At 67.0% G+C, this 56,236-nt stretch carries 56 protein-coding genes (2 of these 56 running past the window's edge); 18 read left to right on the top strand and 38 right to left on the bottom strand.

What is annotated here, in order from left to right:
* Both KXD98_RS07350 and KXD98_RS07355 read left to right on the top strand, forming a co-directional pair.
* On the top strand, nt 1-70 hold the 3' portion of the coding sequence (locus KXD98_RS07350) for a DUF4345 domain-containing protein (RefSeq protein WP_260765049.1). It extends 290 nt beyond the left edge of the window; only the last 70 of its 360 coding nucleotides appear in the window; its start codon lies off the left edge, out of view; it ends in the stop codon at nt 68-70.
* A gap of 43 nt (nt 71-113) precedes the next feature.
* Nucleotides 114-467 carry a Fe-S protein gene (locus tag KXD98_RS07355; RefSeq protein WP_260762861.1) on the top strand — a complete coding sequence of 118 codons (354 nt, stop codon included), beginning with the start codon at nt 114-116 and terminating at the stop codon, nt 465-467.
* 9 nt (nt 468-476) lie between these two features.
* Here the strand turns inward: KXD98_RS07355 and KXD98_RS07360 are convergent, their stop codons facing one another.
* A complete protein-coding gene (locus KXD98_RS07360) occupies nt 477-1,262 on the bottom strand; it encodes an SDR family NAD(P)-dependent oxidoreductase (protein ID WP_260762863.1) in 786 nt (261 codons plus the stop codon).
* Nucleotides 1,263-1,311: 49 nt separating this feature from the next.
* On the opposite strand from KXD98_RS07360, the gene KXD98_RS07365 reads away from it, so the two are divergent.
* The 3 genes from KXD98_RS07365 to KXD98_RS07375 are packed head-to-tail and all read left to right on the top strand — an operon-like array spanning nt 1,312 to nt 4,992.
* A complete protein-coding gene (locus KXD98_RS07365) occupies nt 1,312-2,190 on the top strand; it encodes an alpha/beta fold hydrolase (protein ID WP_260762864.1) in 879 nt (292 codons plus the stop codon).
* A 34-nt stretch (nt 2,191-2,224) separates the two neighbouring features.
* Nucleotides 2,225-4,213 (top strand): NAD(P)/FAD-dependent oxidoreductase, encoded by a 1,989-nt coding sequence (locus KXD98_RS07370; RefSeq protein ID WP_260762865.1) that lies wholly within the window; start codon nt 2,225-2,227, stop codon nt 4,211-4,213.
* Nucleotides 4,210-4,992: a glucose 1-dehydrogenase gene (locus KXD98_RS07375; protein WP_260762867.1), complete on the top strand. Its 783-nt coding sequence runs from the start codon at nt 4,210-4,212 to the stop codon at nt 4,990-4,992. Before KXD98_RS07370 ends, KXD98_RS07375 begins: the two co-directional genes overlap by 4 nt.
* Here the strand turns inward: KXD98_RS07375 and KXD98_RS07380 are convergent.
* Complete coding sequence (locus tag KXD98_RS07380; RefSeq protein ID WP_260765052.1) at nt 4,989-7,754, bottom strand: LuxR family transcriptional regulator; 2,766 nt, start codon at nt 7,752-7,754, stop codon at nt 4,989-4,991. The two genes, KXD98_RS07375 and KXD98_RS07380, sit on opposite strands and share 4 nt — an antisense overlap.
* Before the next feature lie 46 nt (nt 7,755-7,800).
* Complete coding sequence (locus KXD98_RS07385) at nt 7,801-8,775, bottom strand: NADPH:quinone oxidoreductase family protein (protein ID WP_260762869.1); 975 nt, start codon at nt 8,773-8,775, stop codon at nt 7,801-7,803.
* 114 nt (nt 8,776-8,889) lie between these two features.
* Between KXD98_RS07385 and KXD98_RS07390 the strand changes: the two genes are divergently transcribed.
* Nucleotides 8,890-9,858, top strand: a complete 969-nt coding sequence (locus KXD98_RS07390) for an alpha/beta fold hydrolase (RefSeq protein WP_260762871.1) — start codon at nt 8,890-8,892, stop codon at nt 9,856-9,858.
* Here KXD98_RS07390 and KXD98_RS07395 read toward each other — a convergent pair.
* A complete protein-coding gene (locus tag KXD98_RS07395; RefSeq protein WP_260762874.1) occupies nt 9,834-11,177 on the bottom strand; it encodes a flavin monoamine oxidase family protein in 1,344 nt (447 codons plus the stop codon). The genes KXD98_RS07390 and KXD98_RS07395 overlap by 25 nt on opposite strands.
* A gap of 111 nt (nt 11,178-11,288) precedes the next feature.
* Between KXD98_RS07395 and KXD98_RS07400 the strand changes: the two genes are divergently transcribed.
* Nucleotides 11,289-12,785: an NAD(P)/FAD-dependent oxidoreductase gene (locus KXD98_RS07400; protein ID WP_260762876.1), complete on the top strand. Its 1,497-nt coding sequence runs from the start codon at nt 11,289-11,291 to the stop codon at nt 12,783-12,785.
* Nucleotides 12,786-12,791: 6 nt separating this feature from the next.
* Here the strand turns inward: KXD98_RS07400 and KXD98_RS07405 are convergent, their stop codons facing one another.
* Nucleotides 12,792-13,934, bottom strand: a complete 1,143-nt coding sequence (locus KXD98_RS07405) for a hypothetical protein (protein ID WP_260762878.1) — start codon at nt 13,932-13,934, stop codon at nt 12,792-12,794.
* Nucleotides 13,934-15,070, bottom strand: a complete 1,137-nt coding sequence (locus KXD98_RS07410; protein WP_260762880.1) for a phosphotransferase family protein — start codon at nt 15,068-15,070, stop codon at nt 13,934-13,936. Before KXD98_RS07410 ends, KXD98_RS07405 begins: the two co-directional genes overlap by 1 nt.
* A 48-nt stretch (nt 15,071-15,118) precedes the next feature.
* On the opposite strand from KXD98_RS07410, the gene KXD98_RS07415 reads away from it, so the two are divergent.
* Entirely contained in the window at nt 15,119-15,724 is a 606-nt protein-coding gene (locus KXD98_RS07415; protein WP_260762882.1) for a TetR/AcrR family transcriptional regulator, read from the top strand.
* Between the two features lie 28 nt (nt 15,725-15,752).
* Here the strand turns inward: KXD98_RS07415 and KXD98_RS07420 are convergent, their stop codons facing one another.
* From KXD98_RS07420 to KXD98_RS07500, 17 genes are all read right to left on the bottom strand, one after another.
* The gene (locus tag KXD98_RS07420) at nt 15,753-16,532 is read right to left on the bottom strand and encodes an enoyl-CoA hydratase (protein WP_260762883.1); all 780 of its coding nucleotides are present in this window, start codon (nt 16,530-16,532) and stop codon (nt 15,753-15,755) included.
* A 21-nt stretch (nt 16,533-16,553) separates the two neighbouring features.
* Complete coding sequence (nuoN, locus tag KXD98_RS07425) at nt 16,554-18,128, bottom strand: NADH-quinone oxidoreductase subunit NuoN (RefSeq protein WP_260762885.1); 1,575 nt, start codon at nt 18,126-18,128, stop codon at nt 16,554-16,556.
* Nucleotides 18,125-19,690 (bottom strand): NADH-quinone oxidoreductase subunit M, encoded by a 1,566-nt coding sequence (locus KXD98_RS07430; protein ID WP_260762887.1) that lies wholly within the window; start codon nt 19,688-19,690, stop codon nt 18,125-18,127. Before KXD98_RS07430 ends, nuoN begins: the two co-directional genes overlap by 4 nt.
* Nucleotides 19,687-21,594: an NADH-quinone oxidoreductase subunit L gene (gene nuoL, locus KXD98_RS07435; RefSeq protein ID WP_260762889.1), complete on the bottom strand. Its 1,908-nt coding sequence runs from the start codon at nt 21,592-21,594 to the stop codon at nt 19,687-19,689. Before nuoL ends, KXD98_RS07430 begins: the two co-directional genes overlap by 4 nt.
* A gap of 6 nt (nt 21,595-21,600) precedes the next feature.
* The gene (gene nuoK / locus KXD98_RS07440; protein ID WP_260762890.1) at nt 21,601-21,900 is read right to left on the bottom strand and encodes an NADH-quinone oxidoreductase subunit NuoK; all 300 of its coding nucleotides are present in this window, start codon (nt 21,898-21,900) and stop codon (nt 21,601-21,603) included.
* Complete coding sequence (locus KXD98_RS07445) at nt 21,887-22,606, bottom strand: NADH-quinone oxidoreductase subunit J (RefSeq protein ID WP_260762892.1); 720 nt, start codon at nt 22,604-22,606, stop codon at nt 21,887-21,889. Before KXD98_RS07445 ends, nuoK begins: the two co-directional genes overlap by 14 nt.
* A 21-nt stretch (nt 22,607-22,627) precedes the next feature.
* On the bottom strand, nt 22,628-23,164 hold the full coding sequence (gene nuoI / locus KXD98_RS07450) for an NADH-quinone oxidoreductase subunit NuoI (RefSeq protein WP_396882650.1): 537 nt from the start codon (nt 23,162-23,164) through the stop codon (nt 22,628-22,630).
* Nucleotides 23,157-24,383: an NADH-quinone oxidoreductase subunit NuoH gene (gene nuoH / locus KXD98_RS07455; protein WP_260762895.1), complete on the bottom strand. Its 1,227-nt coding sequence runs from the start codon at nt 24,381-24,383 to the stop codon at nt 23,157-23,159. The genes nuoI and nuoH overlap by 8 nt, the downstream gene beginning before the upstream one ends.
* Nucleotides 24,380-26,710: an NADH-quinone oxidoreductase subunit G gene (locus KXD98_RS07460; protein WP_260765053.1), complete on the bottom strand. Its 2,331-nt coding sequence runs from the start codon at nt 26,708-26,710 to the stop codon at nt 24,380-24,382. The genes nuoH and KXD98_RS07460 overlap by 4 nt, the downstream gene beginning before the upstream one ends.
* Nucleotides 26,711-26,787: 77 nt before the next feature.
* Nucleotides 26,788-28,119: an NADH-quinone oxidoreductase subunit NuoF gene (gene nuoF, locus KXD98_RS07465; RefSeq protein ID WP_260762897.1), complete on the bottom strand. Its 1,332-nt coding sequence runs from the start codon at nt 28,117-28,119 to the stop codon at nt 26,788-26,790.
* Nucleotides 28,116-28,982, bottom strand: coding sequence for an NADH-quinone oxidoreductase subunit NuoE (nuoE, locus tag KXD98_RS07470; protein ID WP_260765055.1), 867 nt, complete (start codon nt 28,980-28,982; stop codon nt 28,116-28,118). The genes nuoF and nuoE overlap by 4 nt, the downstream gene beginning before the upstream one ends.
* Nucleotides 28,982-30,310 (bottom strand): NADH-quinone oxidoreductase subunit D, encoded by a 1,329-nt coding sequence (locus KXD98_RS07475; RefSeq protein ID WP_260762899.1) that lies wholly within the window; start codon nt 30,308-30,310, stop codon nt 28,982-28,984. Before KXD98_RS07475 ends, nuoE begins: the two co-directional genes overlap by 1 nt.
* Nucleotides 30,310-30,999 carry an NADH-quinone oxidoreductase subunit C gene (locus KXD98_RS07480; protein WP_260762901.1) on the bottom strand — a complete coding sequence of 230 codons (690 nt, stop codon included), beginning with the start codon at nt 30,997-30,999 and terminating at the stop codon, nt 30,310-30,312. The genes KXD98_RS07475 and KXD98_RS07480 overlap by 1 nt, the downstream gene beginning before the upstream one ends.
* Nucleotides 30,996-31,550, bottom strand: coding sequence for an NADH-quinone oxidoreductase subunit B family protein (locus tag KXD98_RS07485; RefSeq protein ID WP_260762903.1), 555 nt, complete (start codon nt 31,548-31,550; stop codon nt 30,996-30,998). The genes KXD98_RS07480 and KXD98_RS07485 overlap by 4 nt, the downstream gene beginning before the upstream one ends.
* Nucleotides 31,541-31,915: an NADH-quinone oxidoreductase subunit A gene (locus tag KXD98_RS07490; RefSeq protein WP_260762904.1), complete on the bottom strand. Its 375-nt coding sequence runs from the start codon at nt 31,913-31,915 to the stop codon at nt 31,541-31,543. The genes KXD98_RS07485 and KXD98_RS07490 overlap by 10 nt, the downstream gene beginning before the upstream one ends.
* Before the next feature lie 165 nt (nt 31,916-32,080).
* On the bottom strand, nt 32,081-32,491 hold the full coding sequence (locus KXD98_RS07495) for a hypothetical protein (protein ID WP_396882653.1): 411 nt from the start codon (nt 32,489-32,491) through the stop codon (nt 32,081-32,083).
* A 49-nt stretch (nt 32,492-32,540) separates the two neighbouring features.
* Entirely contained in the window at nt 32,541-32,948 is a 408-nt protein-coding gene (locus KXD98_RS07500) for a nuclear transport factor 2 family protein (RefSeq protein ID WP_260762906.1), read from the bottom strand.
* A 42-nt stretch (nt 32,949-32,990) separates the two neighbouring features.
* Between KXD98_RS07500 and KXD98_RS07505 the strand changes: the two genes are divergently transcribed.
* Nucleotides 32,991-33,620, top strand: coding sequence for a class I SAM-dependent methyltransferase (locus KXD98_RS07505; RefSeq protein ID WP_260762907.1), 630 nt, complete (start codon nt 32,991-32,993; stop codon nt 33,618-33,620).
* An 8-nt stretch (nt 33,621-33,628) separates the two neighbouring features.
* Here KXD98_RS07505 and KXD98_RS07510 read toward each other — a convergent pair whose 3' ends face one another.
* The 11 genes from KXD98_RS07510 to KXD98_RS07560 form a co-directional block, all read right to left on the bottom strand.
* The gene (locus KXD98_RS07510) at nt 33,629-33,961 is read right to left on the bottom strand and encodes a DUF6285 domain-containing protein (RefSeq protein WP_260762909.1); all 333 of its coding nucleotides are present in this window, start codon (nt 33,959-33,961) and stop codon (nt 33,629-33,631) included.
* Complete coding sequence (locus tag KXD98_RS07515) at nt 33,958-34,917, bottom strand: phosphotransferase family protein (RefSeq protein WP_260762911.1); 960 nt, start codon at nt 34,915-34,917, stop codon at nt 33,958-33,960. The genes KXD98_RS07510 and KXD98_RS07515 overlap by 4 nt, the downstream gene beginning before the upstream one ends.
* Nucleotides 34,914-36,152 carry an acyl-CoA dehydrogenase family protein gene (locus tag KXD98_RS07520; RefSeq protein ID WP_260762913.1) on the bottom strand — a complete coding sequence of 413 codons (1,239 nt, stop codon included), beginning with the start codon at nt 36,150-36,152 and terminating at the stop codon, nt 34,914-34,916. Before KXD98_RS07520 ends, KXD98_RS07515 begins: the two co-directional genes overlap by 4 nt.
* A 21-nt stretch (nt 36,153-36,173) precedes the next feature.
* Nucleotides 36,174-36,794, bottom strand: coding sequence for a TetR/AcrR family transcriptional regulator (locus tag KXD98_RS07525; protein ID WP_260762915.1), 621 nt, complete (start codon nt 36,792-36,794; stop codon nt 36,174-36,176).
* 6 nt (nt 36,795-36,800) lie between these two features.
* A complete protein-coding gene (locus tag KXD98_RS07530; RefSeq protein WP_260762918.1) occupies nt 36,801-37,706 on the bottom strand; it encodes a hydroxymethylglutaryl-CoA lyase in 906 nt (301 codons plus the stop codon).
* Complete coding sequence (locus tag KXD98_RS07535) at nt 37,703-38,911, bottom strand: CaiB/BaiF CoA-transferase family protein (RefSeq protein WP_260762919.1); 1,209 nt, start codon at nt 38,909-38,911, stop codon at nt 37,703-37,705. The genes KXD98_RS07530 and KXD98_RS07535 overlap by 4 nt, the downstream gene beginning before the upstream one ends.
* Entirely contained in the window at nt 38,908-40,101 is a 1,194-nt protein-coding gene (locus tag KXD98_RS07540) for an alpha/beta fold hydrolase (protein ID WP_260762921.1), read from the bottom strand. Before KXD98_RS07540 ends, KXD98_RS07535 begins: the two co-directional genes overlap by 4 nt.
* Entirely contained in the window at nt 40,098-41,216 is a 1,119-nt protein-coding gene (locus tag KXD98_RS07545; protein ID WP_260762923.1) for a homogentisate 1,2-dioxygenase, read from the bottom strand. The genes KXD98_RS07540 and KXD98_RS07545 overlap by 4 nt, the downstream gene beginning before the upstream one ends.
* A 202-nt stretch (nt 41,217-41,418) precedes the next feature.
* Complete coding sequence (locus KXD98_RS07550; protein ID WP_260762925.1) at nt 41,419-41,808, bottom strand: nitroreductase family deazaflavin-dependent oxidoreductase; 390 nt, start codon at nt 41,806-41,808, stop codon at nt 41,419-41,421.
* A gap of 14 nt (nt 41,809-41,822) precedes the next feature.
* On the bottom strand, nt 41,823-42,992 hold the full coding sequence (locus tag KXD98_RS07555; protein WP_260762926.1) for an acyl-CoA dehydrogenase family protein: 1,170 nt from the start codon (nt 42,990-42,992) through the stop codon (nt 41,823-41,825).
* A 52-nt stretch (nt 42,993-43,044) separates the two neighbouring features.
* Nucleotides 43,045-43,608, bottom strand: a complete 564-nt coding sequence (locus tag KXD98_RS07560) for a TetR/AcrR family transcriptional regulator (RefSeq protein ID WP_260762928.1) — start codon at nt 43,606-43,608, stop codon at nt 43,045-43,047.
* A gap of 346 nt (nt 43,609-43,954) precedes the next feature.
* Between KXD98_RS07560 and KXD98_RS07565 the strand changes: the two genes are divergently transcribed.
* Both KXD98_RS07565 and KXD98_RS07570 read left to right on the top strand, forming a co-directional pair.
* Complete coding sequence (locus KXD98_RS07565) at nt 43,955-44,932, top strand: esterase family protein (RefSeq protein ID WP_260762930.1); 978 nt, start codon at nt 43,955-43,957, stop codon at nt 44,930-44,932.
* Between the two features lie 94 nt (nt 44,933-45,026).
* Nucleotides 45,027-46,022 (top strand): MDR family oxidoreductase, encoded by a 996-nt coding sequence (locus KXD98_RS07570; RefSeq protein WP_260762932.1) that lies wholly within the window; start codon nt 45,027-45,029, stop codon nt 46,020-46,022.
* A gap of 9 nt (nt 46,023-46,031) precedes the next feature.
* Here KXD98_RS07570 and KXD98_RS07575 read toward each other — a convergent pair whose 3' ends face one another.
* From KXD98_RS07575 to hisN, 3 genes are all read right to left on the bottom strand, one after another.
* Nucleotides 46,032-47,249: an acyl-CoA dehydrogenase family protein gene (locus KXD98_RS07575; RefSeq protein ID WP_260762934.1), complete on the bottom strand. Its 1,218-nt coding sequence runs from the start codon at nt 47,247-47,249 to the stop codon at nt 46,032-46,034.
* A 54-nt stretch (nt 47,250-47,303) separates the two neighbouring features.
* Complete coding sequence (locus KXD98_RS07580; protein ID WP_260762937.1) at nt 47,304-48,677, bottom strand: acyl-CoA dehydrogenase family protein; 1,374 nt, start codon at nt 48,675-48,677, stop codon at nt 47,304-47,306.
* A gap of 132 nt (nt 48,678-48,809) precedes the next feature.
* Nucleotides 48,810-49,610 (bottom strand): histidinol-phosphatase, encoded by an 801-nt coding sequence (gene hisN, locus KXD98_RS07585; protein WP_260762939.1) that lies wholly within the window; start codon nt 49,608-49,610, stop codon nt 48,810-48,812.
* A 23-nt stretch (nt 49,611-49,633) separates the two neighbouring features.
* On the opposite strand from hisN, the gene KXD98_RS07590 reads away from it, so the two are divergent.
* On the top strand, nt 49,634-49,996 hold the full coding sequence (locus KXD98_RS07590) for a hypothetical protein (RefSeq protein ID WP_260762942.1): 363 nt from the start codon (nt 49,634-49,636) through the stop codon (nt 49,994-49,996).
* A gap of 6 nt (nt 49,997-50,002) precedes the next feature.
* Here KXD98_RS07590 and KXD98_RS07595 read toward each other — a convergent pair whose 3' ends face one another.
* Nucleotides 50,003-51,394, bottom strand: a complete 1,392-nt coding sequence (locus KXD98_RS07595; RefSeq protein ID WP_313901273.1) for an FAD-dependent oxidoreductase — start codon at nt 51,392-51,394, stop codon at nt 50,003-50,005.
* A 198-nt stretch (nt 51,395-51,592) separates the two neighbouring features.
* Between KXD98_RS07595 and prfB the strand changes: the two genes are divergently transcribed.
* The 6 genes in view from prfB to smpB are tightly spaced (at most 44 nt apart) and all read left to right on the top strand, a layout consistent with a single transcriptional unit that may run on beyond the window.
* Complete coding sequence (gene prfB / locus KXD98_RS07600) at nt 51,593-52,708, top strand: peptide chain release factor 2 (protein ID WP_260762943.1); 1,116 nt, start codon at nt 51,593-51,595, stop codon at nt 52,706-52,708.
* Complete coding sequence (locus tag KXD98_RS07605) at nt 52,698-53,669, top strand: mechanosensitive ion channel family protein (RefSeq protein WP_260762945.1); 972 nt, start codon at nt 52,698-52,700, stop codon at nt 53,667-53,669. The genes prfB and KXD98_RS07605 overlap by 11 nt, the downstream gene beginning before the upstream one ends.
* Before the next feature lie 3 nt (nt 53,670-53,672).
* Nucleotides 53,673-54,161: a hypothetical protein gene (locus KXD98_RS07610; protein ID WP_260762947.1), complete on the top strand. Its 489-nt coding sequence runs from the start codon at nt 53,673-53,675 to the stop codon at nt 54,159-54,161.
* Between the two features lie 44 nt (nt 54,162-54,205).
* A complete protein-coding gene (ftsE, locus tag KXD98_RS07615; RefSeq protein ID WP_260765058.1) occupies nt 54,206-54,895 on the top strand; it encodes a cell division ATP-binding protein FtsE in 690 nt (229 codons plus the stop codon).
* Complete coding sequence (ftsX, locus tag KXD98_RS07620; RefSeq protein ID WP_260762949.1) at nt 54,896-55,789, top strand: permease-like cell division protein FtsX; 894 nt, start codon at nt 54,896-54,898, stop codon at nt 55,787-55,789.
* A gap of 3 nt (nt 55,790-55,792) precedes the next feature.
* Nucleotides 55,793-56,236: the 5' portion of an SsrA-binding protein SmpB gene (gene smpB, locus KXD98_RS07625; protein WP_260762951.1), read on the top strand. Its footprint extends 54 nt past the window's final position; 444 of the gene's 498 nt are visible here — the first part of the coding sequence; the start codon lies at nt 55,793-55,795; its stop codon lies off the right edge, out of view.

Genomic DNA, 56,236 nt, shown 5'->3' on the forward strand with positions numbered 1-56,236 from the left:
GTTCTACCCCAACTGGTTCTACTTCCTGGTGGAGATCATCGTTGCGGTCGCGCTGTTCTCGGTCGCCTGACGGTGGACTGTGCGCCGTCAACGGCGGGGAGTAGCCTCGCGCCATGGAAATACTACGGTCTGTAGTTGTCTTGCTGCACATCGTCGGCTTCGCGGTGCTGTTCGGTCCGTGGGTCGCCGAGGCGGCAGCGCGGCGGTTCCAGGTCACCCGGGTGATGGATTACGGTCTGCTGCTCTCGCTGGTCACGGGACTGGCGCTGGCGGCGCCGTGGCCGGCCGGGGTAGCGCTGAACTACCCGAAGATCGGCATCAAGCTGGTCATCGTGATCGTCATCGGCGGATTGCTCGGCATGGGCAGTGCCCGGCAAAAGCGCACCGGCGAGGCGGTGCCCCGGCCGATCTTCGTCTCGGTCGGAGCGCTGGCTCTGCTGGCCGCCGCGCTTGCCGTGGTGTGGTGACGCCGGCGCTCACTGCTCGTCGAGGCCCATCAGCGCGGTGACACCGTGGTCGCGCCCCGCGGTGTAGCCACCGTCCACCGCGATCGCCTGCCCGCTGACGAAGCTCGCGTCCGACGAGAGCAGAAACGCTGCCACCGCGGCGACCTCGTCGGGCCGACCGAACCGGCGCAGTTTGTGCTCGCGGCGCAGTTCCTCGCGCACCCCCTCCATCCCGGCAATGCCCATCGTGTCCTCGAACAGCGGCGTCTGGATGAACCCCGGGCAGATCGCATTGACCCGGATACCGCTGGGCCCGTAGTCGATTGCCGCGTTCTTGGTCAGTAGCACCACCCCGCCCTTGGAAGCGTTGTAGGCGCTGCCGCCCGCGGTGCCCTCCAGCCCCTCGATGCTCGACAGCGTCACGATCGAGCCGCGTTCACCGGCGAGCCGGTCCTGGTTCATCATCTGCGTCAGGGCCGCGCGCATCACCACGAACGTCGCCGTCAGGTTCACCTCGAGCACGCGGTTCCACTCGTCGTCGCCGAGCAGGTGCACCGGTCCACCGCCGGCGACGCCCGCGGAATGCACGACACCGTCGAGGCGCCCGGCCCCGTCGAGGACCTCGGCGACCGCGCGCCGAGCCACCTCGTCATCGCACACATCGCCGATGAGGCAACGAAATTCAGGACGATCGGCAGCGGTGCGATCGAGTCCGACGACGTGCGCCCCCTCGGCGACCAGCCGCGTCGCTGTCGCCACTCCGATGCCCGAGGCCGCACCGGTCACCAGCACACCCCTGCCCGCCAGCCCGTTCACCGGCCCAGTATGGCCCGGTCGCCGTGGCCCGGCACCTACGATCGGCAGAATGACATCCGCACCCCACCAGTTCCTCGCCGACGGGCACGGCGGTGTACGCATCGCCGCCGACCGGGTGGGTGACCCCGCCGCCCCGGCTGTGGTCTTCCTGCACGGCGGCGGACAGACCCGCCGCTCGTGGGCCAGGGCGGCGGCCGCGGTGGCCCAGCGCGGCCGCCAGGCCGTCACCGTCGACATGCGTGGCCACGGGGAGTCGGATTGGGCTTCCGACGGCGACTACCGGGTGTCCACGTTCGCCGCCGACATCCGCGAACTGCTGCGCCACCTGCCTCCGCGCCCGGTTCTGGTCGGCGCATCGCTGGGTGGGATCACCTCGATGCTGCTGGCCGGCGAACTCGCCCGCGGGATTGCCGCCGCGGTCGTCCTGGTCGACATTGTGCCCGACATGGACCCGTCCGGAGCCGACCGCATCCACGCGTTCATGGCCGACCGGATGGTGGAGGGCTTCGGGTCCCTCGACGAGGTGGCCGACATGATCGCCGCGTACAACCCGCACCGCCCGCGGCCCGCCGATCTCGATGGCCTGCGAACCAACCTGCGCCGGCGCGGCGATCGCTGGTACTGGCACTGGGATCCCCGATTCATCGATGGAACCGCCGCGCATCCGCCGCTGGAGGTCACCGATGTCGACCGGCTGCACAGCGCGATCGGTGCGATCCTGTCCGATGGAGTGCCGATGCTGCTGGTACGCGGACAGGTCAGCGACCTGGTCAGTCGCGACCGGGCCACCGCATTCCTGGCCCGCTTCCCGCAGGTCGCGTTCGTCGACGTCGAAGGCGCGGGTCACATGGTCGCCGGTGACCGCAACGACCTGTTCGCCGAAGCGGTGCTGGACTTCCTGGCCCGCACCCAGCCGCACATTCCCTGACCATCCAGCCACGTAGCTCTGTATGGTGTGGCCCATGCCACAGGTCGGTGACGCCCGGGCCGACGCGTCCGATATGGCTCGGCTGACCGGCCGGCCGTTCCTCGATGCCGACGACGCGGTCCTTCGCCGGGCGGTGGATCAGGCCAGCGTTCCGGCGCTGCTGATGTCGATGGTCCACATGACCGGAGACCTGGGCCTGCTCGACGACCTGCCCAAACCGGTGATGCTGATCGCGATGGACCTGCAGGGCGCGATGGCCGAGTCGGACAAGGAGGCGGTGCGCCGGCGCGCGTTCGAGGTCGTCCGCGACTATCGAGACCGCGGCTGCCCGCCGCCGTTTCACCCCGACGCCGCGCAGTTGCGCACCATGCTCGACGTGGTCACCGCCGGTGCGGTGACCGACGAGTTCCTCGACTACATTGCCGCTGATCTGAGACTGACCGACACCGATCAACGCGGCCCGCAGTTGTCCTCGACCGCGGCGCAGCGGGCCGACTTTCCCGTCGTGGTCATCGGCTGCGGTGAGTCCGGCCTGCTCGCGGGCATCAAACTGCAGCAGGCCGGCATCCCGTTCCAGATCATCGAGAAACAGTCCGGGGTCGGCGGAACCTGGCTGGCCAACCGCTATCCCGGCTGCCGGGTCGACATCGCCAGCCAGTACTACACGTACTCGTTCGAGCCGACCGATCACTGGGAACACCACTACGCCACCCAGCCCGAGATTCTGCGGTACCTCAACGACGTGTCGGCGCGCTACCGCATCGCCGAGCATGTCCGCTTCGGAACCGAAGTCCTGGCTGCGCGCTGGGACGCCGACGCCGCGACCTGGCGGATCGACATCCGCTCGGCCGACGGCACCGCGCAAACCCTGACCGCGCGCGCTCTGATCTGCGCCGTCGGGCAGTTCAGCAACCCCGTCATCCCGGATATCAACGGCGCCAACACCTTCGCCGGTCCCGCTTTCCACACCGCTGACTGGGACGACACCGTCGACCTGACCGGCAAGCGGGTAGCGGTGATCGGCGCGGGCGCCAGCGGCTTCCAACTCGTCCCGGCGATCGCCGGACAGGCCGCCCACGTCGATGTCTACCAACGCACTCCGCAGTGGATGGCGCCCAACGTGCACTACCACGAGGCCATCGGCGACGGCGCGCGGTGGGCCACCCGTCATCTGCCGTACTACGCGCGCTGGCTGCGGTTCGTGTCGTGGTGGCCGATCGCCGACGCGCTCAACGACCAGATCACCATCGACCCGGACTGGGACAACGGCGGATTGTCGGTCAGCGAAGGCAATCAGATGATTCGCGACGTCTTCGAAGCCTGGATGCGGGCATTCACCCACGACGAGGACCTCCTGGCCAAGGTCACGCCCAGGTACCCGCCGATGGGCAAACGCACCTTGCAGGACGACGGCACCTGGCTGACCACCCTGCAACGCGACGACGTCGACCTGATCACCGACGGCATCGCCGAGATCACCGCGCACGGTGTGACCGATGTCGGCGGCACCCACCGTGCCGCCGATGTGCTGGTGTGGGCCACCGGATTCGACGTCAACCACCAGCTCGGGCCGATCGACATCCGCGGCGTCGACGGTGCGGGCCTCAACGAGGTCTGGGGTGACTCCGCATTCGCCTACCTCGGCGTGACCGTCGCCGGGTTCCCGAACTTCTACTGCATGTTCGGCCCCGGCACCAACGCGGTCAACGGCGCCAGCCTCATCTACAACTCGGAATGCCAGATGCGCTACATCCTGGGGTGCATCGACATGATCTTGACCGCCGGCTCCGACGCGGCGATGCCCAGAGCCGACGTGTGCGCCGACTACCATCGCCGCAGCCAGGACCGGTTGCAGACCATGGTCTACGCACACCCCGCGGTCACCAGCAGTTACTACAAGAACTCCGCCGGCGAGCTGCCCACGCTGTTCGCGTGGCGCATCGTCGACTACTGGAAATGGACCCACCATCCAGACCCCGCCGACTACCAGATGACATCCGCACGTACACAGGAGGTTTCATGACCGATCGGTTGGCCGGCAAGGTGGCTCTGATCAGCGGGGCCGCGCGCGGGATGGGTGCTGCGCACGCCCGGGAGCTGGTCGGCCACGGCGCCCGGGTGGTCTGCGGGGACATCCTCGACACCGCGGGTGAGCAGGTTGCCGCCGAGCTCGGAGACGCGGCCCGCTACCTGCACCTCGACGTCACCCGCCCCGAAGACTGGGAGGCCGCCGTCGCGGTCGCCGTCACCGATTTCGGCGGACTCGACGTGCTGGTCAACAACGCCGGGATCCTGAGCATCGGCACCGTGGAGGACTACGAACTGGCCGAATGGCATCGCACCCTCGACATCAACCTGACCGGGGTGTTCCTCGGCATCCGGGCGGTGACACCGGTGATGAAGGCGGCCGGTCGCGGCTCCATCATCAACATCTCGTCCATCGAGGGCATGGCCGGAACGATCGCGTGTCACGGCTATACCGCCACCAAGTGGGCGGTGCGTGGCCTGACCAAGTCGACCGCACTGGAGCTGGGCCCGTTCGGCATTCGGGTCAACTCGATCCACCCCGGCCTGATCAAGACCCCGATGGCCGACTGGGTGCCCGAGGATATCTTCAACACCGCACTGGGACGCATCGGGACGCCCACCGACGTCAGCAACCTGGTGGTCTACCTGGCCTCCGACGAATCCGGATTTTCCACCGGATCAGAGTTCGTGGTCGATGGGGGTACCCTGGCGCACCTGGCCCACAAGGACTTCGGTTCCGTCGACGTCGACCGACAGCCCGAGTGGGTCAGCTAGCCCTCGCGGACCCGGTCCATTCGCCTGCCCAGTTCAGCGCGTGAGCTGATGCCCAGCTTGCGGTAGACCTTGGTGAGGTGGTGCTCGACGGTCTTGGTGGTGATGAACATCGCCGCGGCGATGTCCTTGTTGGTCGCGCCGGACGCTGCCAGCTCGGCAACTCGCTGTTCGGACTCGGTGAGACCGCCGTTGCCGTCGGACGGCGAGACGACCGTTCGGGACAACTCGGCCTGTGCCCGCTGCGCCCACAGCGGAGTGCCCAGCCGCTCGAAGGTCTCCAGCGCTTCGGTCAATATCGTTGCTGCAGCGCCCTTTCGCCGCAGCCGGCGCTGCAACTGGCCCCACACCAGCGCAGTACGGGCACGTTCGAACGGCATCGGCAAAGACTCGTGCTCGGCCATGGCGAGCCGAGCCACCCGCTCGGCGGCGGTGACGTCACCACCGGCGGCCAGCAGCATCGCCCGGCAGCGTGCGCCGACTGCCTTCATCCACCGGCGGTCGTGCTGCTCGCCGTTGTGTTCCAAAGCGCGGGTGAGGGTCTCGGCATCATCGAGTTGTCCGACGCCGACCATCGCCTCGATCACATCGGGCAGGTGCCAGGACAACATCAACTCGGTGGCGGTCACCTTGGTGGGATCGAGGAACGCCCGGTCCAGCGCGTCGAGCGCGGCGCGGTGGTTGCCCAGCGATTCCTCCAGGAAACACAACGTCATTCCCGGCCAGTCGGCGAGGCTGGACTGCCGGCGTGAGGACGCCTCCAGTACCCACTCGGCGTCGGCGCGGGCCTGCTCGACGTGACCGGCAAATGCCGCGACGGCGGCCCGCACCGTCATCGGGATGATCAGAACCTCGTCACCGCCCAGTTGCTCGGCCCGCTCGACCGCCTCGGCGGCCTCGGTCTGCGCCGCGGCGATCTGGCCCCGCCAAATACTGTTGATGGCAAGGAATCCCGCGATGGCCATCATGTCGCTCTCGGCGCCGCGCTCGAAACCGACGGTGCGCAGCGAGATCAGTTGACGGTGGGCCTCCTCCAATCGACCGGTGCCCGAGAGCGCCAGCGCGTTGATCATCGGTGCGCGAAAGATGATCGGGAGGTCCAGGGCGCTGTCGTAGAGCTCCATCGCGCGGTCCAGCGCCTTTTCGTCGAGCCCGCGACCACACTGGAAGTCCAACTGCACCGACCACGCCAGCGCGGCGCTGGTGATCCCGGGTACGCCCAGTTCCTCGGCCAGCTTGACGGCGTCGCGGATGTGGCGGCGGGCCTCCTCGGTGTCGCCGATGCTGTGCAGCGCGAAGGACAGTCGAAGCAGCACCTGCACCGTCACCGGGATGTTGCCGGTGGCGTCGTCGAGCGCGCTGCGCAGCAGGTCCACCGCCGCGGTGTGCTTGTTGTCGTACATGTGGACGGTGGCCAACAACACCGAACCCAGCGCCCGCATGATCGGCGGCTGGTAGTCCCCGACGGCACCCAGCACCTCTTTGGCACCAGACGTGTCGCCGGCCAGGAAGTGGTTCTCCGCCGAGCGCAGCCGCCGCAGCAGGGTGTCCCCGCCGAGATTGATCGCCAGGTCGATCAGCTCGGCCGCAGCGGCGGGGGCTCCCCGCGCCCGCGCCAAGTCACCGGCCTGATCGAGCGCGGCGAAGATCTCCTCGTCGCCGGTCGCGGAGGCCAGCGCCAGGTGTCGGGCCCGAAGTTCGGGATGCGTTTCCAACCCGGCCAGGACCCGATGGGTGGCACGGCGCGTGGTGGCCGGTGCGTCGTTGTAGATCAGGCTGGCCAGCAGCGGATGGCTGAACCGGACCCGATTTCCTTCCAGGACGACGACACTGTGCGCCTCGGCGCGCTCCAGCAACGCCGTGACGTGCTGGGGCGTCGCGCCGGTTGCACTGGCCAGCAGCTCCACCGTCGGGTTGGGCACACACGACGCACTCAACAGCAGAGCCCGGACATCGTCGGTGAGCTTGTCGACGCGGGTGCGCACCACCTCGGCCAGGGTTTCGGGGAGGGGCTGATCGGACACACCGGTGCCGTCGCCCAACGCGCGCGCCAGCTCCAGCGCGAAAAACGGGTTGCCGCCCGAGATCTCGGCGATCCTGAGCACGGTGGGCCGGGGGAAGCTGCGGCCCAGGCGCTGGGTGAGCATGGTGTGCAGAGCCCGGGAGCTCATCGGTCGCACCGCGTGGCGTTCCAGTCCGTCGGGGCGGTCCAGGTGCAGCCACCGCGCCACGGTGCCGCTTCCGGGAACTGTGCGCTCGGTCACCAGCACTCCGCACGGCCCCTGCAGCCGGCGCGCTGCGAACTCGACGACGCCGCGACTCGATGAGTCCAGCCACTGCGTGTCGTCGATCGCGAGCACCACCGGGCCATCGGCGGTCAGCGCGCGCAGCACCGCGACGAAGGCCGCCGCGGTCACCCGATGGTCGGTGGCGGGCCCGTCGACGCCGGCGCGAAGCAGAACACGGTCCAGCGCCAATCGCTGCAATCCGGGCAGCGCGGCCAGGTAGTCGGGTTCGACGTCGGCAAGCAGGTCGGCCAGCGCCGAGAACGCCATCACCGATTCGGCCTCACCCACCCGGGCCGACAGCACCCGGTACCCGCGCGAGCGCGCTTTTTCGAGCAGCGCGAGCCACAGTGTCGACTTTCCGATGCCTGCTTCACCCTCGATGACCAGCCCGGTAGGCCGTTGTGCGACCGAATCGAGGAAACCAGCAACGGGGGGATCGGCGTCGACGACCTCCCCAGCGCTGGACACAACTCCCATCATCTCAGTGAGCAAAGTGAAATGCAGCAGTTCCGGCCACCTGGTGTCAGCGCACCGCGACGACGACCTTGCCGTGCGCGGTGCGCGTCTCCAGTGCAGCGATCGCGTCGCCGGCGCGCTCGAGCGGATAGACCACCGGCTGGGGCGCCGGCACCGCGCCGCTGGCCAGCAGCGGCTCCAGCTCGTCCCACTGCTCGCGCAGGTAACCCGGGTGGGTCATGGTCCAGGCGCCCCAGCCCACACCGACGGCGTCGACATTGTTGAGCAGCAACCGATTGACTTTGACGGTGGGGATGTCCCCGGCGGTGAAGCCCACCACGAGCAGGCGGCCACCGGGAGCCAGTGAGCGCAGCGAGTCGGTCATCCGGTCACCGCCGACCGGGTCGACGACGATGTCGACACCGCGACCCCCGGTGAGGTCCTTCACCGCGTCTTTGAAACCCTCGGCAAGCACCACGTCGGACGCTCCGGCCACCCGGGCCACCTCGGCCTTGGCGTCACTGCTGACCACCGCGATGGTGCGGGCGGCCCCCAGAGCGGGTGCCAGCCGCAGCGTGGAGGTGCCGATACCGCCGGCCGCGCCGTGCACCAGCACCGTCTCGCCGACCTGCAGCCGTCCGCGGGTGCGCAGCGCGAAATGCATGGTCAAATCGTTGAACAGCAGGCCCGCGCCTGCCTCGAACGACACCGAGTCGGGCAGCGTGAAGACCCGTTCGGGATGCAACGCAACGACTTCGGCCATCGCACCGCACAGCATCGTCAAGCCGGCCACCCGGTCCCCGGGCACCACGCCGGCGCCCTCGGGGGCACTGCGCACCACGCCGGCGACCTCGGCGCCCGGGGTGTAGGGCAAGGCGGGTTTGTACTGGTAGAGCCCACGCGACTGCAGCGCATCGGGGAACGCGACGCCGGCGGCGTGTACGTCGACCACAACCATGCCGTCCTCGGCTGCCGGTTCCTCGATGTCGACCAGTTGTGCGGCCTGTGGTCCGTCGAGACTGGCTATCTGAATCGCGCGCATCTGGCCTCCTGGGTGTCTGTCGGCACCATTCAACCGCACGGTGTCGGGGCCGCCGCAGGGCTGCCACGGCGGTACAGTCGGCGTTCCGGCAGTGGCGCCGAACAAGGAGTGGCGATGGCAGAGCGGATCGGTACCAGCTCGCGCCGGCGGGGTTACGCGCCCGCCGCAGCATTGCCCGACGGGCGGATCGTGGAGGTCCGGTCGCGCGACGGGGTGCGGTTGCACACCGAGGTTTTCGGCCCCGAAGACGGCTACCCGATCGTCTTCGCCCACGGCATCACCTGCGCGATCCGGGTGTGGGCGCATCAGATCGCCGACCTGTCCGCGCACTACCGGGTGATCGCCTATGACCATCGAGGTCACGGCCGCAGCGGGGTGCCACCGCGCCGCGGTGGCTACACCATGGAGTATCTGGCCGCCGACCTGGACGCGGTGCTGGAGGCGACGCTGGCCCCTGGTGAGCGCGCGGTGATCGCCGGTCATTCGATGGGCGGTATCGCCATCACCTCGTGGTCGGAACGATTCCCGGACAGCGTGGGCCGTCGCGCCGACGCCGTGGCGTTGATCAACACCACCACCGGTGAGCTGCTGCACAACCTGAAGTTCCTGCCGGTGCCGGCCAACCTCGCCGACGCTCGGGTGCGGGCCGCCGCCCGGGTGATCCGCACGTTCGGCGCGGCCCCGCTGGGCCGCGCGGTCAGCGCGCCCAGCCGCCGGCTGATGTCAAGGATCGCGGTGGGCCGCGACGCCGACCCCGACGTCGGCCATTTCGTGTTCGAGCTGTTCAACACGACGCCGCCGGCCGGCCGCGGCGGGTGGGCCACCGCGTTGGTCGACCACCTCGGTCCTGAGCACATCGACCTGACCAACCTCACGGTGCCGGCGCTGGTGATCGGCAGCCAGAAGGACCGGCTTTCACCGCTGGTGTCGGCACGCAAGATCGCCGCCACGGCACCGAATCTGGCACGGTTCGTCGAGCTGACCGGCGGGCACTGCGCGATCCTCGAGCGGCCCACCGAGGTCAATGCCCATCTGCGGTGGTTGCTCGAGTCGGTGGCTCAGCCGCGGCCCGCCAGCACGTGATGCACCTCGCCGGCCGCCCGTAACCCTGAGCGCACGGCGCCGTCGAGGAAACCGGTCCACACGTCGGCAGTCTCGGTGCCTGCCCAGTGGATGCCGTCGAGCGGTGCGCGCAACCACTGCCCGTGTCGGGTCCACGCCCCGGGAGGGACCGCTGCGGTCGGCCCGCCGGGAGCGAAGTCCTCGCGCCCCCAGCAGTGATCGCGATAGCCCAGCGGCTGGTTGGCGGCGTCACCGAACAACGCGGCGAACCCGGCCAGCGCGACCTCGCGACGCCGGTGTTCGGGCAACGGGTCGAAGGTGCGCGCGTCGGTGAACCCGAGCAGCACACCGGGACCGGAGTCCTCCGGGCTGACGTCGAAGGTGATGAACACCGGTCCCTCGTCGGACAGCGCCTCACCCGAACAGCCGCCGTCACGCCAGAACGGTCTGTCGTAGGCGGCGTAGGCCTTGCTCAGCCGGCCCTGGGGCCAGTTCCGGGCCAGCATGTCGTAACCCGGCGGCAGGGGCGGATCGAAGTCGATGTGGGTGCGGTGTGCCGGGGCGATCGCGACCACGACCGCGGCGGCGGTGATGTCCTCGGTGCCGGTGGAGATGGTCACCGGACCCTCCGGTCGGGTGGCGATGCGGCGCACCGGCGCTCCCAGCCGGACCCGGTCACCGAGTTCCTCGGCCATCCGCAGCGCGATCTGCTGCGTGCCGGCCAGGAAGCGGTCCTGCTGGGCACCGCCCTCGACATCGAGCATGCGGCCCAGCCCCCCGGCGGCTTTGACGTAGCGCACCGCGTGCAGCAGCGAGACCGCGTCGGGCTCGGCGCCCCAGGTCACCCGCGACATGATCGCCATCAGGTCGCGGGTCGACGCGCCGGCGTGCACCGATCGCAGCCAGCGATCCAGGGACAGTGAGTCCAACTGCTCGGCGGCCGGGGAGGTCCACGGCTGGCTGACCGGCACCTTGCGGCAGAGGCGTTCGAACCGCCACTGGATGCGTGAGACGTCGAGCAGTTCGAGCACCGACAGCCGAGGAATGGTGCTGCGGTAGCTGCGGACCCGGCCGCGCCAGCGAATCAGATTCTTGCCCCGACCGAAGGTCGCAATCGGCTCACAGCCCAGCTCGGCGGCCAGCGTGAGCACCGCGTCCTGGGTGGGCCCGACGAACGTCGCGCCGAGGTCCACCGCCACACCGGCCAACTCGACGGTGTAGGACCGCCCGCCCACCCGGTCACGGCCTTCCAGGACGATCACGTCGTGACCCAACCTGGTCAGCTCGCGGGCCGCGGTGAGTCCCGCGAACCCCGCCCCCACGACAACGACGTCGACCATCGCCCCATCCTCGCGGATTCGGCGCGCTCACGGACGCAGAGCGTCGTTTTGCGCGCCCAAATCGCACGAGACCCATATCGTGGTACGTACGCGGACCAAAGGAGGTTGCGGGTGCGCCAGCACGATCACGAGTTCTCGGCACGTCCAGACGTCGATGTCCTGATCATCGGGGCGGGTATCTCCGGAATCGGAGCGGCCTACCGGATCCAGGAACGCAACCCGCAGTTGAGCTACCGGATCCTGGAACGACGCTCGCGGATCGGCGGTACCTGGGATCTGCACCGCTACCCGGGCATCCGCTCCGACAGCGACATCCTGACGCTGTCCTATCCGTGGGAGCCGTGGACCCGGCCCGAGAACGTCGCCGACGGCCCCGACATCCGCAACTACCTCGAGGACACCGCCCGCAAGCACGACATCTACCGCCACATCCAGTTCGACACCAGGGTGCTGGCCGCCGACTGGGATTCGACCACCGATACCTGGACGGTGCAGATCACCCACGACGGTCAGCCCACCACGGTGCGGGGCCGGTTCCTGTTCTTCGCGACCGGCTACTACGACTACGACCATCCGTTCCGGCCCGAATTGCCCGGGCAGGCCGACTTCGCCGGCCCGGTGGTACATCCGCAGCACTGGCCCGAGGACCTGGACTACACCGGCAAGAAGGTCGTGGTGATCGGCAGCGGCGCCACCGCGATCAGCATGATCCCGGCGCTGGTCAAAGATGCCGGGCACGTCACGATGGTGCAGCGGTCGCCGACGTATCTGCTGTCGGGGGAGCGGATCAACCCGGTGGTTCAGTTCCTGCGCAGGATCCCGCCGCGCCGGCTCGGGTACCGGCTGGCATGGCTGTACAACCTGCTGTTCATCGTCACGGTCTACGGGGTGGCTCGCAAAGCCCCCAAGCTGAGCCGGCGCATCATCCGGGCTGTTGCCAAACATCATCTGCCCAAGGGCTATCCGGTCGATGTGCACTTCAATCCCAGCTACGACCCGTGGGATCAGCGACTGTGCCTGATCCTGTCCGGTGACTTCTACGAAGCCATTGCGGGGGGCCGTGCCGACGTGGTGACCGATCGGATCGACCACATCGACAGCTCCGGGGTGGTGTTGGCCTCCGGACAGCGGGTCGAGGCCGACGTGCTGGTCACCGCCACCGGCCTGCAGCTGCAGGCCCTGGGCGGGGTGGCGCTGAGCATCGACGGCGAGGAGATCAAGCCCCAGCAGCGCTTCGTCTACAAGGAGCACCTGCTCCAAGACGTGCCCAACCTGGCCTGGTGCGTGGGCTACATCAACGCATCATGGACGCTGCGGGCCGACCTCACCGCCCGAGCGGTGGCGAACCTGTTGGCGCACATGGATTCCCACGGCTATACCCACGCCTACCCGCACCTGGGCGACGTCGCGATGGAAGAAAAGCCGGCCTGGGACATCAACGCCGGTTACGTGAAGCGCTCGCCGCACGCGCTGCCGAAATCCGGGACACACCGGCCCTGGAACGTGCGGCACAACTACGTGCTCGACGCGATCGACCACCGGTTCGACCGGATCGGGGAATCGATGGTGTTCGGCCGCGCGAAGGTCCCCGAAATCCGCCCCGCCTGACCCGGGTCAGGGTGCGACGGTGAGCCAGTCGGCGAAGCCGGACGGGTCGTGGCGGCCCAGCGCACCGTGCTCGAACAGGCCCCAGCCTTCGCGTTCGACGCCGTCGGCGTCACGACAGATCGCCCGCCCGACGTGGTCGATCACTCCGAACCCGGCCCGGCCGACGATCGCGGGATCGGTCATGTCGTAGGTCAGGCGCTCGGTGAAGTTCTCTCCCTTCCACATCCCGTGCACCCAGTCGGAGTCGCCCCCGTAGCCGCCACCCACGTGGATCGGCACCGCCAGTTTCGACTCGACCTCGAAACGCACCGGACTGCCGTCGAATGCGGTCGCCTCGATGGTGGCACCGGTCGGGATGCGGGTACCGGAGCGGTATCGGACCGTGACCCGGGGCCAGCCCAGCTGCTCGATGCGGCCGTCCTTCCAAATCCGGGTGCAGTCGTTGAGCGACCGGAATCCCGACGGATCCTCCTGCATGATGATCACGATGCCGAAGTCGTCGAACGCCATCGGCACATAGAGCCACCACATGCCCTCGAACGGCGGGTCGTCGGGCCGCCCGGCCGGTTCGGCCTCGCCGACCGGTCGGATACCCCAGGAGCGGTCCCTGGTGCCGATCCAGCGTTCGGGGTCGACGGCGATGTCGGTGCCGTCGACGCTCATCATGCCGCTCCACGTGCCGGCCTGCGCGAACCGTTGCGCGTCGAGGGTGACCCGGGTGCCGCGCCGCATCACATGCGGTTGCTCCTGCACCGGATCGAACAGCCCTTCCCACGTGAGATCGGCTGCGATGCCTTCGGTTTCGTCACAGACGATGCGTAGCTTGCGCAGCGGTTCGATGATCTCGACACGGTAGTTGCCGACGTGCTGGTGCAACCGGTCTGAGTCGATCGCGTCGGACAGATGTACCGCGGTCTGGGTGTGCTCACTGTCGCCGAACCTGCCACTGCCGCGGCGCGACACCAACAGGAAGGCGTCCTTGACGCCGAGGTTGGGGTAGTAGCCGATGCCGGTGATCACGAAGATGTCGCCGGTGCGATCGTGGGCGTTGAAGTACGAACGGTCGTAGAAGTTGCGGTCCGAGGATCCCGGCCACGCGATCGGTTGCGCAACCTGGTGCACTGGGTATTCGTCCATCGGTCCGAGCATCAGCTTTCCTCTCCGATCATCCGCCGCAGCAACGCGGCGTGGTAGAACAACGACTCCGGATCATCGGGCCGTTCGGCCTCGCCGAAACGCACCCGGCGTGCGCCGGTGCGCATGAAGACACAGCACCAGATCACCGCGGAATAGACGTAGAACCAGTCGAGGTCGGTGATCGCCACGCCGGTGTGTTCCCGGTAGGTGGCCAGCACGTCTTCCTCGCGCAGGAAGTCCGGCATGCCGGGCAGTCCGGCGAGTTTGGTCAGTTCCTGAAAGACCATGTGGGCAAAGCAGATCCAGGCCAGGTCGAGTTGGCGCGGGCCGACTGTTGCCATCTCCCAGTCCAACACCGCGACCGGACGGAAGTCCTGGTAGATCACGTTGCCGATGCGCGCGTCACCCCACGCCAACACCGGTTCGGCAGCAGCGACGTCGTCGGGGAAGTGCTCGTCGAGCCAGGCCAGAGCCCGCTCGACCAACGCTGATCGCCCGATGTCGGGCACGGCGAACTCATACCAGCGTTTCAGCCAGCCGAAGTGGCGGTGCAGTGCGGTTTCTCCGGGCGGATCACAGTCCTGCAGGAAGCCGAACACCTGCGCGGCCTGGGGAATGCTGTGTAGCGAGGCCAGCACCTCGACGGTCTTGTCCTGAACCTGGCGCTGCTGTTCGGGGGAGGCGTCGAAGAGCCAGTTACCGCCGAACGGGTAGGGCATCACGTCGGGTGGCACCACCCCCTCGACCCGGTCCATCAGGAAGAACGGCCGACCGAGCACATCTCCGGTGGTTTCCAGCCAGCGCACCCGAGGCACCGGCACATCGGTCAGTTCGGCGACCAGCCGCATCACCTCGTGCTGGTGGTCGAGCCGGTAATGTTCGAAGACGGGGACGTCGGCCTCTGCCGGCGCCACTCGGGCCACCCACTTCTGCTCGACCGGAGCGCCGGCCTGGTGCCAGCGTCCGGACAGCAGGATCGTCTCGGAGGACATGCCGTTGCTGTCGACACCACTTTCCACGGTGATCTCCGGCGCGACATCGGGCAGCACCGTCGACAGCCACTGCGACAATGCCGCCGGCACATCAGACATGTCGCGGCTGGACCGCTGCAGGCGTTCGACGTCTTCGACTGATGGTTCACTGCTCACAGATGAGTCCTTTCCCGCCCACCAAATTACGATACGATGGGTAGCGTTATGAAAGCAGAACCGTCCGCGGCTGACAAGAGCTCCGGGGCCGGACGGCCCAGGGATCCACGCATCGACGCTGCCATACTGCGCGCGACCGCGGAGTTGCTTGTCGAAATCGGTTACGCCAACCTGACGATGGCCGCGGTCGCCGAACGGGCCGGAACGACCAAGACCGCGCTGTATCGCCGGTGGTCCAGCAAAGCTGAGTTGGTGCACGAGGCCGCGTTTCCGGCCACGCCGTCGGCGATCGAATCGCCGCCCGGGGATTTCGGCTCGGACCTACGGGCGATGATCGAGGTGACGCGCGATGTGTTCGTCACCCCGGTGGTGCGGGCCGCGCTGCCGGGACTGATCGCCGACATGACGGCCGACGCCGATCTGGCCGGCCGGGTCGCCGCCCGCTTCGGCGACGTGATCGTCGCGCTGCGGGAGCGTCTCGACGAGGCCATCAAGCGTGGCGAGGTGCGCAGCGGGGTGACGCCGGAACGTCTGGTCGACATCATCGGCGGGGCCACCCTGCTGGCCGTACTGCAATCTCCGGATGACCTGACCAGCGGCGACTGGGTGGACAGCGTCACCGAGATCCTGGTGCGCGGCGTCACCGCACCCTGATTGCCCCTCGGTGCTCGCTCAGCGGTCCTCAGCGGGGTGCGATCTGGCCCTTGTTGCGCTCGGTGACCGCGTCGAACCGTGCTGCGATGCCGTCGAGGTCGCGGTCCGCGCTCGTCGCGATCTGCTCCTCGGCGGCCAGCGCCGGATCGATCACCGCAGCCGCCCCGCGGGTGTAGATCTGCTTGAGTCCCCGCATCGTCGCGCGCGGCACCTCGGTGATCTGCGCCGCCAGGTCCACCGCCCGTGCCAGCAGCTGCTCGTGGGCCACCACCTCGGTGACCAGTCCGATGCGTTCGGCCCGCGCGGCGTCGACCACCTCGCCGGTCATCGACAATCGACGTGCCATCGCCGCGCCGACGATCTGCGGCAGCCGGGCGGTCATGCCACCGCCGGGCAGGATGCCGACCCGCGCGTGGGTGTCGGCGAACACCGCGCGGTGTGAGGCGATCAGGAAGTCGCAGCCCAGGGCCATCTCCAGACCGCCGGTGAAGGTCGCGCCGTTGATCGCGCCGACCACCGGGGTGCGCATCGCGGCCACCGCCGCGATGCAGCTGTAGCGCTGGAACTCGTCGAAGTACGCCATGCCGTCGCGGGCCGCTTCCTTGAGGTCGATGCCCGCGCAGAACGCCGGATCGGTGCCGGTGAGCACGACCGCCCGGACCGACTCGTCGGCGTCGGCGGCGGTCAACGCGTCGTAGACGGCGCGAATCAGCTCGCGGCCCAGCGCGTTGCGTGCCGATGGACGGTTCAACGTGATCACCCGTACCGCGTCCACATCGGCGGTCAACGCGAGTTGTTCAGCGGTCATGCGACGTTGGTAGCACAGCGATCAGAGGAACCGGTCCGCCGAGTTCACCAGGTCGAGCAGCGGCTGGGGCAGCGCGCCCAGCGCGAAGGTGACTGCCGCGGTCACGGTGACGACGGCCGTGGTCACCGCCCCGGGTACCACCACCTCGGGCGCGTCGTCTGGTCGTTCGGTGAAGAACATCAGCACGATGACCCGGACGTAGAAGTACGCCGCGATCGCGCTGGCGACCACGCCGACCACCACCAACGGAATCGCCCCGCCCTCACCCGCAGCCTTGAACACCGCGAACTTACTGACGAAGCCGCTGGTCAACGGAATCCCGGCGAACGCGAGCAGGAACAGCGAGAACACGATCCCGACGACGGGGTAGCGCCGTCCCAGACCCGCCCAGTGCGCCACCGCGCTGTCTTCCTCGCCGGCGGCGTCGCGCACCAAACCGACGATCGCGAAGGCTCCGACCGTCGAGAACCCGTAGGCGAACAGGTAGAACAGCGTCGAGGACAGACCGGCCTCGGTGCCGGCGATCACACCAGTCAGGATGAAGCCGGTGTGCGCCACCGCGGAGTAACCCAGCATCCGCTTGACGTCGACCTGGGTGACGGCCGCGACGGTGCCGACCGCCATGGTCAAGATCGCCACCGCCCACAGCACCGGGCGCCAGGCGGTGTGCAACTCGGGCACCGCGACGTAGAACAACCGCAGCAGCGCCCCGAACGCGGCGATCTTGGTCGCAGCGGCCATGAACGCGGTGATCGGCGTCGGAGCGCCCTGGTAGACGTCGGGAATCCAGGAATGGAACGGAACGGCGCCGACCTTGAACAACACCCCCACCAACAGCAGGGCGATGCCGACCAGGGCCAGCGACGTCGTGCCCTCCCCGGCGGCTACCGCGTCGGCGATGCCGGGCAGTTTCAGCGTGCCGGCGTACCCGTAGAGCATGGCTGCGCCGTAGAGGAAGAATGCCGACGAGAACGCGCCCAGCAGAAAATACTTGAGCGCAGCTTCCTGGGACAGCAGTCGACGGCGCCGCGCCAGACCGCATAGCAGATACAGCGGAAGCGAGAGCACCTCCAATGCGATGAACATCGTCAGCAAGTCGTTGGCGGCCGGGAAGATCAGCATGCCGCCGGTGGCGAACAATGTCAGCGGGAAGACCTCGGTCTGCACGACTGCCGCCCGGGTCGCCGCCTGTTCTGCGACACTGCCCGGCACCGTGGAGGCCTGCGGGGTGAACCCATCGAGCCCTCGATCGTCGTGCGCGGACTCGCCGCCACCGCCGACCTGTCGCTGACCGATCAACAGCACACCCAACACGCCGACCAGCACAATGGTGCCCTGCAGGAACAACGCAGGTCTGTCGATGGCCAGCGCGCCCATCACGGCCAGCGAACCGCGCTCAGCGCCCAGGTCGCGCGCCACCAGGACGACCGCGACGAACGCGGCCGCCAGCGCGCCCAGGCTCAGAATCACCTGTGCGCCATAACGACTGCGGCGCGGCAGGAAGGCTTCGATGAGCACACTGAGCACGGCGGCGCCGAACACGATCAGCATCGGAGAGATCAGACCGTATTCGACCGACGGGGTGACCGGGTTCATCGCAGCGGTCCTTCCGCGATCGCGGGCGGTGGATCGGTTTGGCCGATGGAGGTCAGCGTGTGCCCGACTGCCGGATCGATCACGTCCAACGCCGGTTTGGGATAAACCCCGAGAACCACGAGCAGCGCGATCAGCGGTGCGACGACAGCGATCTCGCGTGGTCGCAGATCACGCAATTCGGCATTGCCCGGGGTCACCGGCCCGGTCATCATCCGCTGGTACGTCCACAGGATGTAGATGGCGGAGAGCACCAGCGCGCCGGCGGCCAGCACCGCGAGTATCGGATAACGGACGAATGTGCCGATCAGAACCAGGAATTCGCTGATGAACGGTGCCAGCCCCGGCAGCGACAGCGTCGCCAAGCCGGCGATGAGGAAGGTGCCTGCCAGCACCGGCGCCACCTTCTGCACGCCCCCGTACGCGGAGATCAGTCGCGAACCCCGCTGTGATACCAGGAATCCCGCGATCAAGAACAGCGCGGCGGTGGAGATGCCGTGATTGACCATGTACAGCGTGGACCCGGACTGGCCCTGGGAGGTCATCACGAAGATACCGAGGATGATGAAGCCGAAGTGCGAGATGGAGGTGTAGGCGATCAACCGCATCACGTCGGTCTGGCCGATCGCCACGATGGCACCGTAGACGATGCCGATCACCGCCAGGGTGATGATCAGTGGCTGGAAGTAGGCGGCGGAATCGCCGAACAGCGGCAGGCAGTAGCGGATCATGCCGAACGTGCCGACCTTGTCCACCACCGCCATCATCAGCACCGCGCTGGCCGGGGTCGCCTCCACCGCCGCATCGGGCAGCCAGCGGTGCAACGGCCACAGCGGCGCCTTGATCGCGAACGCGAACATGAACCCGCCGAAGATCAGGTGCATGACCACCGGGTTGAGCACAAACTCACCACCGGTGACCGCGGCGACGATCGCGCGGAAATCGAACGTGCCGGCGTCGAATGCCGGACTGGCCGCCGTCGCGACGTAGAGACCGATGACCGCGGCCAGCATGATCAGACCGCCGAACAGGTTGTACAGCAGGAACTTCACCGCTGCCGCACTGCGCCGTGCGCCGCCGAAACCCCCGATCAAGAAATACATCGGGATCAGCATCGCTTCGAAGAACACATAGAACAGCAGGATGTCCAGGGCGAGCAGGGCGATCAGCACCATACCCTCGACGGCCAGCGTCAGCGCGAAGTAGATGTGCACCGACCTTCCGCCCCAACTGGATTCATCGCGCGCATCGTTCCAGCCGGCGACGATCAGCAGCGGAACCAGCATCGCGGTCAGCACCACCAACGCCAATGCGATCCCGTCGACGCCCAGGATGTAGCCGGTGCCGAAAGATGGGATCCAGCGGTAGTTCTCCACGAACTGGAACTGCTCACCCGCGGGGTCGAAGCCGGCCACCACCACGGCGGTGACGGCCAGCACCACCAGCGACACCGCCAGGGCCACCCCTTTGGCCAGGTGGCGCGCCGCCGGCGGGAGCAGCATCACCGCCAGTGCGCCGACCATCGGAACCACCCACAGCACCGTCAGCCACGGAACGCCCGTCACAGGGTCACCGCCAGGATCAGCGCGATCAGTAGGGCTGCCCCGATCAGCATCGCCAACGCATAGGAGCGGGCGAAGCCGGTCTGCAGCCGCCCCAACCCACCCGATATCCGGGCCACCGCGTTGGCCAGTCCGGCGCCGACGCCGTCGACGGCCTCGTCGTCGATCTCGACCAGGCCCCGGGTGAGCGTGGCTCCCGGAACCATGAACGCTCTCTCGTTGAATATGTCGCCATAGAGATCACGACGTGCGGCGACAGTCAGCGCCGAAGCCTGCGGTGCCACGTCGGGGACCGGTCGGGACCCGTACATCCGGTAGGCCACCCCGATGCCGATTGCCACCACCGACAGCACGATCGCCGTCACCACCCACACCGGCAGCACGTGGTGGACCTCCTCGAAGCCGACAACCGGTTCCAGCCAATGCTCCAGGGTGCCGCCGATCGCCAGCGCGGCGCCGGAGGTCACCGACCCGACTGCCAGCAGGATCATCGGCCACGTCATCACCGCGGGCGCCTCATGCGGATGGTTGTCCTTGTCCCACGGCTCATTTCCCGTCGCTTCGCTCGCCCAACGCTTCTCTCCGAAGAACGTCATCAGCATCACCCGCGTCATGTAGAACGCGGTGATGCCGGCACCCAGAATCGTCACCGCACCGAGGACCACGCCTTTGACGCCGCCGGCACCCAACGCGGCCTCGATGATGCTGTCCTTGGAGAAGAACCCGGCCAGCGGCGGAATGCCGATGATGGCCAGATAGCCCAGACCGAAGGTGGCGAAGGTGATGGGTAGGGCTCTGCGCAGACCGCCGTAGCGACGCATGTCCACCTCATCATCCATCGCGTGCATCACCGAACCCGCACCGAGGAACAGCCCGGCCTTGAAGAAGCCGTGGGTCAGCAGATGCATGATCGCGAACGCGTATCCCACCGGGCCCAGTCCCGCCGCGAGCACCATGTAGCCGATCTGGCTCATCGTCGAGGCGGCCAGCGCCTTCTTGATGTCGTCTTTGGCGCATCCGATCACCGCACCGAACAACAACGTCACCGCGCCCACGATCACCACAGCGGTCTGCGCATGCGGGGCCAGGTCGAAGATCGGTCCCGAACGCACGATCAGGTACACACCCGCGGTGACCATCGTCGCGGCGTGGATCAGCGCCGACACCGGTGTCGGGCCCTCCATCGCATCCCCGAGCCAGGACTGCAACGGCACCTGCGCGGATTTCCCGCACGCCGCCAGCAGCAGCATCACACCGATCAGCGTCGACATGTTCTCGCTGAGTTGCGGTGCGGCGCCGAACACCTCGGTGAACGACACCGCGCCGACCGCGGTGAACATCGCCATCAGCGCGACGGCCAATCCGATGTCGCCGACCCGGTTGACCACGAACGCCTTCTTCGCCGCAGTGGCCGCCGACGGCTTGTGCGCCCAGAACCCGATCAGCAGATACGACGCCAGGCCCACGCCTTCCCAGCCCAGATACAGACCGAGGTAGTTGTCGGCGAGTACCAGCACCAGCATGGCGGCCACGAACAGGTTCAGATAGCCGAAAAACCGCCGGCGGTCCGGATCATCGGCCATGTAGCCGATGGAGTAGATGTGGATCAGCGAACCGACCCCAGTGATCAGCAGCACGAAGCACATCGACAGCTGATCGAGTTGCAGTCCGAAATCGACCCGCAGATCGCCGACCGGGATCCAGCTGAACAACGTCTGCCCGACCGCACGCGTGTCAGCGGTGCGCCCGGCCATGTCGATGAACAGCGCAGCGGCGCAGCCGAAAGAACCCAGCACCGCGCCGGTCCCCAGCAGATGACCCCACCGATCGGTGCGTCGGCCACCCAGTAACAGGACCAGCGCACCGATCAGCGGCAGTGCGATCGGCAACCACACAGGAGGAGTCATCTGGTCTCAGTGCCTCAGCAGATTCGCCGCGTCGACGCTGGCCGAGCGCCGCGTCCGGAAGATGGTCATGATGATCGCCAGGCCGATCACCACTTCACAGGCGGCGACCACCATGGTGAAGAACGCCACCACCTGACCGTCGAGGTGTCCGTGCATCCGGGAAAACGAGACGAAGGCCAGGTTCGCCGCGTTGAGCATCAGCTCGACACACATGAACATGACGATGGCGTTGCGCCGCAGCAGAACTCCGGCCGCCCCGATGGTGAACAGCAGCACCGACAGATAGAGATAGTTATCGGGGCTCATCGTGGCCTCCGTTGGCTTCCGGCACCGGACGGATCTGCAGGATCGCGCTGACCGACAGGTGCGAGCTGGTGCCATCGGGCAGCCGGGCCGGCATATCCACCGCGTTGTGGCGGGCGTACACCCCCGGATTGGGCAACGTGGTGGGGTGCCCGCCGGGAGCGAAACGTTCGATCGCCAGCTCGCGTTGGGTCTTGCGGTGGGCGAGACGTTCCCGGTGTGCCAGCAGCATCGCCCCGAGCGTGGCGGTGATCAGCAGGGCACCGGTCAGCTCGAAGGCCCACAGGTACTCGGTGAAGATCAGCGCCGCCAACCCTTCCACGTTCCCGCCGGCGTTGGCTTCGGCCAGCCCGGTGACACCGTTGACCGAGACGGTGCCGATCCCGGCGATCAACAAGATTCCGAAGCCCACACCCACGATGATGGCGGCAACACGTTGTCCGCGAATCGTTTCCACCAGCGATTCCGAGGAGTCCACACCGATGAGCATCAGGACGAACAGGAACAGCATCATCACCGCGCCGGTGTAGACCACCACCTGCACCACACCGAGGAACGGGGCGTCCTGGGCGATGTACATCACCGCCAGCGCGATCATGGTGCCGGCCAACGAGATCGCCGAGTACACCGCCTTCGGCGCGGCCACCACGCCGAGCGCGCCGACGACCGCCACCACCGCCAGTACCCAGAACAGTACGGTTTCACCCACGAATGTGCCTCCCGTGCGAGCTCACCGAGCATCCCCATGGACCGGGCTGGCGATCGGCGTGATGTTACCCAGGTAGTAGTCGTCGTCGGTGCTGCCCGGTGCCATCGGGTGCGGCGGTGCGGCCATGCCGGGATCGAGCGGGGCCAGCAGCTTGTCCTTGCCGTAGATGAGATCGGCGCGGTTGTCGTCGGCCATCTCGTAGTCGGTGGTCATCGTCAGCGCCCGGGTGGGGCACGCCTCGATGCACAGGCCACAGCCTATGCATCGCAGATAGTTGATCTGGTACACGCGGCCGTAGCGTTCGCCCGGCGAATACCGTTCGGCCTCGGTGTTGTCGGCGCCCTCGACATAGATCGCATCGGCCGGGCAGGCCCACGCGCACAACTCACACCCGATGCACTTCTCCAGCCCATCGGGATATCGGTTGAGTTGGTGGCGTCCGTGATACCGGCGCGCCACCGGGCCGGGCTTCTCCGGATACTGCTCGGTGACCGGCTTCTTGAACATCGAACCGAACGTGACGCCGAAGCCGGCGATTGCGTCGAGGAACTTAGACATCTGCACGCTCTTTCGCGGGTAGGGGCGGCACCGGGAATATTGCGGTGTCCGAGGACGCGGTGGTGGGTATCCGGCGTTGCGCGTTGCGCCGCAGGCGGGTTCGCGCCGTCAGGCCGGCCGCCAGGACCGCGACGGTTGCGACTCCGGCCAGTCCGACCACCCATCTGCTGGAGTCCTCGTCGACGAGAATCCGCAGGAAAGCCACCACCATGATCCAGGCCAGCGACACCGGGATCAGCAACTTCCACCCCAGTGCCATGAACTGGTCGTAGCGCAGTCGTGGCAGGGTCGCGCGCAGCCACATGAAGAAGAACAGGAACAACCACACCTTGGCGGTGAACCACAGCAGGGGCCACCAGCCGCTGTTGACGCCGTCGATCATGCTCAACGGCCATGGTGCCTGCCAGCCGCCCAGGAACATCGTGGTCGCCAGCGCCGACACGGTGGTCATGTTGACGTACTCGGCGAGCATGAACATCGCGAACTTCAGCGACGAGTACTCGGTGTGGAATCCGCCGACCAGTTCGCCCTCGGCTTCGGGCAGGTCGAACGGGGCGCGGTTGGTCTCGCCGACCATCGAGACCATGTACACCAGGAACGAGGGCAGTAGCACCAGAATGAACCACGAGTGGTTCTGGCCGGCAACGATTCCCGACGTCGACATGGTGCCGGAGAAGATGAACACCGCCACGAAGGACAGCCCCATCGCGATCTCGTAGGACACCACCTGGGCCGTCGAGCGTAGCCCGCCCAGTAGCGGATAGACCGAACCCGAAGCCCATCCGGCCAACACGATTCCGTACACCCCGATCGCGGTCACCGCCAGGATGTAGAGCACCGCGACCGGCAGGTCGGTCAGCTGCAGCGCCGTCCGGTGCCCGAACACCGATACCTCGCCGCCCAGCGGGATGACCGCAAAGGCCAGGAACGCCGGGATGACCGCGATCACGGGTGCGGCCAGATAGATCCGCCGGTCCACACCGGCCGGGACGAGGCCTTCCTTCAGTGCGAGTTTGACGCCGTCGGCCAGCGACTGCAGCAGGCCGCGCGGGCCGACCCGATTCGGTCCCAGGCGCAACTGCATCCGGCCCAGGAGTTTTCGCTCGATGAGGATCGCCGCCAAGACCGTCAGCAATAGGAACACGAAGACGCCGAGCGCCTTGGCCACCATCAGCCACCAGGGGTCGTGACCGAACAGGGTGGGGTCGGGGTAGGTCATGATCCGGCCCGCTTGATGGAGACGACGGCCCCGATCGTCGCCCCGAGTGTCGCGTGCACCGCGCTGCCCGCCGAGTTCAGCGGCAACCACAGGACCCGGTCGTCGATGTCGGTGATCGCCACCGGGAGGGTGAGGGTGCCCCGCTCGGTGCTGATGGTCACCGGGTCACCCTCTGCCACCCCGATCTCGGCTGCGGTGGCTACGGACAGGCGCGCCACCGCCGGACGCGCCGTCCCGGCCAGGTGGGGTTCGCCGTCCTGCAGACGTCCCGAATCGAGCAACATGCGCCAGCCGGTCAACACGGCCTGACCGGGTCCCGGGCGAGCCACCGGTGGTGCCGCCACGTCGGGTGCGCCCGCGTGCGGGCCGGTCCAGCTGCCCAGTCGGGCCAGCTCGTCGGCGGCGGCCTGCGCGGTGGGCAGTCCGAGGTCGACGCCGATCTCGTCGGCCAGGAAATTCAGCACCCGCAGATCGGGGACGGCGTTGGTGCGCAGCGACGGTTCGAAAGGCCGAACACGACCCTCCCAGTTGAGGAACGAGCCCCCTTTCTCGACCACCGGAGCGACCGGGAACACGACGTCCGCGCGTTCGGTGACCGCACTCTCACGCAGCTCGAGGCTGACCACGAAGCGGGCCGCGGTGATCGCGGCCAGCGCCGAGGCCGGATCGGGCAGATCAGCGGGTTCCACGCCGCCGATCAGCAGCGCCCCGGTGGGGCCGGCCGCCGACAGAATCGCGCCGGTGTCCCGACCCACCGTGGTGGGCAGCGTGTCGACGTGCCACGCCTGGGCCGTCTCGCACAGCGCCGCGGCGTCGGCGACCGGGCGGCCGCCGGGCAGCAGGTTGGGTAGCGCGCCGGCTTCGACGGCGCCGCGGTCCCCGGCGCGGCGGGGAACCCAGCCGACCCGGGCGCCGGTCGTCTCGGCCAGCCGCGCCACCGCCGAGAGCGCACCCGGGGCCGCGGCGAGTCGTTCACCGACCAGGATCACCGATCGCGGCGTCAGGCTGGTTGCTGCGGCAATCGCATCGGATTCCGCACCCGGGGCGGCGCGCAGCAGGGTGCCCGACAGCTTGCGCAGGCCGTTGCCGGCCCACGGGGCAACCCCGAGAACGGGTAGTCCGCGCTTGCGAACCGCCTTGCGCAGTCGCAGGAAAACGATCGGCGATTCCTCTTCGGGCTCCAACCCGGCCAGCAGCACGGTATCGGCGGCGTCGAGGTCGGCGTAGGTGACGGTCATGGCGCGGCCGGCGACATGGCTGGCCAGAAACGCCGCCTCCTCACTGCTGTGCTGACGGACCCGGAAGTCGATGTCGTTGGTGGACAGCACAATTCGGGCAAACTTCGCGTAGGCGTAGGCATCCTCGGCGGTCACCCGGCCACCGACGAGCACCCCGGCGTCACCACGGGCCGCGGCCAGACCCGCTCCGGCGACCGTCAGCGCTTCCGACCACGACGCAGCACGCAGGCCGCCGTCATCGTCACGGATCAACGGGGCGGTGATGCGGTCGCCGACGGTGGCGTAGGTGAACGCCCAGCGGCCCTTGTCGCAGTTCCACTCCTCGTTGACCGCCGGGTCGTCTCCGGCCAGCCGGCGCATGACCTTGCCGCGTCGGTGGTCGGTGCGCTGCGCGCAGCCCGACGCGCAATGTTCGCATGCGCTCGGACTCGATACCAGGTCGAACGGGCGGGCCCGGAAGCGGTAGGCGGTGCCGGTCAACGCCCCGACCGGGCAGATCTGCACGGTGTTGCCGGAGAAGTAGGACTCGAACGGCTCGCCGGGGGCGATACCGACCTGCTGCTGCGCGCCGCGCTCGAGGAGATCGATGAACCGGTCCCCGGCGATCTGGTCGGAGAAGCGGGTGCAGCGCGCGCACAGGACACAGCGTTCCCGGTCCAGCAGCACCTGGGCGGAGATGTTGATCGGTTTGGGGAATGTGCGTTTGACGTCGGTGAACCGGGTTTCGGCCCGCCCGTGCGACATCGCTTGGTTCTGCAGCGGGCACTCGCCACCCTTGTCGCAGATCGGGCAGTCCAGCGGATGGTTGATCAACAGCAGTTCCATCACGCCGTGTTGGGCCTTGTCGGCGACCTCGGAGGTCAGCTGGGTGCGAACCACCATGTCCGGTGCGACGGTGACGGTGCACGACGCCACCGGTTTACGCTGGCCCTCGACCTCCACCAGGCACTGCCTGCAGGCACCGACCGGGTCCAGCAGCGGGTGGTCGCAGAACCGGGGGATCTGAATTCCGACCAATTCGGCAGCCCGGATCACCAGCGTGCCCTTCGGGACATTGAGCTGGTGCTCGTCGATGGTCAGCGACACCATCTCCTCCTGCCGAGCAGACACCGAATCCCCGTCCTTCTCGGCATTTTGGGGGTTGTCGCGTCTGCTCGCGAAGGACGTCATGCGCCCACTCCTTCCGGTGCTGCCAGCATCGACGCGTACGGATCGAACGGGCAGCCGCCCGCCAGGTGCTGTTCGTACTCGGCGCGGAAGTACTGCAACGAGGAGATGATCGGACTGGCGGCGCCGTCACCCAGCGCGCAGAACGACTTACCGAAGATGTTGTCGGCGATGTCGAGGAGTTTGTCGAGATCGGCCTCGGTGCCGGTCCCGGTTTCCAGTCGCTGGTAGATCTGGGCCAGCCAGTAGGTGCCCTCACGGCACGGGGTGCACTTGCCGCACGACTCGTGGGCGTAGAACTGTGTCCAGCGGCGTACCGCGCGCACCACGCAGGTGGTCTCGTCGAAGATCTGTAATGCCTTGGTGCCCAACATCGAGCCCACCCCTGCCATGCCCTCGTAGTCCAGCGGCACATCCAGGTGCTCGGCGGTCAGCAGCGGTGTCGACGAGCCGCCCGGGGTCCAGAACTTCAACGAGTGTCCGGCACGCACACCGCCGGCGTAGTCGAGCAGTTCGCGCAGCGTGATGCCCAGCGGTGCTTCGTACTGTCCCGGCGTGGTGACGTGCCCGGACAGTGAGTACAGCGTGAAACCCGGTGACTTCTCCGAGCCCATCGAGCGGAACCAGTCGACTCCGTTGAGCAGGATCGGTGGCACGCTGGCGATCGACTCGACGTTGTTGACCACCGTCGGACACGCGTACAGGCCGGCCACCGCCGGAAACGGGGGACGCAGGCGCGGTTGACCGCGGCGGCCCTCCAGGGAGTCCAGCAGCGCGGTCTCCTCGCCGCAGATGTAGGCACCCGCGCCGGCATGCACGATGAGCTCCAGATCGAATCCGGACCCGTGGATGTCGGTGCCGAGATGGCCCGCAGCGTATGCCTCGGCCACCGCGGCCTGCAGTCGGCGTAGCACCGGCACGACCTCGCCACGCAGATAGATGAATGCGTGGCGGGCCCGGATCGCGTAGGCCGCGATGATCGCTCCCTCGACCAAGAAGTGCGGGGTGGTCAGCATCAGCGGGATGTCCTTGCAAGTCCCCGGTTCTGACTCGTCGGCGTTGATCACCAGGTAGTGCGGTTTGGCTCCGGCCCCGTCCCCGTCCGACTGGTCGCCCTGCGGGATGAACGACCACTTCGTGCCCGTCGGGAAACCCGCCCCGCCACGTCCCCGCAATCCGGAATCCTTGACGGTGGTGATCACCTCGTCGGGAGCCATGGCCAGCGCACGTCCCAGCGCCTGGTAACCGCCGTGGCGCAGGTAGGTCTGCAGAGACCACGGCTGGGGCTCGTCCCAGAACCGGCTGAGCACCGGGGTCAGTGGCATCGTCATGGCTGATCCGTCGCGTCCGGTTCGGTTTCGGTGGTGTGCGCCCGGGGCGGGACCTCGGCCGACGGACCGGGTGCCGGCTGGTCACGGACCGCGTCGGCAGCCACCGTCTGGTCGGCCGGCGTCGGCGCACTGTCGGTCGGCGGCGGCTGCGCCGGGGGCGCGGCCATCTCGTGCTCACGGGCATAGCGCAGCCCGGCCAGGGTGGCGGTGCCGACCGGTGTGTCGCCATCGTCGGGATCACTCAGCCCGGCAAGCACTCTGGCGGTCTGGCGGAACGTGCACAACGATGTACCGCGGGAGGGCCGGGGGATGGGTCCGGTGCGTAGTGCGTCGACGAGGTCACGCGCCGACGACGGCGTCTGGTTGTCGAAGAAATCCCAGTTGACCATCACCACCGGCGCGTAGTCACAGGCCGCGTTGCATTCCACGTGCTCCAACGTGACCTTGCCGTCGGCGGTGGTCGCTCCGACGTCGATGTCGAGGTGCTGTTGCAGGGCCTCCAGGATCGCGTCGCCGCCCATCACGGCGCACAACGTGTTGGTACAGACCCCGACCAGATAGTCCCCGGTGGGGGTGCGCCGGTACATCGAGTAGAAGGTTGCGACCCCGGCCACTTCGGCCTCGGTCAACGCGAGTTGACGTGCGCAGAAAGCGATTCCCGCCGGTGTCAGGCAACCGTCCTCGGACTGGACCAGATGCAGCAGCGGCAGCAACGCCGATCGGGCGTGCGGATAGCGGGCGATGACCGTCGCGGCGTCGGCGTGCAATCGAGCTTCCACGTCGGGGGAGTAGCTCGCCCGGCCGTGGATCGGTGGCCCCGGTTCGTCGGGGCGCTGTCCGAGTTCGAGAAAGATACCGGTCATCACCTGTCCACCCCGCCCATCACCGGATCGATCGATGCCACCGCCGAGATCGCGTCGGCGACCATGCCGCCTTCACACATCGCCGCCACCGCTTGCAGATTGGTGAACGAGGGGTCGCGATAGTGCACTCGGTAGGGCCGGGTGCCGCCATCGGAGACCATGTGCACCCCGAGTTCCCCGCGCGGCGACTCGACGGCGACGTAGACCTGACCGGGCGGGACCCGAATCCCCTCGGTGACGATCTTGAAATGGTGGATCAGCCCCTCCATCGAGCGGCCCATGATCTTGGCGATGTGTTCTTCAGAGTTGCCCAGACCGTCGGGCCCGACCTTCAGATCGGCCGGCCAGGCCAGCTTGGGGTCGTCGATGACCACTGGGTCACCGGTCGACCGTGCCAATCGGTCCACACACTGTTCGACGATCTTGATCGACTCGCGCATCTCCTTGACCCGGATCAGGTAACGGCCGTAGGCATCGCACTGGTCATCGGTGACGACATCGAAGTCGTATGTCTGGTAACCACAATAGGGTTGGGACTTGCGCAGATCGTGCGGCAGGCCGGTGGACCGCAGTACCGGCCCGGTGATGCCCAGTGCCATACATCCGGTCAAATCCAGATAGCCGACGTCGCGGGTGCGAGCCTTCCAGATGTAGTTCTCGTTGAGCAGGTCTTCGAGATCGCGCAGTCGCTCCGGCAGCAGCGACAGCAACTCGTGCAACTGCGGGAGAGCCTCGTCGGGCAGGTCGACGGCGACACCGCCGGGGCGGATGTAGGCGTGGTTCATCCGCAGTCCGGTGATGGTTTCGAAGACCGACAGGATCAGCTCGCGTTCCCGGAATCCCAGGAACATCGCCGTCATGGCACCCAGCTCCATTCCGCCGGTGGCCAGTGCCACCAGGTGGCTGGATATGCGGTTGAGCTCCATCATCATCACCCGGATCACCGACGCGCGTTCCGGGATAGCGTCGGTGACCCCGAGGAGCTTCTCCACCGCCAGGCAGTACACCGTTTCGTTGAAGAACGGCGACAGGTAGTCCATCCGGGTGACGAATGTGACCCCCTGGGTCCAGGTGCGGAACTCCAGGTTCTTCTCGATGCCGGTGTGCAGATACCCGATGCCGCAACGTGCCTCGGTGATGGTCTCGCCTTCGATCTCGAGGATCAGCCGCAACACTCCGTGGGTGGACGGATGCTGTGGGCCCATGTTCACCACGATGCGTTCGCCGGCCTGCTCGGCGGTTCTCTCCCGGGCGGCGTTGACGACCTGGTCCCAATCCTGGCCGCCGACGACGACCACGCGTTCGGGCGGCTTCTGCGACGTCGTCATCAGTGGTAGGACCTCCGCTGATCGGGGGGTGGTATCTCGGCTCCGTGGTACTGCACCGGAACACCGCCCAGCGGATAGTCCTTGCGCTGCGGGTGACCGACCCAGTCGTCGGGCATCTCGATACGGGTCAGCGCGGGATGACCATCGAAAATGATGCCGAAGAAGTCGTAGGTTTCCCGCTCGTGCCAGTCGGTGGTCGGATAAACCCGGTAGAGAGATGGGATATGCGGGTCTTCATCCGGCGCCGCGACTTCCAGGCATATCCGTCGGTTGTGGGTGATCGACATCAGCGGGTACACCGCATGGAGTTCGCGCCCCGCGTCGTCGGGATAATGAACTCCACTGACTCCCAAGCACAATTCGAAGCGCAGCGCAGGATCGTCGCGCAGCGCCTGCGCCACTGCGACCAGTTGGGCCCGCGCGATCTGCAACGTCAATTCCGCACGGTGCACCACCGCACGCTCGACAGACGCGTCGAACTGCTCGTCGCCCAACGCCGCCGCCAGCGCGTCGACGACGTCGTCGAAGTAGCCTCCGAAGGGACGCGGTGAGCTGCCGGGCAACAACACCGGGCTGACCAATCTGCCGTAACCCGAGGTGTCCCCGCTGCCGGTGACGCCGAACATGCCACGGCGCACGCCGATGACCTCGGCGCCGGCGTCATCGCCGGGTTCACCGTTGCCGGTCACCGCAGCAGTCCTTTGAGCTCGATCGTCGGCGGCACGGCAAGTGCGGCCTGCTCAGCTGCTCTGATCGCCTCCTCGCGGTTGACTCCGAGCGGCATCTGCTGAATCTTGTCGTGCAGTTTGAGAATCGCGTGCAGCAGCATCTCGGGGCGTGGCGGGCACCCCGGCAGGTAGATGTCCACGGGCACCACGTGGTCGACGCCCTGCACAACCGCATAGTTGTTGAACATGCCGCCCGAGGACGCGCAGACACCCATCGCCAGAACCCACTTCGGTTCGGCCATCTGGTCGTAGATCTGGCGCAGCACCGGCGCCATCTTCTGGCTCACACGTCCGGCGACGATCATCAGATCAGCCTGTCGGGGGGTTGCCGAGAAGCGTTCCATCCCGAAGCGTGAGATGTCGAAACGTGGTCCTGCGGTGGCCATCATCTCGATGGCGCAGCAGGCCAGGCCGAATGTTGCGGGCCACAGCGAGCCCTTGCGCACGTAGCCCGCGACCTTCTCCACCGTGGACAGCAGGATGCCGCCCGGCAACCGTTCCTCTAGTCCCACTCCATTCCTCCCCGTCGCCATTCATACGCATATGCCACCGAGACGTTGAACAGAAAGAGCGCCACGGCGATGACACCGAACGCGCCGAGACTGTCGAAAGCGACGGCCCATGGATAGAGGAAGACGATCTCGATGTCGAAGATGATGAACAGCATCGCCGTCAGGTAGTACTTGACCGGAAATCGCTGCCCGGTCGCGACCGCCGCAGGTCCGAGCGCGCCGATCGGCTCGATCCCGCACTCATAGGCGTCCAGCTTGGCGCGGTTGTAACGCCGGGGGCCGATCAGCAGCGCGATGCCCACGGACCCGACGGCGAAGACAGCAGCGATGGCGCCAAGCACCAGGATCGGTGTGTACAGAGTCATAGGCGCGCAGCAGCTCCTCGGGGCCGTCGATGTGAGCTACCGCACAGCCTAGCGGGGTTTGGGACGTACGCCACACGTTTTGGTTAGTATCGCTATACGCGCCGCGCGGTTATCCGTTGATGCCTCGAAAAGCGCTGCCGCGCACGCAGATTACGTCGCGGCCGGTCAGGCCGCGGTGCGCAGCAGCGACACGACGGCCTCGCCGAGCCGGATCGGATCGATCGGATGGGGGACCGCGGCCTCGGCGCGGGACCAGTGTGCGAGCCACGCGTCGTCGGCCCGTCCGGTCAACACCAGGACCGGCGGACATTCGGCCAGCTCGTCCTTGAGCTGCTTGGCGATGCCCATCCCGCCGACCGGGGTGGCCTCCCCGTCGAGGATCACCAGGTCGAATCCACCGGCGTCCATCTTTTTGATCACCATCGGGCCGGTGGCGACGTCGTCGTAGCTCAACTCGGGAAGCTCAGGGTGGATCCGTTTGCCGAGTGCGAGTCGCACCTGCTCGCGGGTCCGGGGGTTGTCGCTGTACACCAAAATCCGCACCGTCGACGAGGGCAACTCGGCGGACTCGGCCATGATCGCGATGCTAACGGTGTCCCCGCGCCGCGTCCCGAAAACCGCGACGTCACGCCGGATCGGGACGCGGGCTCAGCAGTGGTGCCATGTCGGCCGGATCGAAGTATTCGTCGATTCGGGTGATCAGACCGTCATCTCCGATCTTGATGACGATGCAGACACGCATCGCGATCTCCTCACCACTGAGGGCTGTGAAGTGCAGGACATGCTGCTGGACGAAGCCGCCGGGGAAGAACTGGCGGTCGAGCACCTCATAGCGGCGATCGAGCGTGGCGTCGATGAACCAGCCGATGATCCTGACCGAGCGGCCGTGGCCGTTGTCACGGTCATCCCCGGTCTTGCGGACCGCGACGTCGGGGCCGAACAACGCTGCCACCTGCGCGCGATCCCCCCGTTCGATGGCAGCGAACAGCGCGTCGGCGATCACCGCGACGCGGTCGGTATCGATGACAGACATCGGGGTTGACCTCAACTTCTGTTCAGGTTGCACGGTGGTGGCATGGATCAAACGCCCACCCTGTCCAATTTCGACGACTTCTACAAGCACCAGACCCCACCGTGGGTGATCGGTGAGCCCCAGCCGGCCATCGACGAACTCGAACGCGCCGGCCTGATCGCCGGCCACGTGCTCGACATCGGATGCGGAACCGGGGAGCACACCATCCTGCTGGCCCGCCGCGGCCACCAAGTCCTCGGCGTCGACGGCTCGCCGGAAGCGGTCGAGCAGGCCAGACGCAACGCCGAACGCCAGCACGTCGAGGCGCGCTTCGAGGTCGCCGACGCGCTGCAGCTGGCCGACCGGCCCAGCTACGACACCGTCGTCGACAGCGCACTGTTCCACATTTTCGACGATGCCGACCGACCCCGCTACGTCGCGAGCCTGAGCCGGGCGACCACTGCGGGCTCGGTCCTGCATGTGCTCGCCCTCTCCGACGCCGGACGGGGATTCGGGCCGCAGGTCAGCGAGGCGACGATGCGCACGGCCTTTCAGGCCGGCTGGCAACTCGAATCGTTGACCACCACCACCTATCGGGGCGTGGTCACCGAGGTCCACGCCGCTGAACTCGGCTTGGCGGTCGGCACGCGCGTCGACGAACCGGCCTGGTTGGCGCGATTGCGCCGGCTCTGACGCCGCTGTCACCGATTCTCGTCGTAGCCCGGATGGTCGATCGACAATCGGTGACCGACCAGGACCCGCAGGCACGCCATCACATCCTCGGCGCGATCGTCCATCCGGCCTTCGCGAATGGCCGCGGCCAGCGACGCCTCGTCGGCGAAGCCCACGGCGGCCAGTGTGGCGTCGGTGAAATCGGCGGTGGCGTCGAGCAACTCGCGCTCGACGATGCGCAGCACGTTGGCCGCCACCCGGGCATGGAATCCGACCTGGCCGGCGCACGCTGCTCGCACGTCGGTGTCCAGGAAATCGGCGACGACGGCGACGAGTTCGGCGGCGGTGGGGCGATGGGTCATCGCGGTCCGGCTCCTTCGAGCAAATCCAGCAGATCCCATTCGGTTTCGCTGATCCGGCGACCGATCGCGGCCAGCTCGACCGAGGGCGTCTCACCGGAAAGGTGTCGCTCGGCCTGGTGCCGGCAGATCACCCCCCACCGCAGAGTCGCCACGGTGAGCCACCACCGGAAGACCGCGCGGTCGACGGGTGCGCCTGCGGCCTGCTCGTAGGCGAGCAGAAACGACTCGACACTGCCCAGCCCTCCGGCGCCCATCGACTCGGGGGCCCCGAAACGCCACGCCCGGATGCAGAACCACGCGAGATCCTCGTAGATCTCACCACGATGCGTCAGCTCCCAGTCCAGCACCGCCGTCAGGCCGGAGCTGTCGATGATCAGATTGCCCATCCGAAAGTCGCCGTGCACCAGGCGCATCGGGGATGGGTCGGGCCGCTGCTGGGCCAGGCGGCGGAATGTCCACTCGAATGTGGCTGTCGTGTCACCCATCTCGTCCAGGCGGACACGCCAACCGGCCAGCTCATCGGGGGCCGTCAACCCGATGTCGTCGGGGTCTGCGCGATGGATCGCGGCCAGCGCCTGCGCGCACTGCACCAACAGCCGGTCCCGTCCGGGAGCGTCGAGGTTGCGAAAGATCCGTCGCACGATCGTCTCACCGGGTACCGCGTCACAGATCAGATACGGATCGCCCACAGCCGCCGGGGAATCGTCGGCGGCAAGGATGTTCGGCACCGGTGCGCCCGCCGCCGCGGCACGCTGCTGCACCCGGGCTTCGAGCTCCATGCTGGCGTGCAGTTCGTCGCGCGCGCCGGTACGCAGGATCAGCGCTCGTCCGTTGGCGTCGAACGCCCACGTCGTGCGGCTCGCCCCGCCGGTGAGGCGCGCCAGGTTTGCGACGGTGACGTCCCCGAGCACCGGACGCAGGACGTCTTCGAGCGCGCCCGCAAGTTCCTCGCTCATCGCTTGCCGAACCCGAACATTCGCTGCGCCACCCGCCGGATCTGAATCTCCTCGGCGCCTTCGGTGATGCGGTACCGGCGGTGGTGCCGGTAGATGTGCTCGAACGGTTCGTGGCGGCTGTAGCCGACACCGCCGAACACCTGCATCGCACGGTCGGCGGCTTCGCATACCAGGCGATTGGCCCGGTAGTTGGCCATCGACACCTTGTCGGAGACCTCCATGTGATGGTTGCGGTCGAGTTCGGATGCGGCGAATCGCACCAGCAGACGCACCATCTGGGCCTCGGTCTGCAGCTCCACCAGGGGCCACTGCACGGCCTGATGGGTGGCCAGCGCTTTACCGAACACCGTGCGCTGTTTCGCGTAGGCGACGGCCCGGTCGATGCAGTACTGCGCTGCCCCCAGGCTGCTGGCGGCCTGCCGGATCCGGTTCTCGTGCAGGAACGTCTGTCCCACCTCGAGGCCGCGGTCGATGTCACCGAGAATCGCCGCCGACGGTACGCGAACGTTGTCCAAGAGCACCTCGCCGTGGTCGGTCGGCATGTTGAACGTCCACCAGTAATACGGCACCGAGAAGCCGGGGGCATCGGTGGGCACCAGGAACGCGGTGATTCCGCGGGCCTGGCCCGCCTCCCCGGAAGTGCGCGCAAAGACCAGATCGTGGGTCGCGCGGTGCACACCGGTGTTGAAACGCTTGGCGCCGTTGATGACCCAGTCCCCGCCGTCCTGCACCGCGGTGGTCTCCAACCAGGTGGCGTCGGATCCATGGTTGGGTTCGGTGAGGCCGAACGCCATCGAGCGCTCGCCGGTGATCAGCGCGTCGGTCCACTCCCGCTTCTGGTCTTCGGTGCCGAACCGGTCCATCATGATGACCTGCGGAAAATTGCCGACGATCGACGACTCATCCTGCAGGTCGTTGTGCAGCCCGAGACCCTTGGCGGCCAGGTGTTCGCGGATCACCGCCATGTCGATATTGCTGCCGTCGCGGCCACCGAAACGCGAAGGCAGACCGTAACGCAACCAGCCGGCCGCATCAGCGCGCCGGCGCATCTCGTCGAGCAGTTCCTCCCATTCCCGCCGTGGGACACCCCCGTTGTCCCAATCGGTGCGCGCGTGCTCGCGACGGTGGTCGAAATACTGTGTGTGTTCGCGCTCCAGCGGCTTGATCTCGGCTTCGATGAACTCGTCCATCTCGGTGAGAAGCGTCGAAAGATGTTCGGGAAGGGTGAAATCCACTCTGATTGTCCTTGTCCTTGGTCAGTGGCCGTACAGCGTTCTCTTCCAGATCTGTGCCAGGGTGGCAATCGCGTCCTGATCACCGATCTCGAATCCGAGTCCGGACGTGCCCACGAAAACAGTGGTGAAGTTCTCGAACAGCAAGGCGATGGCCGCGGCCGTGTGCTCAGGGTGCAGGTCGAGCCCGTAGCCCTGGTCCTGGGCCCGGCGTACGGAAGTGGCCACCATGTCCACACCGAACCGGCGGAACTCGTTCTGTAAGGCCGCGAACCGTGGCTGGGTCGTGGCCAGTTGCGCCACTGCGATCATGATGCCGATGTGCTGCGTGAACATCGTCCAGTACCCGGTGACCACCGTGGTGAAGAACGCGTCGTCGTCAGGTGACTCCGGCATCCGCACACTCAAACCCGACGGTTGCACCACGTCGCGCAGAAACGACTGCGCCAAAGCGGCCAGCAGGTCTTCCTTGTCGGTGAAGTACCGGTAGAACACCGCGGGGGATCGCCCTGCCGCCGAAGTGATGGCTTCCAGGGTGGTGCCGTGGAAACCGCGCTCGGCGAAGAGTTTACCGGCGGCGGTCTCGATCGCGTGCCGCGTCTGTCGGCCCTTGGCGCTCAACGCATCAGCAGATCCGGCAGCCATGTCGGGCTACCCCAGCATCCGGTCGCCGGCCCGCAACAACGCGCTGGGCAGCTCATGGCCGACCGCCTGCTGGGCGACACGTGCGGCGGCGATGGCCGCCGGCAGATCGACGTCGACGCCGACTCCGCTGTCACGCAACAGATACACCAGGTCCTCGGTGGCGATGTTGCCGCTGGCGCCGGGGGCGAACGGGCAGCCGCCGAGCCCGCCCACCGATGCGTCGAGTCGGGTCACCCCGGCACTGACCGCTGCGTAGGCGCTGGCAAGCCCGGCACCGCGGGTGTTGTGGAAGTGGGCGCCCAGCGGGAGGTCGCCGATCCGCGGCCGTACCGACGCAAGCAACTCGGTCACCCGGAGCGGGGTGGCGGTACCGATGGTGTCGGCGATCGCCAGCCGGTCGACCCCGGCGTCGGTGGCGGCGGTGACGACGTCGATCACCCGCTGTGGCGGCGTCGGACCGTCGAACGGACAATCCCATGCGGTGGCGACGATGACTTCGACGGTGGTTGTGCTGTCGTGGGCGATCGCTACGATGTCGGGGATCTGGGCCATCGCCTCCGCGGTCGAGCGTCCGACGTTGGCGCGGCTGTGTCCGTCGGCCGCCGAAACCACGTACTCGATCGATCGCAGCCCCGCGGCGACCGCCCGCTTGGCGCCGTTGGGGCTGGCCACCAGTGCCGAGAACTCGATGTCGCCGAAGTGGTGCAGTTCGGCGGCCAGCTCGGCGGCGTCGGCGAGGGCCGGAACCTTCGACGGCGAGACGAACGCGGTGGCCTCCATCTCCCGCACGCCGGTGGCAGCGATGGCGGCCAGCAGTTCCAGTTTGGCCGCCAACGAAATCGGTGATTCGATCTGCAGACCGTCACGCAGGGACACGTCACGGATGTCGACATGGCGGGGAAGTGTGGTCATATCACGCCCTCGCTGACCAACCGCGCCAACTCGTCGGCGGTCCGCCCGAGAAGTCCGCGGTAGATCTCGTCGTTGTGCCGGCCTGGCCGGGCGGGACCGGCGTTACGGATGGTGCCCGGGGTTTCCGAGAGCACCGGCACCACTCCGGGACCCTTGACGTTGCGCCCGATGCGCTCGTCCCAGTGATCGGCGATCATGCCGCGGGCCTGCAGTTGCGGGTCGGCGACCACCTCGGCCACCGTATTGATCGGACCGCTGATCACCCCGGCTTCCGACAGTGTGGCGATGATGTCGGCCGGTTGGCGCTCAGCGGCCCAATCGCCGATGATCTTGTCGATCTCGTCCTGATTCCGGCCGCGCGCAACGTGATTGGCGAACCGCTCGTCGGTGGCCAGTTCCGGTTGATTCATCGCGCCGCAGAGCCGGCGGAACACGGTGTCCTGGTTGGCTGCGATCACCACCCAGCTGCCGTCGGCGCTGCGGTAGATGTTCGAGGGTGCGATGCCCTCCAATCGGGTGCCCGAGGGCCCGCGCACCACACCGCCGACGTCGTAGTCGGGGATGGTGGATTCCTGGACTGCCAAGCAGGATTCGGTCAGTGCCGCGTCGACGACCTGCCCGTCCCCGGTCACCGAGCGTCGGTAGAGCGCAGCCAGCGCGCCCTGGGCGGCGAACATTCCGGCCAGGCTGTCACCCAACGACAACGCCAGCCGGGGCGGGGGACCGCCGGGAAAGCCGTTCATGTGGCGCAGCCCGCTGGCGGCCTCGGCGACCGAAGCGTAACCGGCCTTGTGTGCATCGGGTCCGGTCTGTCCGTACCCGGAGACCCGCACCAGGATGATGCCGCGATTGCGGGCACGCAGCGCGTCGTAGCCCAATCCCCATTTCTCCATGGTTCCGGGCCGGAAATTCTCCACGATGATGTCGCTGTGCTCGACGAGGTCGAGAAACAACTCCCGCCCCTCGGGCACCCGCAGATTGAGGGTGACCGCTTTCTTGTTGCGGGCGTGCACGGTCCAGAAGAAGTGGTGCCCGTCGAGCTCGGCCTGGCCCCAGGTGCGCAGCGGATCCGGCGCGCCGGGCGGCTCGATCTTGACGACGTCGGCTCCCATGTCGCCGAGCAGCCGCCCGGCGAACGGACCGGAGATCAGGGTGCCGACCTCGATGACCCGGATACCGTCGAGCGGTCCTGTCGGCGGGTTCATGGTCGCCCTGCAAGGTCGTGTCGGGTCAGCCAGTCGGTTACGATCCCGACGGCCTCGCGCAGCGTGTCGCGTTGATCGGGTCCGGCGTAGTAGTGGTTTGCCCCGGTGATTTCGTACATCTCCTTGTCCGGATGTCCGATGGCCTCGAAGATCCTGCGAGTGTGGCTGGGTGTGCAGGCGTCGTCGGCAAGGTTACCGATCACCAGCGCCGGCACCGCGATATCGGGGCCGCATTTCACCGCGTCGCCGTGGGCGTCGTCGTAACTCCACTGCGACAGCCAGCTGCGCAGTGTGCAGAACCTGGCCAGACCGACCGGGCTCATGTTCACGACCTGCGGATCACCGAGGTAGCAGGTGCCCGGTGTTCGTTCGTTGGGGTCGACGGCGGGGTCCAGCCAGCGAGGGTCTGCCATGGTGCCGTGCACGACGAAGGCGAACTCGTCCTGCGGGCGACCCGCCGCCTTGAGCTGAGCAAGCTTGTCCTTGACCCATGCTGTGATGCGCCGGTTGCGGGCGATCTGCGCCGCGCGATAGCGCTCGAGGAACTCTGGCGTGTACGGCGGTTGGTTGGGGTTGTCCGGGTTGTACAGGTCCAGCTCCGGGTCACGCCGGGTCGGGTCCGCTTCGTCAAGGATCGATGCGTCCAGCCACTCGGTCATGGTGCCGTGCCGACTGATGTGGGCCGCCAGCAACATGATTGCGTCGGCCGGGACGAGATCGAGCTCGGTCAGATCAGGTCCGTCGCCCGACGGGCTGGCGGTGACGGTGGGATGTTGGGCCTGCTGTTGGTAGAACGCCGAGAGCGACCCTCCGCCGCTCCACCCGGCCAGCACCACCTTGGTGTACCCGAGCCGGTTCTTGGCGTCTTTGATGCACTCGCCGAGGTCCTCGACGACCTTTTCCATCAGCAGCGCCGAGTCGGTGCCGCGGAACCGGCTGTTGCAGTAGATGACATGATGCCCGGCGCGGGCGAGTGCGTTGATCATGGGCAGGTAGGCGCCCCCACCGATCGGGTGCATGAACACCAGCACGGTGTCAGATGTCACCGCCTTGGGTTTGAGCAGGTAGCTCTCCAGCACCACCAGCTCGGCCACTCCGCCGTACACGTCGCGTACAGCCGACTTGTTCTGGTAAGCGACCAGATAGGGGATGCGGTCGTACTCGTACTTGACCGGTGCGGCGGCGGTCATGCGTGCTGGCCCAGGTCGTTGGCCAGGATCTCGGCCGACGGGACCAACCGTCGGCGGGTGTCGACGGCGATCACCTTCCAGTCCACGTACTGGTAGTCGTCGAACTTGCGTCGCGCGCGCTCGCGGGCCTTCTCCGGTGCACCGTGGTGAATGCCTTGGGGCGCATGGGAGATCAGTCCGGGCGGCATCGGGATGCCGTAGAGCGATCCGCCGTGGAAGAACGCGATCTCGTCGAAGTCGACGTTGCGGTGATACCACGGGGTGCGCTCGGTTCCAGGCACCCCCTCAGCCGGTTTGGGCAGAAAGTTCATGATGTACACGCCGGTGGCCTGCATGAACAGATGCACCGTCGGTGGGAGGTGCACGCTGTCGGAGGTGATGACGTTGTAGTCGTCGATGTTGAACGTGAACGCAAAGTTGTCTCCGCGCCACCCTTCGACATCGAGGGGATGATGTTGGTAATACAGCGACGTCGACCCGGTGCCGTCGATAGGTGCATGAATCAGCCGGACCTCGTACTGCCCGTCGTGGTGTGGGCCGTCACCATTGTCCAGCGGCTGCGGCTCGGGGATGACCGCCTGGGTCGGGTCGAACGGGAAATGGCGTCCCAGTTGGCTAGGCGGTGGAACCCGGAACTCGTCGGTGGCCTGCACCATAAGCCACGTCGACGGCTCGTCGGGCACCTGGCGCCAGGTACACGCCTTGGGTAGGTACACCCAGTCACCCTTGCGGTATCGCAGTGGCCCGAACTCGGTTTCGAGCAGACCGGACCCGTCGTGGACGAACGCAAGCAGGTCGCCGTCGACATAGCGCACGAAGAACGGCATCGGTTCGGCCCGGCGCGACAGCAGCACCTGGCAGTCGTCGTTGGAGAACATCAGCAGCGGGCCGCCGTGCGGGTCGGTGGCGTCGGACGGCTTGAGTTCGCTGGACAACACGTCAATGGGGCGCAATGGCCCGGACGCGCGGTATGCGGTCGGGTCCTCGCGGCGGTAGAGGTTGGCGGTCCGCCCGGTGAACCCGCCGCGGCCGAGCTCGTCGTCCTTGAGCCCCTCTAGGTCGGCGTGGATGCGCCTGGGCGTCTTACCTTTTCGAAGTTGAACGAACGATTCCATGCGTCCTCCTGTCCGATAAAAGTAAAACTGACTTTACTTTTATTCAGAGGTGGGGTCAATGCCGGGCGCTCTCGCGTCTGGATTCGGACGCCAGATTCGTCGAGCGTGCGCTGGAGGCGGGATCCGGGCCACTCTCTCGCCCGGAGTTCACACTCGGCGAGGCGACGTCCGAGGTGACGTCCTGGCGTTCCGTGGGCCGGAGTCAGTCTGCGAGGTCCACCCGCACGGTCAACAGGTTCGTGCCGAACGTACGGACCCCCAAGCTGTTCAGCGACGGCAGGGTCTGCAGCCGCGCTTCGGCGTCGTCGTCGGGTAGCAAGTGCGCCGTGCCCCGGTGCCAGCGACCGTTGAGGCGCACCCGCACCTTCGGATCGGCCTTGATGTTGCGGATGTACTGCGAGCGCTCACCGAACTCGGAGACGAACCAGAACTCGTTGCCCACCCGTTTGCCCCCCAGCGGCGTGCGGCGGGGCCGGCCGGATTTTCGGCCGGTGGTCTCCAGCAGCGTCTGGAACGGCATACGTCCCATCACCTGGTTGCCGACGTTCTTCTGCAAGAACTTGGTCACGCGGTCGCGGACACTGTCTGCCATCGGTGCTCCTCACTTCACACCATCGCGGTGCGGGGAATTTTCATGCCGAGGCTCAACGCTCCGGCAAGTTCACGACTGGTGTCGTAATCGAACACCACATGGCCGCAGATGACATCCACATCCCGCTTGATGCGCTGCAAGGGGTTGTTCACGAAGTGGGCGCTGGCACCCGAGGCGCTGAGAAGTTCGGCGATCACCGCACGGGATTCGGCGACGATGTGTGCCGCGGCCAGGCGGGCCTGGCCGCGCTCGCCCCGACTGACCGGGTCACCAGCTGTCACTGTCGCCTCGATGCGGCCCACGGTGTCCTCGAGCAAGCCGCGAAGTGCACGCAACCGCACGAGGGCATCGCCGAGACGGATCGAGGCCACCGGTTTGTCCTTCTGCATCACGCCTTCGTAGGCCAGGAACCGCTGCGAGAGTCGTTCGGCATAGATCTCGGCGGCACGTTCGGCGCTTCCCAGCGCCGGCATGGCCGCCAGCAGAGCCAATGCGGGCACCATCGGCCAGCGGTAGGTGGCAGCGTCGTGCAGCTCCGAGCCGGGAGCGGTCCCGGCGTAGATGTCGGTCACCTCGACCAGCCGATGCAGCGGCACGAACACATCGTCGATGATCACGTCGTTGGAGCCGGTCGCACGCATACCGTCGGTGTGCCAGACGTCCTCGATGCCGACGTCGCCGATCGGCAGCAGCGCGAGCACGGGGTAGATCGATGCCCCGTTGGCGGGCTCACGCTCACACAGCGCGCCGACCAGGATCCAATTGCCGTGCATCACGCCGGTGGCCCACGACCATCGGCCGGTCAGCCGGATCCCTCCGTCACAAACCACACCGCGCCCGGTGGGGGCCAGCGGGGCCGGGGCCAGGAAAGGTCGCGCGGCGAACGCTTCGGACTGTGCGTTCTCGCCGAACAGCGCGAGCATCCAGTTGTGCAGTGCGAAGAAGCCCAGAGTCCAGGCGCTCGAGGCGCAGCCGTGAGCCATCCGGCGGACCGGGTCGAGCAGGGCCGGAAACGGCGCCTCACGCCCGCCGTACCGGGCCGGAACCAGTAAATCGAAGAACCCGGCCGCAGTGGCCTCGGCGACCGTCTCTGCGGGCAGCCGGCGCAGGCGCTCCGCATCATGGGCTCGGTCGGCCAGCCGGGAGACGAAATCGTCGGTGATTGCCGAGGTATCCGCGTGCATGCCCGGAAGTTACCATACCTTTTGGTATGGACAGCCACCCGTGGGTTTCCCGTCAGCGCGCCATCAGCAGGTCGAGGAACCCCTCCTGTTGTGCCGCCAGGCGTTCATCGTCGGCCTCGGGAGCCAGGTGCAGGAATCCGATTCCGGCTGCGAAGGTCGCGTTGGCCCGCAGGTCGGATTCCTCCGCGGTGAAACCGGCATCGGTGAAGGCTCGGCGAACCGCGGAGAGCACCCGTAGATCCGCAGCGCGCACACTCGCGGCGACGGCCGGATCGGTGCGAGCCCATTCCCGCATTGCTCTTTCCAGACGCCCCTGCCGGGCGCTGAGCAGGGCCGACATCATGATCGACAGTCGGCGTCGCGGCAGAAGGTCGACCAGGTCGCCGAAGTGCCTGCGGTCGCGGTCCCGCAGTTCGGCCCAGGCGGTGACCATCGCGGTCCGGTAGCCGGCCATATCGGTGAAATGCCAGTAGAAACTGCCCTTTGTGACGCCGAGATGAGTGCAGAGTCGATCGAGCTTGAGCGCCTTGATCCCTTCCTCGGCCAGGATCGCGTACCCGGCCTGAATCCAGTCTTCAGCGGATCGCTTGACAGGGCCCGCGGATCCTCCGGTCATTGTCGGAGCGTACTTAAAAGCAGTTTCACCTCTCACATTGCCGGCTGACGACAGCCGGAGTGGGGCCAATTTTGCGTGGGCGTAAACCGTGCGTGCCACGCCCGGCCCAACTTTGCCTTTCCGCAGGCAGCGGGGATATTGGCGGGATCGGACTTTCTCCGGTCGGAATGGCATGTTTTACTGCAACCGCTACAACTGAAGATTTCTCGGACCACTTCGGCTGCCCTTTGGCGGATTAGAAGTGGCGTGACAGCGCAGTGAAGACATCGCTGGGACGGTTGTGAACACCGAGAATCGCAGGGACAGGCCGCAGCATGCGGTACCGGAAGATGGATGGATTGACGGTATGAGACTTCTTGACAGACTTCGTGGGCCCTGGGCGCGGCGCCTCGGTGTTGCGGCCATCGCCACGGCACTGCTGCCGGGTGTGGTCGGCGTCGCCGGGCAGTCGGCGACCGCCGGTGCCTTCTCCCGGCCCGGCCTGCCGGTCGAGTACCTGATGGTGCCGTCGGCGGGGATGGGACGCGACATCAAGGTGCAGTTCCAGAGCGGCGGCCCGAACTCGCCGGCGGTGTATCTGCTCGACGGCCTGCGCGCGCAGGAGGACTTCAACGGCTGGGACATCAACACCCAGGCGTTCGAGTGGTACCTGGACTCCGGCCTGTCGATCGTGATGCCCGTGGGCGGTCAGTCGAGCTTCTACTCCGACTGGTACCAGCCGGCCACCAACAAGGGTCCGACGGTCACCTACAAGTGGGAGACCTTCCTGACCCAGGAACTGCCGGCCTTCCTGGCCTCGCAGCATCAGGTCAAGCCGACCGGTAGTGCCGCGGTCGGCCTGTCGATGGCGGGCTCGGCGTCGCTGATCCTGTCGGTGTACCACCCCCAGCAGTTCACCTATGCCTCCTCGATGTCGGGCTTCCTGAACCCGTCTGAGGGCTGGTGGCCGTTCCTGATCAACATCTCGATGAGCGACGCCGGTGGCTTCGACGCCAACGAGATGTGGGGTAGGACCGAAGATCCGAACAGCGCCTGGAAGCGCAACGACCCGATGGTCCAGATCCCGCAGATCGTGGCCAACAACACCCGTATCTGGATCTACTGCGGCAACGGCCAGCCCAACGAGCTCGGTGGCGGCGACCTGCCGGCGACCTTCCTCGAAGGTCTGACCATCCGTACCAATGAGACCTTCCGCGACAACTACCTCGCCGCGGGCGGTACCAACGGTGTGTTCAATTTCCCGGATAACGGCACGCACAACTGGGCGTACTGGGGCCGGGAGCTGCAGGCCATGAAGCCGGACCTGCAGGCGCACCTGCTCTGACACACAGCCAGACGGAACCCCCGGTCGCGACGCGGCCGGGGGTTCCGCTTTTTCGCGGCGCCGGCTCCCCGCCCGACCTGACTAGTGTGACGTCATGACCGAGATCAACGCGATGGTGGCCCACCAGGACGCCGACGGGGACATCGTCGTGCGCCACGAGATTCTCGACGACTCCGCGTTGCCCGATGGCGAGGTCGAGATCCACGTCGAGTACTCCAGCGTCAACTACAAGGACGCGCTGGCGGTCACACCGAAGGCCGGCGTAGGCCGCTCCTATCCGTTGGTGCCGGGTATCGATGTCGTGGGCACGGTGGCCACCAGTCGCGCACCCGGCTTCGCCGTCGGGGACACCGTGATCGCCCACGGCCATGACATCGGCACCGGCCGACACGGCGGCTACGCGCAGGTGGCACGCTATCCCGCCGACTATCTGGTCAAGTTGTCGTCGATCAGCGCGGCCGATGCGGCAGCCATCGGCACCGCCGGTTTCACTGCGGCGATGAGCGTCAACGCGGTGCGCGCACGCATCTCCCCGGCCGACGGTCCGGTTCTGGTCACCGGCGCCACCGGCGGGGTCGGCAGCATCAGCGTGGATGTGCTGGCCGGCCTCGGCTATGAGGTCGTCGCCTCCACCGGCAAGCGCGAAGCACACGACCTGTTACGGGACCTCGGCGCAGCCGAGGTCCTCGACCGGGTGCCCGGGCCTGAAGACAAGGTGCGGCCCCTGGGCAAGGCGCACTGGGCCGCTGTGGTGGACTGCGTCGGCGGCAAGACGCTTTCTTACGCGTTGAGCACGATGAAATATGCTGGCATCGCTGCGATCTCAGGTCTGGCCGGTTCGGCGGACCTACCCGCAACGGTCCATCCGTTCATCCTGCGCGCGGTGACCCTGGCGGGGATCGATTCGGTGCTGCTCCCGATCGACGAACGCCGGCAGACGTGGGCTCAGATCGAAACCGATCTGCGGCCGCGCCACCTGCAGCGCATCACCAGCGATGTCCCGGTGCGCGAGGTGGACACCGTGCTCAAAACGATCATCGGCGGCGGAGTCACCGGGCGCACCCGCGTGGTCGTGCACGACGGGTTCTGATCTGCCGATCTACTTCAGTTCCGCCGAGCTCAGGCCGAGGAGGCGGCGCGCCACCACCAACTGCTGAATCTGCTGGGTGCCTTCGAAGATGTCGAGGATCTTCGAGTCGCGAGCCCACTTCTCCAGCAGCGTCTCCTCGGAATAGCCTGCGGTACCGGCCATCTCGACGGCCTTGAGGGTGATGTCACTGGCTACGCGCGCGGCCTTGGCCTTACCCATCGAGGCCTCTTTGGAGTTCGGGATGCGGTTGTCGGCCTGCCACGCGGACCGCACGGTGAGCAGGTAGCCCGACTCCCACTCGGCCTCCATCCGCAGGAATTCCGCGGCTGCGGCGCTCTGCGCATGGGCGGGCTTGTCGTAGGAGATCTCGATACCGGCATGGGTGAGGATCTTGCGCAGGTCCTCCAGCGCCGCCCGGGCGACGCCGACAGCCATGGCCGCTACGATGGGCCGGGTGTTGTCGAAGGTCTCCATGACCCCGGCGAAGCCCTTCTCGACGTGAATCTCCGGGTCGCCGAGCAGGTTGTCCTTGGGGATGCGGGCATTCTCGAATCGGATCGCGGCGGTGTCGGACGCCTTGATGCCCAGCTTGTTCTCCAGCCGCTCGACCGTGACGCCCGGATGATCACGCGGCACGATGAACGACTTGATCGCCGCACGGCCCTTGGTCTTGTCCAGGGTCGCCCACACCACGATGTGGGTGGCGCGCGATCCGGCGGTGACGTAGATCTTCTCACCGTTGATCACGTACTCGTCGCCGTCGAGAACCGCGGTGGTCGCCACCGCCGCGGAGTCCGAGCCGAACTCCGGCTCGGTGATGGCCATGGCCGCCCACACACCCTTGCCGAGACGCTCGAGCTGCTCAGGGGTGGCAACCGATGAGATCGCGGCGTTACCGAGCCCCTGACGGGGCACCGACAACAACAGCGCCACATCTCCCCAGGAGATCTCCAGCGCATTGAGCAGCGCGGACATGTTGGCGCCGTTGACATTGGCCTTCTTGTCGTTCTCGGTGGCGCCGACGAAGGCGTCGGTACCCGCGAACGAGATCGTCTTGGCCTCCGAGATGCCCTCGAAGAGGTCTGCCAAGGTGTCGAGCTCGACCGGGTAGTCGTGCTCCCGGAGGTCGTACTTTCGGGAGATCGGCCGGATCATCTCGGCGGCGCCTTGGTGGCCCTTCTCGATGACCGCCTGGAGCTTCTTGGGCATCTCCAGATTGATTGCCATGTCAGTCTCTCTTCGCGTCTGCGGGGAAGTAATGGTGGAGGGTCGACATCAAACTCAGAGCAGCACAACGCCTTCGGCCACGCCGATCGCCCGAAGGTCGCGGTACCAGCGTTCGACCGGGTGTTCCTTGGTGTAGCCGTGGCCGCCGAGCAGTTGCACGCCGTCAAGGCCGATCTGCATGCCCTTGTCGCTGCCGAGCTTCTTGGCCAGTGCGGCCTCGCGGGCGAACGGCAAGCCCTGATCTGCGCGGGCAGCGCCACGCCAGGTGATCAACCGCAATCCGTCGAGTTCGATCGCGATGTTGGCGCACATGAACGCCACCGACTGCCGGTGCGCGATGGGCTCACCGAATGCGTGGCGTTCCTTGATGTAAGGGATGACGTAATCGAGCACTGCGTGCGAGGTTCCGACTGCCAGGGCCGCCCAGCCCAGCCGCGACAGCGCGATCGCCTCGCTGTAGTCGGCATCGGTGGCTTCGTCCTCGCCGAGGCGCGCGCTCACCGGGACGACGACGTTGTCCAATTGCACCCGGCCCAGCGCTGCGGCACGAATGCCCATGCTCGGATCGGCTTTGACCGTCAGGCCCTTCGTCGACCCTTCAACGAGGAAGAGCGCGGGCTTGCCGTTGAGTTGGGCGGCGACGATGAACAGTTCCGCGTCGGCGGCCGCCGGGACCAGCGACTTGACGCCGTCGAGGCGGTAGCCGCTGGGGGTGCGCACCGCGGTAGTCTTCAGCGCCGTCGGGTCGAATAGCGGCTGCGGTTCGGCAATGGCCAGGCACGCCTGGGGCACATTCTCGCCGGCGAACTCCTTGAGGTAGGTCGCCTGCTGATCGGCACTGCCCCAATGCGTCAACGCGGAGGCGACACCGCCGGGAGCCAGAATAGGCAAGGCCAGGCCCATGTCGCCGTAGGCCAGTGCCTCGGCGACCAACGCATTGGTGACCGTGCTGCGGTGCTCGGCGATGCCGTCGAAGTCCTCAGGAATCTTGATCGCCGTGATGCCGAGTTCGGCTGCTTTGACGATCAGGTCCGGGGGATAGGACGCGGCGGCATCAGCATCGTGCGCTGCCGGGCGCAGGATCTCCTCGGCGAACTCCTCGACGGTCGCGATGATCATCTTCTGGTCGTCGTCGGGAGTGAGGTCGAACGCGTCAGAGCCGCTGGACTTGAGCCGGGTCGCCGGCTTGCCGAGGCCCTGGATCCGCTTGAACTGCCGGGTGGATGCGCCTGCGGCAGAGAACGCCTGCTTCACGCCGTAGCGCAGGCCGCGGTTGAGCGGATCGCGCAGGTTGTACTTGTCCAGGAACTCCTGGCCCAGCAACGGAGTGATCAGGGCCAGGCCAATGTCGGTGGCCGAGCGCTTGTGCTTCTGCAGTCCCACAGCACTCTCGTGGTCGCGTCGCTTGGACGGCAGGGTATTCGTCATGTCAGCTGCCCTCGTCGGGTGTGGAAGAAGCGCGATCTACGCAACTGACTCCAGAGTAAGGTATCGGAACTGACTGATGAGTAAGTTTACTCTCATTGTTACGGACCTCACAACTATGGACGCCCGATAGGCCTATGGCAATCGCGGGGCCAGCGCGGCGAGCACCGCGTCGTGTATCAGCCCGTTGGTGGCTACCGCACTGCCGTGGTGGGGCCCCGGTTCGCCGGCCAGGCTGCTGAACCGGCCGCCGGCCTCACGCACCAAGACATCCAACGGTGCCAGATCCCAGAGCTTGACCTCGGGTTCGACGGCGATATCCACGGCGCCCTCTGCCACCAGGCAGTATGACCAGAAATCGCCGTAGGCGCGGACCCTCCAGACCTCGTCGGTCAGCGCCACCAGCCGTGCACGTGCGTCCCCCCAGCCGGTGGTCAGGTCGGAGTAGGACAGGCTCGCCGCGCTCAGGTCATCGACGCCGGAAACGGTGATCGGGCGGGTCTGCCCGCCGAACGAGGTGAACGCTCCCCGGCCACGGGCCGCCCACCACCGGCGACCCAGCGCCGGCGCGCTCACCACGCCGACCGTTGGGGTGCCCTCCTCCAGCAACGCGATCAACGTGGCCCAGACCGGCAGGCCGCGGACGAAGTTCTTGGTGCCGTCGATGGGATCGATCACCCACTGCCTGCCGGCACGATCGCGATCGCCGCCGAACTCCTCGCCGAACACGGAATCGTCGGACCGGTGGTGCGCCAGCTGCGCGCGCAACAACTGCTCGGCGTCGAGGTCGGCATCGGTGGCCGGGGTCATATCCGGCTTGGTCTGCACTCGGAGATCCATCGCGCCGAAGCGCTGCATCGTCAGCGCATCGGCCTGCGCGGCCAGTGCCAGCGCCAGCGCCAGATCGTCATCACCGGTGTTCGCAGGAGTGCCCATGACTGTCGTCCTACCATGTCCAGATGATTGAACTCGCGATCCTGTTCCTGATCGTCGGTGCCATCGCGGTGCTCGCTGCGCCGTGGATCATGCGCCGACGCGGGGTCGGCAAAGACTGGGTTCAGGGAACGCTGCTGGTCACAGGTGTCAGTCCGCGCCCGGACGGCGTCGAAGGCGAGCAGTACGTGACCATCACCGGGGTGATCAACGGTCCGACGGTCAACGAGTACACGGTCTATGCCCGGTTGGCCCTCGACGTGGCCAGTTGGCCCACGATGGGCCAACTGTTCCCAGTGATGTACGCGCCGAACAACCCGGAAAAGTGGGCCTTCGCGCCGCAGGAGCCCGCTGAGCCTTCTGGCCCCGCACAGCCGCCCACGCCCTGACCGGTCTCAGTTGTGGCCCACCACGCGCAACATCTCGGCCACGCTGGTGACCTTGACCCGCGGCCGGCCTGACCCCTGCCCGGCGTTGCGCTCGTACTCGTCGAGAAGCTTCCAGTGGTCGTTGGTCACCAGGTGGGGTTGGCGCTGCTGCAGCCAGCGCTGTATCTCCTCGGCGTGGTCAGCGCCGAATTCCGCGAGCTCGGCGGTCTGAAGATCCTCCAGCAGCGTGTCGACGGTGTCCTGAGAGTCCTTCTTGTTGCTGCCGATGACCCCGGTGGGGCCGCGTTTGATCCAGCCGACGACATACTCGTTTCGACTGCCCGTGATCCTGCCCTCGTCGTGCGGAATGGTGGCCGACCGCTCGTCGAACGGCAGCCCCGGCGTCGGCAGGCCGCGATAACCGACGGCGCGGACCACCAGTTGGGCCGGGACCTCCTCGCGCTCCCCGGTGTCCTTCGCGCTGACCCTGCCGTCGGGACCGGTGATCAACTGGTTGCGGCCCAGGACGATCGACTCCACCTTCCCGGCACCCCGAATCTCGATCGGTGATGTCCGGAACCGGAACACGATGCGCCGCTTGGCCTCTTGCGGGCTGACATCGGCGTAGCCGCGCAGCACCTTGATGTTGTTGCGCACGGTCTTGCCGGCGGCTTCGAGATCCTCTTCGGTGATGTCGGCGAAGTCCTCGGGGTCGACGATCACATCGACGTCCCCGAGACCCTCCAGCGCACCGAGCTCGCGCAGCTCCAGCGTGGTGAACGGAGCCTGCAGCGGTCCGCGCCGGCCGATGATCAGCACTTCGTCGACACCGCGTGCGTGCAGGGACTGCAGTGCGTGGTCGGCGATGTCTGTCTCGGCAAGCACGTCGGGGTCGCTGACCAGGATCCGGGCCACATCGATCGCGACGTTGCCGTTGCCGACGACCACGGCCCGCCCACCGGAGATGTCCGGCGATATCTCTTCGAAATGCGGGTGCGCGTTGTACCACCCCACGAAGTCGACCGCGGCCACGCTGCCGGGCAGGTCCTCACCGGGGATCCCGAGCTCGCGGTCGGACTGCGCGCCGATGGCGTAGATCACCGCGTCGTAGCGCTCGGCCAGTTCGGCCGGGTGGACGTGGTTGCCGACTTCGATGTTGCCGAAGAACCGGAAGCGCGGGTCACCCGAGGTCTTGTCGAACTGATTGCTGATCGATTTGATCTTGGGATGGTCGGGGGCCACACCCGAGCGAACCAAACCCCACGGGGTCGGGAGCATCTCGAGCATGTCGACTCGGACGTCACGGGCGGCAGTGCCGCCGGAGTCCGAAGCGGCCGACTTCAACAGGGAAGCGGCGGCGAAGTACCCGGAGGGCCCTGAGCCGACGATCGCCACGTGGTACGGGCGCAAAGGGGGCATGCGGAAGCTACCTTCTGTCGCTGCCCGAACGCGCGCAAGGGGCTGTCGCGTCGCGGCCGGGCGGGATGGCACCCCGATGCTAAAACGCCGAGCAGGTGACTCGGTGGTAATCGAGGCGGTCCCGCCGGAAATGCGTGTGAACCGGCCGGAAGGCAGCGACGACGGAGTGGGTCGGCGAGGTGGGTACCCTGATGTTCCGTGGATCCCGACCGTCAAGCCGATATCGCCGCCCTCGATTCCACGCTCACCACCGTGGAGCGTGTGCTCGATGTCGAAGGGCTTCGCGGTCGTATCCGCCAGCTCGAACAGGATGCCTCCGACCCCAACCTGTGGGACGACCAGAGCCGCGCGCAGAAGGTCACCAGCGAGCTCTCGCACGCCCAGGGCGAGTTGCGCCGGGTCGAAGACCTGCGCCGCCGGCTCGACGACCTGCCGGTACTCTACGAGCTCGCTGCCGAAGAGGGCGGCGCCGGCGGTGACGAGGCCTTCGCCGAAGCAGACACCGAGCTGACGCAGCTGCGCGGGGACATCGAGGCGATGGAAGTGCGCACCCTGCTGTCCGGGGAGTACGACGAGCGCGAGGCACTGGTCAACATCCGCTCCGGAGCAGGCGGCGTGGATGCCGCCGACTGGGCCGAGATGTTGATGCGCATGTACGTCCGCTGGGCCGAGCAGCACGACTATCCGGTGCAGGTGTATGACACGTCCTACGCCGAAGAGGCCGGCATCAAGAGCGCCACCTTCGCCGTGCACGCGCCGTTCGCGTACGGAACGTTGTCGGTCGAGCAGGGTACCCACCGACTCGTGCGCATCAGCCCGTTCGACAACCAGGGCCGCCGGCAGACCTCGTTCGCCGAAGTGGAGGTGCTGCCGGTCACCGAAACCACCGACCACATCGACATCCCCGAGGCCGATGTGCGGGTGGACGTGTACCGCTCCAGCGGCCCCGGTGGCCAGTCGGTCAACACCACCGACTCTGCGGTGCGGCTCACCCACATCCCGACCGGCATCGTGGTCACCTGCCAGAACGAGAAGTCGCAGCTGCAGAACAAGGTGTCGGCGATGCGGGTGCTGCAGGCGAAGCTGTTGGAGCGCAAGCGCCTCGAGGAGCGTGCCGAACTCGACGCCCTCAAGAGTGATAGCGGCAGCTCCTGGGGTAACCAGATGCGGTCCTATGTGCTGCACCCCTATCAGATGGTGAAGGATTTGCGCACCGAGTACGAGGTCGGCAACCCCGCTGCGGTGTTGGACGGCGACATCGACGGCTTCCTCGAAGCGGGGATCCGCTGGCGTAACAGGCGCGATGACGAGTAACGGCTACCTTGCGCTCTCGCCCGCAGAGGCGTGGCACAACTTCCTGCACGGCGACATCGGCGAGTGGTTCCTGACCAAGGGCGTGGAGATCGCGCTGCTGATCATCGGAGCGCTACTGGCTGCCCGCTGCATCAGCTGGGGGTCACGCAAGGTGACCCGCCGCCTCGAGGAGGGTTTCCAGTCCGGCGACAAGTTGGTGCGCTCCGAGGCCTCCAAACACCGGCAGGCGGTGGCGTCGGTGATCTCGTGGGTGGCGATCGTGCTGCTCTTCGTCATCGTGACCGTGCAGATCACCGATGTGTTGAATGTGCCGGTCGGATCGCTGGTGGCACCTGCGGCCGTGCTGGGCGCGGCGCTGGGTTTCGGCGCCCAGAAGCTGGTCCAGGATCTGCTGGCGGGCTTCTTCATCATCACCGAACGGCAGTACGGATTCGGTGACCTGGTGCAGCTGAACATGATCGGAGCGCCGGAGGCCTCCGAAGGCACCGTCGAAGAGGTCACGCTGCGGGTGACCAAGCTGCGCACCGCCGACGGTGAGGTGTTCACCGTGCCCAACGGCAACATCGTCAGGTCGTTGAACATGTCCAAAGACTGGGCGCGCGCGGTCGTCGAGATCCCGGTGCCGGTCACCGCCGACCTCAACCGGGTCAACGAGGTGCTACACCGCGTCGGCGACACCTCGATGGACGACCGCTATCTCAAGGACCTGCTGCTCGACCGTCCGTCTCTGATGGGGGTGGAGAGCATCGGGTTGGACAACGTGAACTTGCGGATGGTGGCGCGGACTCTGCCCGGAAAGCAGTACGAGGCCGGGCGAAGGCTGCGGGCGCTGGTTGTTGAAGCGCTCGGCGCCGAGGGTGTGGTCACCGCAACCGGATCGACTCCGGTGGTCGACACGTTGCCCCCGGGCGATGCCAAGGCCTCGCCCCAGGTCAAGCAGAGCCCAGGTGGTGAGCGGTAGCCCATGTCCGAACCGAGATTCCGGGTGCCGGCGCACCTGTTCCGGGGTCGTATCCGAACCTCGACGGTGGCGCTGATCGTCGCGTTTGTCGCGTTGTTCGCTGTGCAGCAGAACTACGAACCTCCCGAGCGGCCGCTGCCGCCCCAGCAGATGATCCCGCCGGGCTACGTCCCAGACCCCGATTACACCTGGGTGCCGCGCACCAACGTGCAGACCCGCGCGCCGGAGACCCCGCCGACCACGACGCCGACGCCGACGCCGACACCGACGCCGACCACCCCGACCACGACGCCGCCACCCGACGGCACACCGCCACCGGACGCCACGCCGTCCCCGACGGTCCCCGGCGCGCCGCCGGGTGTGACCACAACGGTGATCGATCCCGACGGTCTCGGCCCGCAAGGGCCGCAGACCTTTACCCAGGCACCACCGGCGCCGCCGCCGGTCACGAGCCCAGGTGTCGTCACGCCACCAGCGCCGGCGCCGCGGTAGCTCGGCGGCCACGGGGCCGTTCCCCGCTACACTGGCGTGCCGTGATGATCACCCTCGAGAATGTCTCCAAGCAGTACAAGTCGTCGGGACGCCCGGCGCTCGACAACATCTCGCTGAAGATCGACAAGGGTGAGTTCGTCTTTCTGATCGGTCCGTCAGGATCGGGGAAGTCCACGTTCATGCGCTTGCTGTTGGCTGAAGAACACCCGTCCTCGGGCAACATCCGGGTATCGAAGTTCCACGTCAACAAGCTCTCCGGTCGGCATATCCCGGCGCTTCGCCAGGTGATGGGGTGCGTCTTTCAGGACTTCCGGTTGCTGCAACAGAAGACCGTGTTCGAGAACGTCGCGTTCGCGCTGGAAGTCATCGGCAAGCGGGCCGACACCATCAACCGGGTGGTGCCTGATGTTCTGGAGATGGTCGGGCTGTCGGGGAAGGCCAACCGGCTGCCCGCCGAGCTCTCCGGGGGGGAGCAGCAGCGCGTCGCGATCGCGCGGGCCTTCGTCAACCGGCCGCTGGTTCTGCTGGCCGACGAGCCAACCGGCAACCTCGACCCCGAAACCAGTAAGGACATCATGGATCTGCTCGAGCGGATCAACCGCACCGGGACTACGGTGCTGATGGCCACCCACGACCACCACATCGTCGACTCGATGCGTCAGCGGGTCGTCGAACTCGAACTCGGCCGGCTGATTCGCGACGAACAGCGCGGCGTCTACGGAATGGATCGCTAAGTGCGCTTCGGCTTTCTCGTCAACGAAGTCCTGACCGGACTTCGTCGCAACGTCACCATGACGGTCGCGATGATCCTCACCACCGCGATCTCGATCGGCCTGTTCGGCGGTGGTCTGTTGGTCGTGCGGCTGGCCGATCAGTCGCGCGCGATCTACCTGGATCGGGTGGAAAGTCAGGTCTTCCTGACCAACGACGTCTCGGCCAACGACCCGACCTGCGACTCCGAACCGTGCCAGGCGCTGCGGCAGACCATCGAGGACCGCGATGACGTGCGCTCGGTGCGCTTCCTCAACCGTGATGACGCCTACGACGACGCCATCCAGAAGTTCCCGCAGTACAAAGATGTCGCCGGTCGAGATGCCTTTCCGGCCTCCTTCGTGGTCAGACTCGAAGACCCCGAGCAGCATCAGGAATTCGACCAGGCGATGGTGGGCCAACCCGGCGTGCTCAACGTCCTGAACCAGAAGGACCTGATCGACCGGTTGTTCGCGGTGCTCGACGGCTTGTCCAACGCTGCGTTCGCCGTCGCGCTGGTCCAGGCCATCGGTGCGGTGTTGTTGATCGCCAACATGGTCCAAGTCGCCGCGTACACCAGACGCACCGAGATCGGGATCATGCGACTGGTCGGCGCCAGTCGGTGGTACACCCAGCTGCCGTTCTTGGTGGAGGCAATGCTTGCCGCGCTGATCGGTGTGGTCATCTCGATCGTGGGTCTGGTCGCGGTACGGGCGCTGTTCCTGGAAAGGGCGCTCGACCAGTTCTACCAAGCCAACCTCATCGCGCGGATCGACTACGCCGACATCCTCTATATTTCGCCGATCCTGTTGCTCGTGGGTGTGGCCATGGCCGGGGTGACGGCCTATGTCACCTTGCGCCTCTACGTGCGGCGGTAGCCGGTGGCCAAGAAGACCAAAGCGCCCAAGGACAGCAACAACCAGGTTGTCGCTACCAACCGCAAAGCGCGGCACAACTACGCGATTCTGGAGACCTATGAGGCGGGAATCGCGTTGGTGGGTACCGAGGTGAAGAGCCTGCGGGAAGGTCAGGCGTCACTCGTCGATGCCTTCGCCACCGTCGACGACGGTGAGATCTGGCTACGCAACCTGCACATACCCGAGTATCACCACGGCAGTTGGACCAACCACACACCGCGCCGGAACCGCAAACTGCTGTTGCATCGCCGCCAGATCGACACGCTGGTCGGCAAGATCCGCGACGGAAACCTGACGCTGGTGCCGCTGTCGCTGTACTTCACCGGCGGCAAGGTGAAGGTCGAACTGGCATTGGCCCGCGGCAAGCAGGCCCACGACAAGCGCCAGGATCTGGCGCGCCGTGACGCC

The organism is Mycobacterium sp. SMC-4 (assembly GCF_025263265.1).
Classification (GTDB): Bacteria; Actinomycetota; Actinomycetes; order Mycobacteriales; family Mycobacteriaceae; genus Mycobacterium.

Bases quoted from the DNA above. Each gene is read 5' to 3' on its own strand.
- KXD98_RS07355 (WP_260762861.1), top strand. From the start codon at position 114: ATGGAAATACTACGGTCTGTAGTTGTCTTGCTGCACATCGTCGGCTTC.
- KXD98_RS07365 (WP_260762864.1), top strand. From the start codon at position 1,312: ATGACATCCGCACCCCACCAGTTCCTCGCCGACGGGCACGGCGGTGTA.
- KXD98_RS07370 (WP_260762865.1), top strand. From the start codon at position 2,225: ATGCCACAGGTCGGTGACGCCCGGGCCGACGCGTCCGATATGGCTCGG.
- KXD98_RS07375 (WP_260762867.1), top strand. From the start codon at position 4,210: ATGACCGATCGGTTGGCCGGCAAGGTGGCTCTGATCAGCGGGGCCGCG.
- KXD98_RS07380 (WP_260765052.1), bottom strand. From the start codon at position 7,754: ATGGGAGTTGTGTCCAGCGCTGGGGAGGTCGTCGACGCCGATCCCCCC.
- KXD98_RS07385 (WP_260762869.1), bottom strand. From the start codon at position 8,775: ATGCGCGCGATTCAGATAGCCAGTCTCGACGGACCACAGGCCGCACAA.
- KXD98_RS07390 (WP_260762871.1), top strand. From the start codon at position 8,890: ATGGCAGAGCGGATCGGTACCAGCTCGCGCCGGCGGGGTTACGCGCCC.
- KXD98_RS07395 (WP_260762874.1), bottom strand. From the start codon at position 11,177: ATGGTCGACGTCGTTGTCGTGGGGGCGGGGTTCGCGGGACTCACCGCG.
- KXD98_RS07405 (WP_260762878.1), bottom strand. From the start codon at position 13,934: ATGCTCGGACCGATGGACGAATACCCAGTGCACCAGGTTGCGCAACCG.
- KXD98_RS07415 (WP_260762882.1), top strand. From the start codon at position 15,119: ATGAAAGCAGAACCGTCCGCGGCTGACAAGAGCTCCGGGGCCGGACGG.
- KXD98_RS07420 (WP_260762883.1), bottom strand. From the start codon at position 16,532: ATGACCGCTGAACAACTCGCGTTGACCGCCGATGTGGACGCGGTACGG.
- nuoN (WP_260762885.1), bottom strand. From the start codon at position 18,128: ATGAACCCGGTCACCCCGTCGGTCGAATACGGTCTGATCTCTCCGATG.
- nuoL (WP_260762889.1), bottom strand. From the start codon at position 21,594: ATGACTCCTCCTGTGTGGTTGCCGATCGCACTGCCGCTGATCGGTGCG.
- nuoK (WP_260762890.1), bottom strand. From the start codon at position 21,900: ATGAGCCCCGATAACTATCTCTATCTGTCGGTGCTGCTGTTCACCATC.
- nuoI (WP_396882650.1), bottom strand. From the start codon at position 23,164: ATGTCTAAGTTCCTCGACGCAATCGCCGGCTTCGGCGTCACGTTCGGT.
- nuoH (WP_260762895.1), bottom strand. From the start codon at position 24,383: ATGACCTACCCCGACCCCACCCTGTTCGGTCACGACCCCTGGTGGCTG.
- KXD98_RS07460 (WP_260765053.1), bottom strand. From the start codon at position 26,710: ATGGTGTCGCTGACCATCGACGAGCACCAGCTCAATGTCCCGAAGGGC.
- nuoF (WP_260762897.1), bottom strand. From the start codon at position 28,119: ATGACGATGCCACTGACCCCGGTGCTCAGCCGGTTCTGGGACGAGCCC.
- nuoE (WP_260765055.1), bottom strand. From the start codon at position 28,982: ATGACCGGTATCTTTCTCGAACTCGGACAGCGCCCCGACGAACCGGGG.
- KXD98_RS07475 (WP_260762899.1), bottom strand. From the start codon at position 30,310: ATGACGACGTCGCAGAAGCCGCCCGAACGCGTGGTCGTCGTCGGCGGC.
- KXD98_RS07490 (WP_260762904.1), bottom strand. From the start codon at position 31,915: ATGACTCTGTACACACCGATCCTGGTGCTTGGCGCCATCGCTGCTGTC.
- KXD98_RS07495 (WP_396882653.1), bottom strand. From the start codon at position 32,491: ATGGCCGAGTCCGCCGAGTTGCCCTCGTCGACGGTGCGGATTTTGGTG.
- KXD98_RS07500 (WP_260762906.1), bottom strand. From the start codon at position 32,948: ATGTCTGTCATCGATACCGACCGCGTCGCGGTGATCGCCGACGCGCTG.
- KXD98_RS07505 (WP_260762907.1), top strand. From the start codon at position 32,991: ATGGATCAAACGCCCACCCTGTCCAATTTCGACGACTTCTACAAGCAC.
- KXD98_RS07510 (WP_260762909.1), bottom strand. From the start codon at position 33,961: ATGACCCATCGCCCCACCGCCGCCGAACTCGTCGCCGTCGTCGCCGAT.
- KXD98_RS07515 (WP_260762911.1), bottom strand. From the start codon at position 34,917: ATGAGCGAGGAACTTGCGGGCGCGCTCGAAGACGTCCTGCGTCCGGTG.
- KXD98_RS07525 (WP_260762915.1), bottom strand. From the start codon at position 36,794: ATGGCTGCCGGATCTGCTGATGCGTTGAGCGCCAAGGGCCGACAGACG.
- KXD98_RS07530 (WP_260762918.1), bottom strand. From the start codon at position 37,706: ATGACCACACTTCCCCGCCATGTCGACATCCGTGACGTGTCCCTGCGT.
- KXD98_RS07535 (WP_260762919.1), bottom strand. From the start codon at position 38,911: ATGAACCCGCCGACAGGACCGCTCGACGGTATCCGGGTCATCGAGGTC.
- KXD98_RS07540 (WP_260762921.1), bottom strand. From the start codon at position 40,101: ATGACCGCCGCCGCACCGGTCAAGTACGAGTACGACCGCATCCCCTAT.
- KXD98_RS07545 (WP_260762923.1), bottom strand. From the start codon at position 41,216: ATGGAATCGTTCGTTCAACTTCGAAAAGGTAAGACGCCCAGGCGCATC.
- KXD98_RS07550 (WP_260762925.1), bottom strand. From the start codon at position 41,808: ATGGCAGACAGTGTCCGCGACCGCGTGACCAAGTTCTTGCAGAAGAAC.
- KXD98_RS07555 (WP_260762926.1), bottom strand. From the start codon at position 42,992: ATGCACGCGGATACCTCGGCAATCACCGACGATTTCGTCTCCCGGCTG.
- KXD98_RS07560 (WP_260762928.1), bottom strand. From the start codon at position 43,608: ATGACCGGAGGATCCGCGGGCCCTGTCAAGCGATCCGCTGAAGACTGG.
- KXD98_RS07565 (WP_260762930.1), top strand. From the start codon at position 43,955: ATGAGACTTCTTGACAGACTTCGTGGGCCCTGGGCGCGGCGCCTCGGT.
- KXD98_RS07570 (WP_260762932.1), top strand. From the start codon at position 45,027: ATGACCGAGATCAACGCGATGGTGGCCCACCAGGACGCCGACGGGGAC.
- KXD98_RS07575 (WP_260762934.1), bottom strand. From the start codon at position 47,249: ATGGCAATCAATCTGGAGATGCCCAAGAAGCTCCAGGCGGTCATCGAG.
- KXD98_RS07580 (WP_260762937.1), bottom strand. From the start codon at position 48,677: ATGACGAATACCCTGCCGTCCAAGCGACGCGACCACGAGAGTGCTGTG.
- hisN (WP_260762939.1), bottom strand. From the start codon at position 49,610: ATGGGCACTCCTGCGAACACCGGTGATGACGATCTGGCGCTGGCGCTG.
- KXD98_RS07590 (WP_260762942.1), top strand. From the start codon at position 49,634: ATGATTGAACTCGCGATCCTGTTCCTGATCGTCGGTGCCATCGCGGTG.
- KXD98_RS07595 (WP_313901273.1), bottom strand. From the start codon at position 51,394: ATGCCCCCTTTGCGCCCGTACCACGTGGCGATCGTCGGCTCAGGGCCC.
- KXD98_RS07605 (WP_260762945.1), top strand. From the start codon at position 52,698: ATGACGAGTAACGGCTACCTTGCGCTCTCGCCCGCAGAGGCGTGGCAC.
- KXD98_RS07610 (WP_260762947.1), top strand. From the start codon at position 53,673: ATGTCCGAACCGAGATTCCGGGTGCCGGCGCACCTGTTCCGGGGTCGT.
- ftsE (WP_260765058.1), top strand. From the start codon at position 54,206: ATGATCACCCTCGAGAATGTCTCCAAGCAGTACAAGTCGTCGGGACGC.